Raw genomic sequence first — 54,497 nt, 5'->3', positions numbered from 1 at the left:
TCCATGAAGTGTTTGACTTGCTCGTTGTTGTGACCGAAGTCACGATTGACGAAGCTTGCGCTTCATTCGTTTTTGTATTCCGTAGAATACGATTTTTGCCTCATCGTTCAGTTTTCAAAGTCCAATATGTCATTTGACGACTTTTAAATCTTACAGTAAAGTAATATGTGATGTCAATTACTTTTTTGAAGTTTTTTTCGTCTGTGACGCTCGCGTTTGGCGTGTGCCTCAGCGACATGTATTAATATATCAACTCTTGTTTTTTTCGTCAACTGTTTTTCTAAAAAAACTTTAGAAAAAAGATAGACCCGCTTGAACCGGTAAAACACTACCCGTTCGCGGGTCTTTTTCGTTACGCCTGTTTTTGCGATTGTCCTTGAGAAGCCGGCTTTTCTTGCAAGCGATGCAGCATTAGAATCTGATACGCATTACAGATTAAAAGTGTCGCAAGCGCCGCCCATAACATCCGTTTATCTTGTGTTGCCTGCAAAGCAGGTACCCATTCGATCAACGTGATGACTGTCATGAGGAACAATGTTGGAATGAACGCTGTAAAGTTCGTTTCCCGTGCTTTCGTCCGCGCGACTAAGAATGCAATTAAAAGCAAGACGACCATTTCACCAATATAAAGGCTCGTCTTATCAAAGCCGTATGCTAATCCGCGTAGATAGACACCATCAAATAGTGCAAATGCAATCAAGACGACCTGGACACGGTTCCAAAGCTTTGCGCCGCGGAATAAATCGAGTCCGACGCGGTGTAAGATCAAGTACGAGAAGAATCCCATCAAACTGATGGCTGTCCACGTACTACTGTAGGAGAGAGCCGTCACATATCCGCTAATCGATTGATTTCGGATATATCCAGGTTCCGCTACCAAGTTAAACACGAAGCCGGCGAGCGTTCCGATTAGGAGCGTCATCCAAAACAGCTTCAAAAATCCTTTAATCTTCATTCTTATCCCTCTACTTTTTCGATGACACGCGTGGCGAGTTCATTATAGTACGTCTCAAATGGATGTTCATCGCGATAGATCGATGGGGCGAAGTCCGCATCGTTCGCATATGGTTGTCCAAGTGGAATCTTAGCTAGAATATCGGTTTTTAACGCTTCTGACAACCTCTCTCCGCCACCACTACCGAAGACATATTCTTTTTCGCCTGTCACTTTGCTTTCAAAGTACGCCATGTTCTCGACGATTCCGAGGAGACGATGGTTCGTCTTGATCGCCATTGCTCCTGCTCGTGCTGCAACGAAAGCGGCTGTCGCGTGAGGTGTCGTGACGATGACTTCCTGACAGCTCGGGAGCATCGAATGAATGTCGAGTGCGACATCCCCTGTCCCCGGCGGAAGATCAAGCAACAAGTAATCGAGATCGCCCCATTCGACGTCTGCGAAGAAGTTATTGAGCATCTTCCCGAGCATTGGTCCCCGCCAGATGACTGGTGCATTATCTTCGACGAAGAAGCCCATTGAGATGACTTTGACGCCAAAGCGTTCTGGTGGAACGATTCGGTCGTTCACGACAGTCGGACGTGTTTCGATTCCCATCATGTCTGGAACACTAAAGCCGTAGATATCGGCATCAATCAACCCGACTTTCTTCCCTGCTCGCGCGAGGGCGACTGCTAAGTTAACGGAAACCGTTGATTTCCCAACGCCCCCTTTACCAGAAGCGATCGCGATGAACGTCGTACCAGATTCTGGTTTGAGAATTGATGGTGTCGTAGCTGCTTGAATTCCGTGATCACCGAGTGCCTCAAAACGGAGTCCCACTGTCTTGAATCCTTTTTCTTTCAGTTCCTTGACGATTTGCTGTTGGAGCACGAGTTGCTCCCCAGAACCGGATTGTGCTAAAGCGATTTTCAGACTGACATAATCACCTTTAATCCGGACGTCACGAATGCCGTTCGTATCTGCAAGCGGGCGGTCAATCGTCGGATCGACGAGCGTTCCGACTACCTCGCGAATTTCTTGTTCATTCAACATAGTGCCTTCCCCCTGAAAACGTTCGATTTAATCCTTATTAGTATAACAAAAATAAGAGAGCGCTTGCACATTTCGACACCGGAAAGGATGACTTTTCCATGTCCAGTGTCGGTTTTCATCATTTTACTCGATCATTCGCTCGTTTTAGAACATTCGGTTCCATGTACGAGGACCCACGACACCATCGACATCAAGTCCTTGACGTGTTTGATAGGCACGCACCTTCTGAGCCGTCTCTGCATCAAAGCGCCGAGTCACGGTTGCTTTGACTGCACGTTGGATCCGTTCGATATCCCGCGGATTCATATTGGCTGCACCTTGATACAACGGACGACCTGGATACGGAACGATCGCACGAGAGCGATTCGGCGTTTCTTCAGACACTCTTAGTAATTCAAAGTGTGGATAGTCCTTAAAGCTCGTCCAGTCCCCACCCCAAGAAAAGCCACGTCGTTTCATCGCAGCAACAATCTTTTGAAAGCTTTGGTCGTTTCGAAACAGCGCTTGTGTACCGTCTTTGGAATATTGAAAGAGGTCGACGGCAATGCCGCGGTTATGATTGGATTGTCCCCCACGTGCATTCGTTACGATTGGTCCCGGTAGTGTCCGTCCTTGTGCGTACAACCGATTCTGTTCTGCAATGGATCGGTACCCTTGTGCGACGCCTACATAAATCCCTTGCGCATGCATCTCCCGAATGACCTCTTGCGTCCGTTTGGCGACTTCTTGCGAAAGTCCCGAAGCATTCAACTTCCGATTCGCTCGCTCGAGTAACCAGCTGATCGATAATGCCATCTATGCTCACTCCCTTTGTCTCCTGTTCCCGAAAACAAAATCCGCTATACTTATGGAATGCAGAATGATTTTAACTCATATCAAAAGGAGCATCCTATGAAAAAACGCATCATTTGGACAATTGGCGTCACCTGTCTCTTACATCTTAGCTTCGTCCTGTATCTGACGCTGCAACCGACTGTCGCTACCGAGACGAAGTTACCGGACAATGCAACCGTCTTAAGTGAAGAAACCTCTTTTACGGGACATGTCGGTCAAGCGACGGCACATACACCTACCCAATTCATACAATCTCTCTTTGTTTGGAGCATCCCGCTGACGATCGTCATCCTCTACGTTCTTCTGACGATATTGCACCGATTACGCTCCACTCCGTCGACTTGACTTGAATCGCTGTTCTGACACCTCGTCAGGAGAGCGGTTTTTTAGTGCACAAAAAACCTCCCACCACAAGGGTGAGAGGGATTCGAAAAGAATTAACGTTTCGAGAATTGTGGTGCACGACGAGCTGCTTTAAGACCGTATTTTTTACGCTCTTTCATACGAGCATCACGAGTCAAGAAGCCTTTCGCTTTGAGTGCGCCGCGGAATTCTGGATCCGCTTGAAGAAGAGCACGTGAGATACCGTGACGGATAGCGCCTGCTTGACCAGTGAAGCCGCCGCCTTTGACCGTTACGATTACATCGTACTTGCCTTCTGTTTCTGTGATTACGAGTGGTTCTTTTGCAGTCATGATCAATGTCTCATAACCGAAGTATTCGCTGATATCGCGACCGTTAACTGTGACTTTACCGTCTCCAGCAACGAGGAAAACGCGCGCTGCCGCGTGTTTCCGGCGACCAGTGCCGTAGTAACGTACATCTGCCATCGTGTAGTTCCTCCTAAATTCGTATTAACCGCGAAGTTCGTAAACTTCTGGTTGTTGTGCTTCGTGCTTGTGTGCAGCTCCAGCGTAGACGTGGAGTTTGTTGAACATTTGACGACCGAGGCTACCTTTTGGAAGCATTCCTTTGATCGCGAGTTCAAGCATGCGCTCAGGTTTGTTAGCAAGCATATCGCGTGCAACAGTCTGCTTTAATCCGCCTGGATGACCAGAGTGACGGTAGTAGACTTTTTTGTCGAGTTTGTTACCAGTTAAAACGATTTTCTCAACGTTGATGAGGATAACGTTATCCCCACAGTCAACGTGTGGTGTGAACGTAGGCTTGTGCTTACCACGGAGAAGTGATGAAACTTCGCTCGCAAGGCGACCGAGTGTTTTACCTTCAGCGTCGATAAGGAGCCATTTGCGTTCTACATCAGTAGCTTTCGCCATGAAAGTTGTGCGCATGTAAAATACCTCCTAAGGAATTAAAAGTTCTGTTTTTGATTTTTCATTTATTCACTAGGTGAATCTATCATAATCTTAGGTGTACGGGGCTAAGATTGTGGTTTCATAATAAATGAAATGCCAATAAACATTGTATGTTTTTTAATAGCCAATGTCAATTGCCTTTTTTCACTCCGGATAGAAAACTTCCCATAGATAGAGTCCATGGGGAGGCGCCGTCACGCCTGCGACGTTCCGGTCCTTTGCCAGCAACATTTTTTTAATGTCCTCTGGTGCAAAACGACCGCGTCCGACGTCAAGTAACGTCCCGACCATGATCCGGATTTGATTATAGAGAAACCCACTGCCCTGGAACCGAAAGACGAGTTCGTCACCGACTGTCATCAACTCTGTCTCGTAAATCGTCCGGACCCGGTTATCCGTTTCCGTCTTCGCGACACAGAACGAACTGAAATCGTGCGTGCCGACGAGATGTGCCATCCCTTGACGGATGCGCTCGAGATCGAGCGGATACGGAATATGAACCGATAGATTCCGACGAAACGCATTTTCTTCACGGCGGACGAAATAGCGGTATTCCTTCCCTACGACATCGTAACGCGCTTCAAAGGTCGGTTCGACCTCCTCGCAGCTCCGGACACGAATATCCGCTGGTAAGAGCGTATTCAGTGCCTTGACGACGTTCTCCGGTGGAATCGCTAGTTCCGTATCAAAATGAATGACTTGCCCGTAGGCATGCACCCTCGCATCCGTCCGTCCCGACCCGATGATCTTGACGGGATGTTTGTGCATCCGCGCAAGTGTCGTTTCAATCACTTCTTGAATCGTCAATCCGTTTGGTTGCACCTGATACCCGGCATAGCCGGTTCCGTCATACTGAATCGTACATTTTAAACGACGCATTAACCGATCCCTCGCAATCCTACTAAACTGATCGTTAGGAGGACGAGTAGGATCATCAGACCTGTATCCCGCATCGTCCACTTGGATTCCCGTAGACGTGTCCGTCCCTCTCCTCCACGGTATCCCCGCGCTTCCATTGCTGTCGCAAGATCCTCTGCCCGCTTAAAGGCGGAGATGAACAACGGAATCAATAACGGAATGATCGCCCGTAAACGTTCCTTGATTGGTCCTGCCGATAAATCAACACCACGTGCTTGCTGTGCCTTCATGATTTTCTCCGTCTCCTCCGCTAAGGTTGGTAAGAACCGAAGCGAAATCGATAACATGAGCGCAATCTCATGCGTCGGGACACGAACGACCTTGAACGGCTTTAACAACAACTCAATCGCATCCGTCAGTTCGATCGGTGAGGTCGTCAGCGTGACGAGTGTCGTGATCGAAACGAGATAGAAGAAGCGTAATGAGACGATGATCGCGAGTCGCAGTCCTTCTTCATAGATCCGGAGCCAGCCGAACTCAAAGAGGACAGCCCCTTCGCGTGTGAAGAACAGCTGGATGACGAACGTAAAGACAATCAGGAAAAGAATCGGTCGCAGTCCCTTTAGAACATAACGAAGTGGTAACTGACTACTCATGAGTGCTAAGAACGTAAAGATGAGTAAAAAGATGTTCGTTGCTGCATTGTTTGCAAGAAAGACGAGCGGAATGAAACAAAAGGCAAAGATGATCTTCGCGAGTGCCGACGACCTGTGCAAGTACGACTGACCGGGAATATGTTGTCCGACGATCATTCGCTCACCCCTTTCGTCATCAACCACTCGATCAATTCGGTCTCCGTCCGGATGTCCGGTCGTTGCAGTCCACGCCGATCAGCGACTTGCCAAGCAAGCGATAAGACGTGCGGAAGATCGAGGTGGAATTGCTCGAGCAATGTCTCTTCTTTAAACAGATCAAGCGGTAGTCCGTCAAACGCCACCTGGGCGTTTTCCATGACGATGACACGCTCTGCATACTCAAGCACCTGATCCATGTCGTGCGTGATCAGGAGCAATGTCATACCGGTCTCTGCATGGAGCCGGGCAAACAGACTCAGCATATGCTTGCGCCCTTGCGGATCGAGTCCTGCCGTCGGCTCATCGACGATCAACACGTCTGGTTGACTAGCGAGTACGCCGGCAATTGCAACACGCCTCATTTGCCCACCAGACAGGTCAAACGGCGAACGACTCCAAAAGACTTCATCGAGTCCGACAGTCCGTAATGCCTCTTTCGCTAATTGCTCAGCCGTCGCGGCATCATGACCGAAGTTCATCGGACCGAACATGACATCCTTTAAGACCGTCTCTTCGAACAATTGATATTCCGGATATTGAAAAACAAGCCCGACGCGACGTCTTAATGGCTTGAGGTCCTGTTTTTTCTTCGGTTCGACGATGATGTCATCGACTTGTACCTTCCCCGCTGTCGGCTTGAGCAACCCATTGATGTGCTGCACGAGCGTCGATTTCCCGGATCCGGTGTGCCCTACAAACGCAACAAGCGCCCCTGACGGAATCTCAAGATTCACATCACGTAGCGCGACTCGTTCGAACGGACTATTGAGTTGATACGTATAATTTAATTCCTGGATTAAGATTGGCATAAACGGTTCACCAATTCTCTTTCATCTAGTATCGTCTCCTCGAGTGAGAGACCTTGCGCCCGTAAACGTTCTTGTATCCGAACAACGAATGGAACATCGAGTCCGATGTCTTCTAAGAACGATGCATGACGAAAGACTTCCTGAGGGGATCCTTCTAATACGATTTTCCCGGCATCCATGACGATGACACGACTAGCCCGTAATACTTCGTCTAATTCGTGTGTAATCGCGATGACCGCCATTGGGTGAGTCGCATGGAGTTCCTGAACGGTCGACATGACCTCTTGTCGTGCTAATGGATCAAGCATCGATGTGGCTTCATCGAGCACGAGAACATCAGGGCGCATCGCAAGCGCCGAAGCGATTGCGACACGCTGCTTCTGTCCGCCGGATAGTTGATGGGGTTCCCGATCAACAAAATCCGTAAGGCCAACGCGCGCTAGACTGTCGTCGATACGACGAACCATTTCCTCGCGTGGCACACCCCAGTTTTCTAGAGCAAATGCCACGTCGTCGCGCACGGTCGTGCCAACGAATTGATTATCTGGATTTTGGAAGACGATGCCGATCGCTCGACGCATCTCCCACAGTTGCTCCGGATTCGCACTTGAAAAGCGCTCAGCAACCGTAACGGTCCCTGTCTCCGGTAACAACAATCCATTAAACAATTTCGTCAGCGTTGATTTTCCAGAGCCGTTGTGACCAACGATGGCGACCCATTCACCTGAACGAATCGTCAGAGAGACCTCGTGTAAGGCTGCTTGCTCCTGTTCCGGATACCGATAGGTGACCTGTTCCAGTTCAATCAGCTTGTCCATAATCTCTCCTCCTTCATCAAATCAATACTTTCATTTTGTAGCAAAAGGGCAGAAGCGGGATACGCACTGCCCTTTTATGGCGAATCATTTAATGAGGATTAAACGAGTTCGATGATGACCATTTCTGCGCCGTCACCACGACGTGGTCCCATTTTCATGATGCGTGTGTAACCACCTTGACGCTCAGCAAAACGTGGAGCCACATCAGCGAATAATTTTTGGATCGCGTCTTGTGCTTTGCCCTCTGCGTTTTGACCAGCAGCTTCACGGCGAACGAACGATGCAACTTGACGACGAGCGTGGAGATCACCGCGTTTACCTAAAGTGATGAGTTTCTCTACGACTGGACGAAGTTCCTTCGCTTTTTGTTCTGTAGTTTGGATACGCTCATTGATGATGAGATCAGTCGCAAGGTCACGCAAAAGTGCCTTACGTTGTGAGCTTGTACGGCCTAATTTCGAGTATGCCATGGATGGATTCCCTCCTTCGTGCAATTAATAGTATTAGTCTTCTTTGCGCAAGCCTAGTCCGAGTTCGTCGAGTTTCGCTTGAACTTCCTCGAGTGATTTACGTCCGAGGTTACGGACTTTCATCATCTCGTCTTCGCTCTTGTTCGCGAGTTCTTGAACCGTGTTGATACCAGCGCGTTTCAAACAGTTGTACGAACGAACTGAGAGATCGAGTTCTTCGATCGTCATTTCGAGTACTTTTTCTTTTTGATCTTCTTCCTTTTCGACCATGATTTCAGCATGGAGCGCTTCGTCCGTAAGACCAACAAAGATGTTTAAGTGTTCTGTCATGATTTTCGCACCGAGTGACACTGCTTCTTCAGGGCGGATTGAACCGTCCGTCCAAACATCAAGCGTCAACTTATCGAAGCTCGCATCTTGACCGACACGTGTTTTTTCAACTTGATAATTTACACGTTGAATTGGCGTGTAAATCGAGTCGATTGGGATTACACCGATTGGCATATCGTCCCGTTTGTTATCTTCAGCCTGAACATACCCACGACCACGGCGTGCTGTCAGACGCATATGAAGTGATGCACCTTCTGCAAGCGTTGCGATGTGAAGTTCTGGGTTGAGGATTTCGACGTCGCTGTCATGCGTAATGTTCGCAGCAGTGACAACACCAGCGCCTTGAATATCGATCTCAAGCGTTTTCTCTTCTTCCGAGTACACTTTGAGGGCGAGTTTCTTAAGGTTCAAGATGATTTGGGTAACGTCTTCTACAACGCCATCAATCGTCGAGAACTCATGAAGAACGCCATCGATTTGGACTGCAGTGACTGCAGCACCCGGAAGTGAAGACAATAGGATACGACGCAATGAGTTACCAAGCGTTGTACCGAATCCACGCTCAAGCGGCTCAACTACGAATTTACCAAACGTAGCATTCTCGCTTAACTCGATCGTTTCAATCTTCGGTTTTTCGATTTCGATCATCTGAACCCCTCCTTGAATATCGTCATGTTGGCCATCGCGTTCAATCGCCAACCGCCTTGTGTACGTTTCTACTGCCTTGCTTGGTCAAACGATCAACAAAAGTCTACTCGAATCCCCGCTCTGCAGTACAAGACGGGTTACACGCGACGACGTTTTGGAGGGCGGCAACCGTTGTGTGGTACTGGAGTAACGTCACGGATTGCAGTGACTTCGAGACCGATTGCTTGAAGAGCACGGATAGCTGCTTCACGACCTGCACCAGGACCTTTAACGTTAACTTCTACAGTACGCATACCGTTATCCATTGCTGTTTTAGCAGCTGTTTCAGATGCCATTTGTGCAGCGAAAGGAGTCGATTTACGTGAGCCTTTGAAGCCCATGTTACCTGCAGTTGCCCAAGAGATTGCATTCCCTTGCATATCAGTGATCGTAACGATCGTGTTGTTGAATGTTGAACGGATATGCACGATACCAGATTCAATATTCTTTTTGACTTTACGTTTACTACGAACGTTCTGTTTGCGTTTTGCCATCTTAGTTTACCCTCCCTTACTTCTTCTTGTTCGCTACTGTACGGCGTGGGCCTTTACGAGTACGCGAGTTGTTTTTAGTGTTTTGACCACGAACTGGAAGACCACGACGGTGACGAACACCACGGTAGCAACCGATTTCGATCAAACGTTTGATGTTGAGTGAGATTTCACGACGAAGGTCACCCTCAACTTTGATTTTGTCTAAACCATCACGAAGTTGGTTCAATTGTTCCTCAGTCAAGTCGCGAGTACGAGTATCTTCAGAGATACCAGTTTCTTTCAAGACTTTTTGAGCAGTCGTTTTACCAACACCATAGATGTAAGTGAGTGAGATGACGATGCGTTTCTCACGTGGAATATCTACACCAGCAATACGTGCCATGTGTGCACCTCCTTGTTTAATTACCCTTGTTTTTGTTTATGCTTAGGGTTTTCGCAAATAACCATTACTTTGCCTTTACGGCGGATAACTTTACATTTTTCACAGATCGGTTTAACCGAAGGTCTTACTTTCATTGTGAATACCTCCTCCTGAAAAAATCGGAGTTTTTATTTGAAACGGTATGTGATCCGTCCGCGAGTCAAGTCGTATGGTGACAACTCAACCGTTACTTTATCTCCTGGCAAGATCCGAATGAAGTGCATCCGAATTTTTCCTGAGACGTGCGCGAGGACCGTGTGGCCGTTTTCTAACTCCACCTTAAACATCGCGTTTGGAAGCGGCTCGATAACCGTACCTTCCACTTCGATTACATCTTGTTTCGCCATCAATTATACCCCTTTCTCTATAAAGTTGATTGGGAGCCCAGACGATTTGTAGCGCTAGGGGCTTTCTACAAGAGCCATTGAGAGATCATCGGTCACAAACACGAGTGGATACTGGCTTATAGAAAGGTGACACCAATAACGCGCACAGCTCACTCTGCATCGACCGTTAAGATCTCGTAGCCGTCGTCTGTGATGGCGATGGTGTGCTCAAAGTGGGCGCACATGCTACCGTCCACCGTCACTACCGTCCAATTGTCGGATAGTGTGCGAACATAGCGTTTCCCGACATTGACCATTGGCTCAATTGCCAGTGTCATGCCGGTTTTCAGGCGCGGCCCTTTCCCCGGTGGTCCATAATGTGGAATTTGCGGATCTTCATGCAAATTTTGTCCCACGCCGTGGCCCACATATTCGCGGACTACAGAAAAATTCGCAGCTTCAACATGTGACTGAATCGCATGCGAAATATCTGTCAGGTGCACGCCAGCTTTGGCGCGCTCCAATCCTTTATACAGAGATTCTTCAGTTACGTCAAGTAACCGCTTCGTCTCTTCAGAGATTGTACCTACCGGATATGTCCAGGCTGAATCTCCGTGATACCCATTGTACTCTGCTCCGATGTCAATCGAGATGATGTCACCGTCCTGAAGTACACGATCTCCCGGAATACCATGGACAAGCTCTTCGTTCACGGAAGCACAGATGCTACCCGTGAAACCATTATACCCTTTAAACGATGGTGTTGCCCCTTGACTTCGAATATAGCGTTCAGCGATCGCGTCGAGTTGCCCCGTCGTGATACCTGGGCGAATGTGAGCTTGAAGCTCCTTATGCGTCCGGGCGACGATTTGTCCTGCTTTACGCATGATGTCGATTTCACGCGGCGCTTTCGTGATGATCATTACTGATCACCAAGGAGTGCCTGAACATCGGAATATACATCGTTGATTGGACGATCACCGTCCAAATTACGAAGATACCCTTTTTCTGCGTAAAAGTCAATCAAAGGTTGCGCTTGAGCGACGTTGACTTCCAAGCGACGACGTACTGTCTCCTCTTGGTCATCTTCACGTTGTACAAGTGCTGATCCGTCGATATCACAGATCCCCTCCACTTTTGGTGGGTTGTAGAGAACATGATACGTTGCTCCACAAGTTGGGCAAATCCGGCGACCTGTCAAACGAGGGACAAGTTTCTCCGGGTCTACACCGATGTGGATGACGTGATCAATTTGTTTGCCCAGATCTTCAAGTAATGCTTCAAGAGCATCTGCTTGTTTCACTGTGCGTGGGAAACCGTCAAGGAGAAAACCATTTGCACAGTCTTCTTTGGCGAGACGCTCACGTACGATGCCGATTGTGACTTCGTCCGGAACGAGTTCCCCTTTATCCATGTATGATTTCGCTTCTTGTCCGAGTGGCGTTGAATCTTTGATCGCCGCGCGGAACATGTCGCCTGTCGAGATGTGGGGGATCGCATAGTCTTCGATGATTTTCGCAGCCTGCGTTCCTTTACCAGCACCCGGCAAACCCATCAATACTAGATTCATGTCGGTAGCCTCCACTTCTATAGCTCTATAGACACAACAGAAAGGAAAGGGATGGTCCCCTTCCTCCCGCCTTATCGGATAAAGCCTTTGTAGTGTCGTTTAACCAATTGACTTTCAATCTGTTTCATCGTCTCTAGTCCTACACCGATGACGATCAACAAGCTCGTTCCACCAATCTGCACCGAGTTCGGTAAGCCAGCAAACTTAATAAAGAATGTCGGCGTCACCGCGATGACAGCGAGGAAGAGTGAACCGAAGAATGTCAGACGGTATAGAATCTTCGTGATGTACTGCTCCGTTTGCTTACCAGGACGAATACCAGGAATGTATCCGCCTTGTTTTTGAAGGTTCTCTGCCATTTGTTCCGGGTTAACCTGAACGAATGTGTAGAAGTACGAGAACGCGATGATCAGTGCCACATAGATCGACATACCGATTGGACTCGTATAGTCGAAAATGTCACGGATCTTCGTTGCCGTCTCCGGACTTGCAAAGAAACTCGCAATCGTTGGTGGCGTCACCATGAACGACACCGCGAAGATGACTGGAATAACACCGGCAGCGTTCAATTTGATCGGCAAGTGTGCCGACTGACCGCCAACTGGTGTCCGGTTCACCGTACGCTTAGCGTACTGAATCGGAATCTTACGTGCAGCTTGCTGAACATAGATGACTCCGACGATGACCGCGATGATGATTAAAAGCAAGAGTACGATATAAAGCACGTTTACAAACAAAGCATCCCCTGCATTTTGGAGCTTCGTTTCGTAAATCTGGCGGAATGCATTCGGGAAGCCCGCGACGATCCCAGCGAAGATGATCATTGATATCCCGTTACCAATGCCCTTCTCCGTGATGAGTTCACCGAGGAACATCAAGAATGCTGTTCCCGCTGTCAATACGAGTGCAATCATAACGTATGTCCAGGTGCCGAACTGTTCGTCGACAAGACCTGGGTAGATACGGTTAAATCCAAGCGCGATTCCAAACGCTTGGACTAAGCCGAGTACGATCGTTCCATAGCGCGTTACCGTTGCTAACTTCTTACGGCCCGCCTCTCCTTGTTTTGCCCATTCGGCAAACTTTGGAACAACGTCCATCTGTAAGAGTTGGACAACGATCGAGGCCGTGATATACGGCATGATTCCCATCGCAAAGAGTGAGAAATTCTGCAAAGCATTCCCGCCGAACGAGTTCAAGAAACCAAGAATACCATTCTGGTCAATCTTGAACACTTCCGTGTTTACCATCGGCACCGGGATATGTGCTCCGATCCGGAACACGATAACCAATGCCAAGGTAAAGAGAATGCGCCGACGAATGTCAGCTACGCGCCACATATTGGAGATCGCTTGAAACATTAGATCACCTCAACCGTACCGCCGGCAGCTTCGATTGCTTGCTTCGCAGCGTCGGAGAACTTATGAGCTTTGACTGTTAGTTTCTTTTCGATCTTACCGTTAGAAAGAATTTTCACGCCGTCTTTCATGCCTTTGACTGCACGAGTCTCGACAAGAAGTTCTGGAGTGACTTCAGTTCCTTCTTCAAAACGGTTGAGTGTGTCAAGGTTAATGACCGCGAACTCTTTACGAGTTGGGTTGTTGAAGCCGCGTTTTGGTAAACGACGGTAAAGTGGGTTTTGTCCACCTTCGAAACCTGGACGAACACCACCGCCTGAACGAGCTTTTTGACCTTTGTGACCACGGCCAGAAGTCTTACCGTTACCAGAAGACATACCGCGACCTACACGGTTGCGTTCTGAACGTGAACCAGCAGCTGGTTTCAATTCATGGAGTTTCATAGTGGGGCACCTCCTCATAAAATTATATCGAACTATTACTCTTGAATTTCTTTTACTGTCACTAAGTGTGACACGTGGTTAATCATCCCACGCATAGCAGCGTTGTCAGGTACGACAACAGTCTGGTGCATCTTACGGAGACCAAGCGTACGAGTAGTAACGCGTTGGTTCTCCGGACGACCGATCATGCTGCGTGTGAGGGTAACTGCGAGTTTCGCCATCTGTTTTCCCTCCCTTTCTTAACCGCGAAGTTCTTCGACGGTTTTACCGCGGAGTTTCGCAACTTCTTCAGCACGTTTGAGTGATGTGAGACCTTCGACAGTCGCACGAACCATGTTGATTGGAGTGCTTGATCCAAGTGATTTTGAAAGAATGTCGTTGATTCCCGCTAATTCGAGAACCGCACGAACTGGACCACCAGCGATGACTCCAGTACCTTCAGAAGCAGGCTTCAAGAAGACGTGACCTGCACCGAATACACCGTTGACTTCGTGTGGAATTGTTGTGTTAACGATTGGAACGTTAACCATGTTTTTCTTAGCATCTTCGATTGCTTTACGGATCGCTTCAGGCACTTCCTGAGCTTTACCCGTACCGAAACCTACGTGACCATTCTTGTCACCAACGACGACGAGGGCAGCAAAACGGAAGCGACGGCCACCTTTTACTACTTTCGCGACGCGGTTTACGGTAACAACGCGTTCTTCGAGTTGATCCATGTTAATTTCTAACTGGCGCATGTAGAGGTTCCCTCCTTTTCTATTAGAATTTGAGACCAGCTTCACGAGCTGCTTCAGCTACAGCTTTGATACGTCCATGATAGAGATATCCTCCACGGTCGAAAACGACTGTTTCGATACCTTTTTCAAGAGCGCGCTCAGCTGCGAGCTTACCAACTGCTGCCGCAGCGTCAGTCGTGTTGCCTTTTTCAAGGTCGAGTGATGATGCAGATGCGAGTGTTGCATGTGTTGCATCGTCAATGACTTGTACGTAAATGTTCTTGTTCGAACGGAATACGTTCATACGTGGACGTGTTGCAGTCCCGATGATTGTACGACGGACACGACCATGACGTTTTTTACGCGTAGCGTTTTTATCTGCCTTTGAGATCATTTATGCCACTCCTTTCCGGTCAATTCGCATTCGCGAATTACTTACCTGTTTTACCTTCTTTACGACGAACGACTTCATCACTGTAACGAATACCTTTACCTTTGTACGGCTCAGGTTGACGGTACGAACGGATCAATGCAGCGACGTGACCAACACGTTCTTTGCTGATTCCGCGAACGATGAGTTGCGTATTCGTAGGAACTTCGACTTCGATGCCTTGTTCCGGAGTGTACTCGATTGGGTGTGAGTAACCGAGGTTGAGTACGATTTTGTTACCTTGCTTTTGTGCACGGTAACCAACACCTTGGATATCGAGTGTCTTAGCGAAACCGTTGCTTACACCTTCGACCATGTTCGCGATAAGCGCACGAGTCGTTCCGTGGATCGTACGGTTTGCTTTCTCGTCGTTCGGACGAGTGACAGTCAATTCATTACCTTCTACGTTAATCGCCATAGCTGGGCTGAACTCGCGTGAGAGTTCCCCTTTAGGACCTTTTACCGTAACCGTGTTGTTTTCAACTGTTACTGTAACGCCTGCTGGGATGACGACTGGCTTTTTACCAATACGTGACATTTAAGACACCTCCGTTCTTTTTATGCGTGTATTACCAGATGTATGCGATCACTTCGCCGCCGACTTTTTGTTGGCGAGCTTCTTTGTCAGTCATTACACCTTTAGATGTTGAAACGATAGCGATTCCGAGACCACCGAGTACTTTCGGGATTTCATCAGCTTTCGCGTAAACGCGAAGACCTGGTTTCGAGATACGTTTGAGTCCAGTGATGACGCGCTCGTTGCTTGCGCCGTATTTAAGGAATACGCGGAGCGTACCTTGTTTGCTGTCCTCGAGATATTCAACATCGCGGATGAAACCTTCACGTTTGAGGATTTCAGCGACTTCACGTTTGATTGTAGAAGCTGGCATTTCCAACTTCTCATGGCGAACCATGTTTGCATTACGAATGCGTGTAAGCATATCTGCAATCGGATCTGTCATAACCATGCGATGTACCTCCTTTCACAACTTTAATGAATTACCAGCTTGCTTTTTTAACACCAGGGATTTGACCTTTATGAGCAAGATCACGGAACTTAATACGGCTGATACCGAATTTACCAATGTAACCGTGTGGACGGCCAGTGATACTACAACGGTTGTGTAAACGAACCGCTGAAGAGTTACGTGGGAGTTTGCTCAAGCCGATGTAGTCGCCTTGTGCTTTCAATTCTGCGCGTTTTTCAGCGTAGCGCTCAACGAGTGCTTGACGTTTTACTTCACGTGCGATCATTGATTTCTTAGCCATGTTGTCGACCTCCCTTATTTTTGGAATGGCATGCCGAGTGCAGTGAGAAGCTCACGTGACTCTTCATCCGTGTTAGCAGTAGTTACGATAACGATGTCCATACCACGGACTTTCGATACGCGATCGTAGTCGATCTCTGGGAAGATCAATTGTTCCTTCACGCCTAGCGTGTAGTTACCACGGCCATCGAAAGATTTTTTCGATACGCCACGGAAGTCACGTACACGTGGAAGTGACACGTTGATCAACTTGTCGAGGAATTCGTACATGCGCTCGCCACGAAGTGTAACCTTCGCACCGATTGGCATACCTTCACGAAGTTTGAAACCAGCGATTGATTTCTTAGCTTTCGTGATGAGTGGTTTCTGACCAGTGAGGAGCTGAAGCTCTTCAACTGCCATGTCAAGTGCCTTAGAGTTCGTAACAGCGTCACCAACACCCATGTTGATTACGATTTTATCGACTTTCGGCGCTTGCATTACAGAACTGTAATTGAATTTCTCCATCATTACTTTGACGATTTCGTCTTGGTATTTAGCTTTTAAACGGTTCATCAGAAAGTGGACCTCCTTTCTTTAAATCTTCTTATTTATCTAAAGCTTCGCCCGATTTTTTAGCGATACGTACTTTCTTGCCGTCAACCACAGTGAAACCAACGCGTGTTGGGTTACCTGTCTTAGGGTCGATGAGCATAACGTTCGATACGTGAATCGGTGCTTCTTTCTCGACAATTCCGCCTTGCGGGTTGAGTTGAGAAGGTTTTGAGTGTTTTTTGATCATGTTAACGCCTTCGACGATTACGCGATCTTTTTTAGGCATAGCTGTAAGGACAACGCCTTGTTTGCCTTTGTCTTTACCAGTCATAACCTGAACTTTATCACCTTTTTTGACATGCATCGTTAGAGCACCTCCTTGTAGGAATTCTTTGGAATTAAAGTACTTCCGGTGCCAACGAGACGATCTTCATGAAGTCTTTTTCACGAAGTTCGCGTGCGACTGGTCCGAAGATACGTGTGCCACGTGGGCTTTTGTCATCTTTGATGATGACTGCTGCGTTTTCGTCAAAACGGATGTACGAACCGTCTTTACGACGAACGCCACGTTTAGTACGAACGACTACTGCGCGTACAACTTCACCTTTTTTGACAACGCCACCTGGTGTTGCTTGTTTTACTGTACAAACAATAACGTCACCGATGTTAGCAGTTTTACGACCAGAACCACCGAGGACTTTGATCGTCAAGACTTCACGAGCTCCTGAGTTGTCTGCTACTTTTAAGCGAGATTCTTGTTGAATCATACGATTGTACCTCCCTCCGGATGTTTATTCACCCGAACTAATTAGAGTTTAGATGATTACTGCTTCTTCAATGACTTCTACGAGACGGAAACGTTTGTCCTTAGATAATGGACGTGTTTCTTGAATGCGTACAACATCACCGATTTTAGCTGTGTTGTTTTCATCATGCGCTTTGTACTTTTTAGAGTAGTTTACGCGTTTGCCGTAAAGCTTGTGCTTTACTTTTGTTTCAACTGTAACTACGATCGTTTTGTCCATTTTGTCAGAAACGACGCGTCCAGTTAACACTTTGCGGTTGTTAGTGCGTTCCATTGAGTGTTCCTCCTCTCAGAATCCGAGTGAATTATGCGTTGTTGATGCCGAGTTCGCGTTCACGAAGAACGGTTTTCGCGCGTGCAATCGACTTGCGCACTTCACGGATACGAGCAGGGTTCTCAAGCTGACCAGTCGCGAGTTGGAAACGAAGGTTGAACAACTCTTCTTTCCACGAACCGACTTTACCGTTAAGCTCTTCAGTTGTTTGCTGACGGAGATCAGTTGCTTTCATTCGTATCACCACCATTTTCTTCACGTTTTACGAACTTACATTTTACTGGAAGTTTGTGTGATGCAAGACGGAGAGCTTCGCGTGCGATCTCTTCCGATACTCCTGCGATTTCGAACATTACTTTACCCGGTTTGACGACTGCTACCCAGCCCTCCGGAGCACCTTTACCTGAACCCATTCGGACTTCAAGAGGTTTTTTAGTGTATGGCTTGTGTGGGAAGATCTTGATCCACACTTTACCACCACGTTTCATATAACGAGTCATCGCGATACGCGCTGATTCGATTTGACGGCTAGTGATCCAGCTAGCTTCTTGAGCTTGGATACCGAACTCGCCGAAGTGTACTGTAGTACCACGTTTCGCTTTACCACGCATGTTGCCGCGGTGAACACGACGATATTTTACACGTTTTGGTAACAACATGTTGTGTTGCCTCCTTCCCTAGACGGATGTGGATTATTCTTCGTTTGCTGCTGCTTTTTTCGTAGGAAGCACTTCACCGTGGTGGAGCCATACTTTTACGCCAATTTTGCCGTAAGTTGTATCAGCTTCTGCAGTACCGTAATCGATGTCTGCACGGAGTGTATGAAGTGGAACTGTTCCTTCCGAATACTTCTCAGAACGAGCGATATCAGCGCCACCAAGACGACCAGAAACTTCAGTCTTGATTCCTTTGATACCAGAACGCATTGAGCGTTGGATTGATTGCTTCATAGCACGACGGAACGATACGCGACCTTCAAGTTGGCGAGCGATGTTCTCAGCGACGAGCTTAGCAACTGCATCCGGGTTTTTCACTTCAACGACGTTAACGTGAACGCGTTTGCCTTTTGCAAGGTTAGTGATGTCTTTACGAAGTGTTTCGATTTCAGAACCGCCTTTACCGATAACCATACCAGGCTTAGCAGTGTGAAGTGAGATGTTCAAGCGGTTAGCTGCGCGCTCGATTTCTACTTTAGAGACACTAGCGTCTTTAAGACGTTTTTCGATATATTCACGAACTACGTAGTCTTCATGAAGGAGATCAGCATAGTCTTTATCTGCGAACCAACGTGATTCCCAGTCTTTGATGATACCTACGCGAAGACCAGTTGGGTTAATCTTCTGACCCACGGTAATCCCTCCTTATTTTTCAGATACCACGATGTGAACGTGGCTCGTACGTTTGTTGATGCGGCTTGCGCGACCCATTGCACGTGGGCGGAAACGTTTGAGCGTTGGACCTTCGTTTACGTAAGCCTCAGTGACTACGAGGTTTTCGATGTTCATGTCGAAGTTGTGCTCAGCGTTCGCGATTGCCGATTTCAATACTTTCTCAACGATTGGCGTTGCTGCCTTGTTCGTGTAAGCAAGAATCGAAAGTGCTTCGCCGATTTGCTTCCCGCGGATTAAGTCTACTACGAGACGTGCCTTACGAGGAGCAATGCGAACCATATTAGCCGATGCTTTTGATTGCATAATGAGTACCTCCCCTCAGATTAACGTTTCGTTTTCTTATCGTTTCCAGCATGTCCTTTGTAAGAACGTGTTGGAGCGAATTCACCAAGTTTGTGACCGACCATATCTTCTGTCACGTAAACCGGTACGTGTTTACGACCATCGTAGACAGCGATCGTGTGACCGATGAACTCTGGGAAGATTGTCGAGCGGCGTGACCAAGTTTTGATGACATGTTTGTCACCAGCTTCGTTGGCTTTATCAACCTTAGCGAGCAGATGGTGATCTGCGAATGGACCTTTTTTCAAGCTGCGACCCATAGTTGTACCTCCCTTTGGCATGATTCAGGAACGGTTCCTACGAACCGTCCAGAAATCATGTAATTATTTTTTAGAACGACGGACGATATATTTATCGCTCGCTTTGTTTTTCTTACGAGTTTTGTATCCGAGTGCCGGTTTACCCCAAGGAGTAAGTGGGCCCGAACGACCGATTGGAGCACGTCCTTCACCACCACCGTGTGGGTGATCGACTGGGTTCATGACAGAACCACGAACTGTAGGACGTTTTCCGAGCCAGCGTGAACGACCAGCTTTACCGATATTGACGAGCTCGTGCTCTTCATTACCGACAGCGCCGACTGTTGCACGGCAAGTAGCAAGGATCATACGAGTTTCGCCTGATTGAAGACGAACGATCGCGTATTTACCATCTTTACCGAGAAGCTGAGCAGAAGTACCAGCTGCGCGAACGAGCTGACCACCTTTACCTGGCTTAAGTTCGATGTTGTGGATCAACGTACCGACTGGGATGTTTGAAAGTGGAAGAGCATTACCGACTTTAATGTCAGCTTCTGGTCCAGCCATGACTTGCATGTCTACTTTCAAGCCTTTCGGTGCGAGGATGTAGCGTTTTTCACCATCGATGTAGTGGATCAATGCGATGTTAGCAGAGCGGTTTGGATCGTACTCAATTGTAGCGACACGACCAGCGATGCCATCCTTGTTCCGTTTGAAGTCGATGATACGATATTTACGTTTGTGTCCGCCACCTTGGTGACGTACTGTCAAGCGACCTTGGTTGTTACGTCCGCCCTTTTTCGAAAGCTTTTCAGTTAACGATTTTTCAGGACGTGAAGCCGTAATCTCAGCAAAGTCAAGTGCAGTCATATTACGACGACCGTTAGTGGTCGGTTTAAACTTTTTAATTCCCATCGAGAGTTCCCTCCTTTTCTACAGAGTTCCGATTAACCGAGGTAATCGAGTTCTTTGCTATCTGCAGTAAGCGTGACGACCGCTTTTTTGCGGCGTGCTGTGTAACCAGCGTGACGACCTACGCGTTTTGCTTTTGGTTTTGAGATCAATGTGTTGACTTTGTCAACTTTCACTCCGAAGATCGCTTCAACTGCATCTTTGATTTGAGTCTTAGATGCCTTCACGTCTACTTCGAATGTGTACTTTTTCTCAGCCATTTGGTTTACTGAACGTTCAGTAATGACAGGACGTTTGATAATGTCGTGTGTGTGTGCCATTATGCAAGCACCTCCTCTACTCTCGCAACAGCGTCCTTCGTAATGATGACTTTGTCATGAGCGACAAGATCAAGGACGTTTACACCTGCAGCGTCAACGACTGTGACACCTGGGATGTTGCGTGTTGAAAGAACGACTGACTCGTTGTAATCAGCAGTAACGACGAGAACTTTACGTTCGATTGAAAGAGCAGCGAATACTGCGATCATGTCCTTAGTTTTAGGAGCATCGATTGTCAATCCTTCAAGAACGATGAACTCGTTGTTAGCGACTTTCGAAGAAAGTGCTGAACGAAGTGCGAGACGACGAACCTTTTTAGGAAGTTTGTAAGCGTACGAACGTGGTGTTGGACCGAAGACTGTTCCACCGCCAACCCATTGTGGCGAACGGATCGAACCTTGGCGTGCACGACCAGTACCTTTTTGTTTCCATGGTTTACGGCCGCCACCGCGAACTTCCGAGCGACCTTTTGTATCATGTGTACCTTGGCGACGTGAAGCTTGTTGCATGACGATTGCATCGTATACGACTGCTTCATTTGGCTCGATTCCGAAAACGGCATCTGCGAGCTCGATGTCTCCAACTTGTGTACCTGTTTGGTTAAGCAAAGCTACTTTAGGCATTCGTTATTCCTCCTTTCCTTGCAAACGGATTAGTTGCCTTTAACCGCAGATTTGATGACAACTTGGCTCTTACGTGCGCCTGGGATAGCACCCTTGACGAGGAGTAAGCCGCGTTCTGCATCAACTTTTACGATTTCAAGGTTTTGAACAGTGATTTGCTCTCCACCCATGCGTCCAGGGAGCAATTTCCCTTTGAATACACGGTTAGGAGCAACAGGACCCATTGAACCTGGGCGACGGTGGTAACGCGAACCGTGAGCCATTGGACCACGTGATTGGTTGTGACGCTTGATTGCACCAGCGAAACCTTTACCTTTCGACGTACCTGTTACATCAACCATTTCGCCTGCAGCGAAAGTATCTGCTTTAATCTCTTGACCGATTTCGAAATCTGCTACTGATGTACGGATTTCTTTAATGAAGCGCTTAGGTGTCGCGTTTGCTTTCGCAGCGTGACCTTTTTGCGGTTTGTTTTGACGACCTTCTTTGATATCACCAAAGCCGAGTTGGACTGCTTCGTAACCGTCAACTTCCGTTGTTTTCAATTGAAGAACAACGTTACCTTCGACTGAAACGACAGTAACAGGGACGACTTCGCCTGACTCGTTGAAGATTTGTGTCATACCGAGTTTAGTTCCTAAGATTCCTTTAGCCATGAGATACACCTCCTAATATTGAATGATTTTGATCTTCTGGCTAGTATCAACTATCTATAGAAGAAAAATTAAAGTTTGATTTCGATGTCAACGCCCGATGGAAGTTCGAGACGCATAAGCGCATCAACAGTTTTCGGTGTTGGGTTAACGATGTCGATCAAACGTTTGTGTGTACGCATTTCGAACTGCTCACGAGCATCTTTGTACTTGTGAACGGCACGAAGTACTGTGTAGACCGCTTTCTCCGTTGGGAGTGGGATCGGACCAGATACAGTAGCACCTGAACGTTTTGCTGTGTCGACAATCTTCTCAGCCGATTGATCAAGCACGCGGTGATCGTATGCTTTCAAACGGATCCGAATTTTTTCATTTGCCATGTTATTTCCCTCCTTTTCGCCTATTTCGTAAATAGACATTCTCCGCGGAAATTTCCACACTAGCCATGGCAATGCCGCCTGGTGTGTCATAACCTCCCGCTTCATCGCGTTGTGTTTGTGACCAACATATTCTATCATACTGAATCACCAGCAAGAATGCAAGCACTAATAAAATAGAATATGTATTCAAGTCTCTCACCACTCGCACAAACACTTTCCTCAGTATATAAGATGTCAGACCATGTTGCAAGACTGTTTTCAAAGAAATGAAAAAAGGTCTTCCGCCACGGGAGACGGAAGACCTTTGTCTTAAAAATTACTCAACGATTTCTGTAACTGATCCAGCGCCTACTGTACGGCCACCTTCACGGATTGAGAAACGAGTTTCTTTTTCAAGAGCGATTGGTGCGATGAGTTCAACAGTCATTTCGATGTTGTCCCCAGGCATAACCATTTCAGTACCTTCTGGAAGTTGAACCATACCAGTTACGTCAGTTGTACGGAAGTAGAACTGCGGGCGGTAGTTCGCGAAGAATGGCGTGTGACGGCCACCCTCTTCTTTAGAAAGAACGTAAACTTGCGCTTTGAACTTTTTGTGTGGTGTGATTGTGTTTGGTTTCGCGAGAACTTGTCCACGCTCGATGTCGTCACGTGATACACCACGGAGAAGAGCACCGATGTTGTCGCCAGCTTCAGCATAGTCAAGAAGCTTACGGAACATCTCTACACCAGTACATACTGATTTTTTAGTTTCTTCGTGAAGACCAACGATTTCGATCTCGTCGTTGACTTTAAGAACTCCACGCTCAACGCGGCCAGTAGCAACTGTACCACGACCAGTGATTGAGAAGACATCCTCAACTGGCATCATGAAGTCTTTTTCAGTGTCACGAGTTGGTTCTGGGATGTACTCATCGACAGCTGACATGAGTTCAAGAATTTTTTCTTCCCATTTAGCTTCGCCGTTAAGCGCGCCAAGAGCAGAACCTTGGATAACTGGGAGGTCATCACCTGGGAAGTCGTACTCAGAAAGAAGCTCACGGATTTCCATTTCGACGAGCTCAAGAAGCTCTTCGTCGTCAACCATGTCAACTTTGTTCATGAATACTACGATGAAAGGAACACCTACTTGACGTGAAAGCAAGATGTGCTCACGTGTTTGTGGCATTGGACCATCTGTTGCAGAAACAACGAGGATCGCGCCGTCCATTTGTGCAGCACCAGTGATCATGTTTTTAACATAGTCAGCGTGACCTGGGCAGTCAACGTGTGCATAGTGGCGTTTTTCTGTTTCGTACTCGATGTGAGCTGTTGCGATTGTGATACCGCGCTCGCGCTCTTCTGGAGCACCATCGATTTGGTCAAACTTAGTTGCAGCTTTACCTTGTGCTTTTGCAAGTACAGCTGAGATAGCTGCTGTTAAAGTTGTTTTACCGTGGTCGACGTGGCCGATTGTACCAACGTTAACGTGCGGTTTAGAACGGTCGAATTTTTCCTTACCCATTCTGAATTCCTCCTCTATGTGTCTAATAATTTTTTATAACTAGGAAGGTGAGTCGTAAGATAACGTACACCTTCCTTAGCTTACACTAATCATAAAAGCGTGACAACCTGTGAAGGATTAGCCGTTCGCTTTTTTGATGATTTCTTCCGCAACTGATTTCGGTACTTCTTCGTAGTGATCGAAGTGCATCGAGTACGTTCCGCGACCTTGTGTGCGTGAACGAAGACCAGTAGCGTATCCGAACATTTCAGAAAGTGGAATCATTGAACGGACAACTTGAGCGTTACCGCGTGCTTCCATACCTTCTACGCGACCACGGCGTGATGTAACATCACCCATGATGTCTCCCATGTATTCGTCTGGGATGACGATTTCAACTTTCATCATTGGCTCAAGGATAACAGCGCCGCTCTTATCTTTGAGTTGTTTGACTGCCATTGAAGCCGCAACTTTAAATGCCATCTCGTTTGAGTCGACATCGTGGTACGATCCGAAGACGAGTGAAGCTTTTACGTCAACGACCGGGTAACCAGCAAGGATACCGTTTTGAAGTGCTTCTTCGATTCCGTTCTCAACCGCTGGGATGTATTCACGTGGAACAACACCACCGACGATTTTGTTGTTGAACTCGAAGCCAGCGCCTTCTTCGTTCGGCTCGAATTCTACGACGACGTGACCATACTGACCACGACCACCAGATTGACGAGCGAACTTCGAATCGATCTTCGCCGCTTGGCGGATCGTTTCACGGTAAGCTACTTGTGGAGCACCAACGTTTGCTTCGACTTTGAACTCGCGACGCATACGGTCAACGATGATGTCGAGGTGAAGCTCACCCATACCTGAGATGATCGTTTGACCAGTCTCTGGGTTTGTTTCAGTGCGGAACGTTGGATCCTCTTCAGCAAGCTTAGCGAGGGCTTGACCCATTTTATCTTGGTCAGCTTTCGTTTTTGGTTCGATAGCGACCGAGATAACTGGTTCTGGGAATGTCATTGATTCGAGAACGACGTTGTCTTTCTCTGCACAAAGCGTATCTCCAGTAGTTGTATCTTTCAAACCTACAGCTGCAGCGATGTCACCCGCGTATACCATCGGGATCTCTTCACGGCTGTTTGCGTGCATTTGAAGGATACGTCCAAGACGCTCACGTTTGCCTTTTGTTGAGTTTTTAACGTACGATCCTGCCGAAGCTGTACCAGAGTACACACGGAAGAATGTAAGTTTACCGACGTAAGGGTCAGTCATGACTTTGAACGCGAGTGCAGAGAATGGTGCTTCGTCCGAAGACTCACGCACGATTTCTTCATCCGTATCCATGTCGATACCTGAGATCGCTTTAACGTCGATTGGTGATGGGAGGTAATCGAGAACTGCGTCAAGCATAAGCTGAACACCTTTGTTCTTGAATGCCGAACCTACGAGTACAGGATAGAAGTCAACTGTCAGAGTTGCTTTACGGATAGCCGCTTTCAACTCGTCGATTGTGATTTCTTCACCCTCGAGGTATTTCATCATCAATTCTTCTTCGTAATCCGCAACTGCTTCGATCAATGATCCACGGAGTTCTTCAGCTTGATCAGCGAGATCAGCTGGGAAACCGTCAGTCACTTCGATGTCAGTTCCGAGATCGTTGCCGTACATGTATGTTTTCTGTTCGACGAGGTCGATGATTCCTTTGAATTCATCTTCCGCACCGATTGGAAGTTGGATCGCGTGTGCGTTCGCTTGGAGGCGTTCGCGAAGCGTTCCGACCGAGTACAAGAAGTCTGCACCGATTTTATCCATTTTGTTAACGAAAACGATACGTGGTACGCCGTAAGTTGTAGCTTGGCGCCATACTGTCTCAGTTTGTGGCTCAACACCAGACTGAGCGTCAAGTACTGCTACCGCACCATCAAGTACGCGAAGTGAACGTTCAACCTCAACTGTGAAGTCTACGTGTCCAGGTGTATCGATGATGTTTACGCGGTTACCTTTCCATTGAGCAGTTGTTGCTGCCGATGTAATCGTGATCCCACGCTCTTGCTCTTGCTCCATCCAGTCCATTTGTGAAGCACCTTCGTGCGTTTCACCAATCTTGTGGATACGACCCGTGTAATACAGGATACGCTCAGTCGTTGTTGTTTTACCAGCATCGATGTGAGCCATGATCCCGATGTTACGAGTGTTCTTAAGGGAGAATTCTCTTGCCATCTTTAAACATTCTCCTTTCGCATTTTAGTTTAGTGGTCGTGTGTTGCCACACGTCATGACTATACCCGAAAGCCACCTCATAATTCCATTAAAAATGGCATGCATGAGGTGGTGATTTTCGGAATTACCAGCGGTAGTGAGCAAACGCTTTGTTCGCTTCCGCCATTTTGTGCATATCTTCGCGCTTCTTAACAGAAGCACCAGTGTTGTTTGCAGCGTCCATGATTTCGTTAGCAAGGCGCGCATCCATAGTTTTTTCGTTACGGAGACGTGAGTAGTTCACGAGGTAACGAAGTGCGAGTGTCGTACGACGCTCTGGGCGAACTTCGACAGGAACTTGATAGTTAGCTCCACCTACACGGCGTGCTTTAACTTCAAGAACTGGCATGATGTTGTTCATCGCTTCTTCAAAGACTTCCATTGCATCGCGACCTGAACGTTCAGCGATAGTTTCGAAAGCTTTGTATAAGATTTGTTGAGCAGTACCTTTTTTACCATCTAACATAAGACGGTTGATAAGGCGGGTAACGAGTTTAGAGTTGTAGATCGGATCAGCCATTACATCACGACGTTCTGCTTGACCTTTACGTGGCATTCCGAGTCCCTCCTTTCATATAGTGAGGTGATATCTTAAGATATCTAGATTATTTTTTAACTTTAGGACGTTTAGTACCGTATTTCGAACGACCTTGCATACGGCCGTCAACACCAGCTGTATCAAGCGCACCACGAACGATGTGGTAACGTACCCCTGGTAAGTCTTTTACGCGGCCGCGCGGATAAGAACAACACTGTGCTCTTGAAGGTTGTGGCCGATACCTGGGATGTAAGCTGTTACTTCCATTGTGTTCGTCAAACGTACACGTGCGTATTTACGAAGAGCCGAGTTCGGTTTCTTCGGAGTCATTGTACCTACACGAGTACAAACACCACGTTTTTGTGGTGAGCTGATGTCAGTACGAGCTTTAATGAAGCTGTTGTACCCTTTGTTCAGCGCTGGCGAATCTGATTTCACAACTTTTGATTGACGTCCTTTACGGACTAATTGGTTGATAGTAGGCATCTTTGAGATCCTCCCTTCCTGAATTCATGACAAATTTCAAAACCACCGAGCCGGGTGGTTCATCGAAAGTCATAATGAAACGTTTTGCGTGGCTCAGGCATTCCATCGCCACACAAAACGCATTATCAAACTTTCTTAATGGCAACAGCGGTTGCTGCGACATCGATTCCACAAGCTTTTCCAAGCTCTTGCTTAGAAGGAACATTCACGACTGGAACGTTTGCTTGTTTCGCCGCATCGAGCAATGCTTGTTTTACGTGTTCATCTGCGTCATCCGCAATGATCACTTCCGACGCCTTGCCAGATCGCAATGCTTTGAGCGTTTGCTTTTGACCGACAAACTTCAAATCTGCGCCGACTACTTTTTTGTAAGACATGAAGATATCCTCCAAAATAACACAGCCGGTTGGCAACACTATATCATAGTAGCACCGCCATACCGGCGTGTCAAGGCGTTTTATTCTACCGGAGAATCGGCTTCTACAGGTGCTTCGCCAGCTACTTCGAGATCGATCTGACGGTAACGTGACATCCCAGTACCAGCTGGAACTAACTTACCGATGATGACGTTCTCTTTCAAGCCGCGAAGGTAGTCGCTCTTCCCTTTAATCGCTGCATCTGTAAGGACACGAGTCGTTTCTTGGAACGACGCAGCCGATAGGAATGAATCTGTTTCAAGTGACGCTTTCGTGATACCGAGAAGAACTGGTTTCGCCGAAGCGAGAGCTTTCCCATTACGGAGCGCTTCTTTACAAGCTTCCTTGAACGTGCTGATATCGACGAGCGAACCTGGTAAGAGTGAAGTCTCACCAGACTCGATGACACGTACGCGACGGATCATTTGGCGAACCATGACCTCGACGTGTTTGTCACCGATCTCAACCCCTTGCATCCGGTATACTTTTTGAACTTCTTGAAGCAAGTAGTTCTGAACGCCGGATACACCTTTAACGTTCAAGAGTTCTTTCGGATCGATCGAACCTTCCGTGAAGACTTGACCAGCTTTGACCTCGTCCCCGAGCTGAACACGTAGACGCGAACCGAATGGGATCGTGTATGTGCGTGTTTCGCTGAGTCCTTGGACCGTCAATTCACGTTTGTCACGCGATTCCGTGAAGTCGATGACTTGACCATCGATTTCCGAGATGACCGCTTGACCTTTCGGGTTACGCGCTTCGAACAACTCTTGGATACGCGGAAGACCTTGTGTGATATCGTCCCCGGCAACCCCACCTGTGTGGAAGGTACGCATCGTAAGCTGCGTTCCTGGCTCACCGATTGATTGTGCCGCGATGATACCGACAGCTTCGCCGACTTCGACGTCGTTGCCTGTTGCCAAGTTACGTCCGTAACATTTCTTACAGACACCATGGCTTGTGTTACATGTGAAGGCAGTACGGATCTCAACGTTATCGACACCAGCGTCAGTGATGACACGCGCGATGTCTTCATCGATGAGTTCGTTCGTTGAAACGAGGACTTCTCCTGTTTCAGGGTGAACGACGTTTTCGAATGCCGTACGGCCGACGAGGCGGTCGTAGAGGCTTTCGATCTCTTCCGTTCCTTCACGGAGTGCTGTGACGCGGATACCACGATCCGTTCCACAATCATCTTCACGGATGATGACGTCTTGAGCAACGTCAACGAGACGACGAGTCAGGTAACCTGAGTCAGCCGTTTTCAAGGCTGTATCGGCAAGACCTTTACGTGCACCGTGTGTTGAGATGAAGTATTCCTGTACCGTTAGACCCTCACGGAACGATGATTTGATCGGGAGCTCGATGATCCGTCCACTTGGAGCGGCCATGAGTCCACGCATACCAGCGAGCTGCGTGAAGTTCGACGCGTTACCACGGGCACCGGAGTCACTCATCATGAAGATCGGGTTGAGACGGTTGAGGGATTTCATCAGACGAGACTGAATTTCATCCTTCGCATCATTCCACGATTTAACGACGCGCTCATAGCGCTCGTCTTCTGTGATGAGACCACGACGGTACGATTTCATGACGCGGTCGACATTGTCCTGCGCTTCAACAAGAATTTCTTGTTTATCCGGAAGAACGATGATGTCCGCGATCCCTACCGTGATACCGGCACGAGTCGAGTGTTTGAATCCGAGGTTTTTCATGCGGTCGAGCATGCGACTTGTTTCTGTTGTCTCAAACCGTTTGAAGACTTCCGCGATGACATTTCCAAGGAATCCTTTTTTGAACGGGTCGATGATCGGACGGTTCTTCAGTTCTGCCGCGACATCTGTTCCTTTTTCAAGGAAGTACTTGTCTGGCGTCGCTTCTTGAAGGTTCGTCATCGTTGGTTCGTTCAAGTAAGGGAACGTCGTTGGGAGGATCTCGTTGAAGATCAACTTACCGACTGTTGTAATCAATAATTTCTCGTTTTGCTCTTCCGTGAATGTCGGGTTCTTCAGAACGCCGGCTGGAATCGCAACACGTGTATGGAAGTGCGCATAACCGTTTTGGTAAGCGATGAGCGCTTCGTTCACTGTCGAGAAGATTTTACCTTCGCCGATCGCGTTTTCGCGCTCGAGCGTGAGGTAGTAGTTACCGAGGACCATATCCTGCGATGGTGTAACAACAGGTTTACCGTCTTTCGGGTTCAAGATGTTTTGTGCAGCGAGCATGAGAAGACGCGCTTCTGCTTGTGCTTCTGCCGAAAGTGGTACGTGAACCGCCATTTGGTCACCATCGAAATCGGCGTTGTATGCCGTACATACGAGTGGGTGAAGGCGAATCGCGCGTCCTTCGACGAGCGTTGGTTCGAACGCCTGGATACCGAGACGGTGAAGTGTCGGTGCACGGTTCAAGAGAACCGGATGCTCACGGATGACTTCTTCGAGGACATCCCAGATTTCAGGTTGAACGCGCTCGATTTTCCGTTTCGCACTCTTGATGTTCGGTGCGATGCCACGAGAGACGAGTTCTTTCATGACGAACGGTTTGAAGAGCTCAAGGGCCATTTCTTTTGGAAGACCACATTGATACATCTTCAGGTTTGGACCAACGACGATAACCGAACGACCAGAGTAGTCGACACGTTTACCGAGCAAGTTTTGACGGAAACGTCCTTGTTTCCCTTTCAACATGTGTGAAAGTGATTTAAGTGGACGGTTACCTGGTCCAGTGACTGGACGACCACGACGACCGTTATCGATCAAAGCATCGACTGCTTCTTGAAGCATCCGTTTTTCATTCTGAACGATGATGTTCGGAGCGCCAAGGTCAAGAAGACGCTTGAGACGGTTGTTACGGTTGATGACGCGGCGGTACAAGTCGTTCAAGTCAGACGTTGCGAAACGTCCGCCATCGAGTTGAACCATCGGACGAAGTTCCGGTGGGATGACTGGAAGTACTTCAAGCACCATCCATTCTGGATTGTTGCCTGAGTTACGGAACGCATCGAGGACTTCAAGGCGTTTGATCGCACGCGTACGACGTTGTCCTTGAATCATACGAAGCTCTTCACGTAATGCAGCGACTTCTTTATCGAGTTCCACGTCACGGAGCAATTTACGAACTGCTTCCGCACCCATTTCAGCAGTGAACGAACGACCGAACTTCTCACGATATGCACGGTATTCTTTCTCTGAAAGGAGTTGTTTCTTCTCAAGTGTCGATTCGCCTGGATCTGTGACGACGTACGACGCGAAGTAGATGATCTCTTCTAACGCACGCGGTGACATGTCGAGGACGAGTCCCATACGGCTAGGAATTCCTTTGAAGTACCAGATGTGCGAAACCGGTGCTGCGAGCTCGATGTGACCCATGCGCTCACGACGGACTTTCGACTTCGTGACTTCAACGCCACAGCGGTCACAAATGATTCCTTTATAGCGGATCCGTTTGTATTTACCACAGTAACATTCCCAGTCTTTTGTTGGACCAAAAATACGTTCACAGAACAAACCGTCTTTCTCCGGTTTGAGTGTACGATAGTTGATCGTCTCCGGCTTTTTCACTTCCCCGAAAGACCATGAACGGATCTTTTCGGGGGAAGCGAGGCCGATTTGCATATATTCAAATCTATTAACATCTACCAAGGGGTGGACCTCCCTTTCGCTTATTCCTCTTCAGTAACAACTGGTGCGACAGGCGCTTGAACTTCTTCGAGTGCTGGAGTCGCGTTCGGGATATTGTCCTCGTCTTCGTCGCGCATTTCGATCTCTTCATCATCAGCAGACATCATCTTGACGTCCATACCGAGTGATTGAAGCTCTTTAATGAGGACTCGGAACGATTCCGGTACGCCCGGTTGTGGTACATTCTCACCTTTGACGATTGCTTCGTACGCTTTAACACGACCGATCGTGTCATCCGACTTGATTGTAAGGATCTCTTGGAGCGTGTAGGCTGCGCCGTATGCTTCAAGTGCCCATACTTCCATCTCACCGAAACGCTGACCACCGAACTGGGCTTTACCACCGAGCGGTTGTTGTGTGACGAGTGAGTATGGTCCTGTCGAACGTGCGTGAAGTTTATCATCGACCATGTGAGCAAGTTTAATCATATACATGACACCGACAGAGATGCGGTTATCGAACGCTTCACCCGAACGGCCATCATAAAGGACAGTCTTCGCGTCGCGATCCATACCTGCTTCTTCAATCGTTGCCCAAACATCTTCCTCACGCGCACCATCGAATACCGGTGATGCGACTTTGATGCCGAGTTGACGTGCTGCCATCCCGAGGTGAAGCTCGAGCAACTGCCCGATGTTCATCCGTGATGGAACCCCAAGTGGGTTCAACATGATGTCAATTGGCGTACCGTCTGGCATGTACGGCATGTCTTCTTCTGGAAGGATACGCGAGATAACACCTTTGTTACCGTGACGACCCGCCATTTTGTCACCCTCGTGAATCTTACGCTTCTGAACGATGTAAGCACGGATCAACTGGTTGACACCAGGTGAGAGCTCGTCCCCATTATCGCGGTCGAAGATTTTGACGTCGAGGATGATTCCATCACCACCGTGTGGTACACGGAGAGATGTATCACGGACTTCACGTGCTTTTTCACCGAAGATTGCATGAAGAAGACGTTCTTCCGCTGTCAATTCCGTTACACCCTTCGGCGTAACTTTACCGACGAGGATATCGCCGTCCTTGACTTCCGCACCGACGCGGATGATTCCGCGATCGTCGAGGTTTTTCAAGGCATCATCACCGACGTTCGGAATATCACGTGTGATTTCTTCCGGTCCGAGTTTCGTATCACGCGACTCACATTCGTATTCTTCGATGTGGATCGATGTGTAGACGTCGTCTTTAACAAGACGCTCACTCATGATGACAGCATCCTCATAGTTGTAACCATCCCATGTCATGAAACCGACGAGTACGTTACGACCAAGCGCAAGTTCCCCACCGTCCATCGATGGACCATCTGCAAGGATCTCGCCTTTATCGACTGGGTCGCCTGCTTTGATGATTGGTTTTTGGTTATAACACGTTCCTTGGTTAGAACGGATGAATTTTTGAATCTTGTAACGGTCGAGTTCACCTTCAACGATGTTGCCATCGACTTCCGTCGTACGACGGACAAGGATTTCACGCGCCGTGACACGCTCAGCGATCCCTGCGTGCTTCGCAACGACAGCGGCTCCTGAGTCTTTCGCAGACACGTACTCCATTCCTGTACCGACAATCGGAGATTCCGGGTTCAGAAGTGGGACGGCCTGACGCTGCATGTTCGCTCCCATGAGGGCACGGTTCGAGTCATCGTTCTCAAGGAACGGGATACAAGCCGTTGCGGCAGATACAACCTGCTTCGGCGATACGTCCATGTAATCGACACGTGCTGGTTCGACAGACAAGTTTTGTCCACGGAAACGTGAAAGGACGTGTGAATCTTTGAACGTCTTCTCTTCCGTCAACAACATGTTTGCCTGTGCGACGACGTAGAGATCCTCTTCGTCAGCAGTCATGTAGTGGATTTCATCCGTGACGACGCCCGTTTCCGGATCGACACGACGATATGGCGCTTCGATGAAGCCGTACTCATTGACCTTCGCGTACGAAGACAACGAGTTGATCAAACCGATGTTTGGTCCCTCTGGCGTTTCGATCGGACACATACGGGAATAGTGCGAGTAGTGTACGTCACGAACTTCGAAACCAGCGCGCTCACGTGTCAAACCACCCGGTCCGAGTGCTGAAAGACGACGTTTGTGCGTCAATTCCGCAAGCGGGTTCGTTTGGTCCATGAACTGAGACAACTGCGAGCTACCGAAGAACTCTTTAATCGATGCGATAACTGGACGAATGTTGATCAATGCCTGTGGCGTGATCGCATTCTGATCCTGAATCGACATCCGTTCCTTAACGACACGTTCCATCCGTGAGAGACCGATCCGGAATTGGTTCTGGAGCAGCTCACCGACTGAACGAAGACGACGGTTACCGAGGTGGTCGATATCGTCTGTCGTACCGACTTCATGCAACAAGTTGAAGAAGTAGTTGATGGCAGCAATCATGTCAGCAGGCGTGATGTGCTTGATGTCACGATCGATGTTACCGTTACCGATGATATTGATGATGCGTTCACCTTCAGCATCGTCCGGTGCGAACACCTTGATTGACTGTAAGTTGAAAGCCTCACCCTGCGTCACGCCGCCTGTAGGCGTCGCTTCGATGTAACCAACGGATCCTTCAAGGAATGGAAGGACTTTATCGAGCATACGACGATCAAGGACCGTTCCTGCTTCCGCGATGACTTCACCTGTCTCAGGATCAACAAGCGTTTCCGCAAGTTTTTGACCGAAGAGACGGTTCTTAAGATGAAGCTTTTTATTGATTTTATAACGACCAACGTTTGCCAAATCATAACGTTTCGGGTCAAAGAAGCGCGATACGAGCAACGCTTTTGCGTTTTCGACTGTCGGCGGCTCTCCCGGACGTAGACGCTCATAAATCTCGATGAGGGCTTTTTCCGTTGATTCCGTATTATCTTTTTCAAGTGAATTCCGGAGGTACTCATCATCACCGATAAGATCGATGATTTCCTGATCCGTACCGAAACCAAGAGCACGTAAAAGAACCGTTACTGGAATCTTACGCGTGCGATCAATGCGAACATAAACGATGTCTTTCGCGTCTGTCTCGAGCTCGAGCCATGCACCACGGTTTGGGATGACTGTTGCGGAGAATCCACGCTTACCGTTCTTATCTAACTTATTGTTGTAATAAACACTTGGCGAACGAACAAGCTGCGAAACGATTACGCGCTCCGCTCCATTGATGATGAATGTTCCCGACTCCGTCATAAGCGGGAAGTCACCCATGAAGACTTCTTGTTCTTTCAATTCACCCGTCTCTTTATTTTGAAGACGGACTTTAACGCGTAGTGGTGCCGAATAGGTCACGTCGCGCTCTTTCGATTCATCGATCGAATACTTCGGCTCTCCGAGCGAGTAGTCGATGAATTCTAATACGAGATTCCCTGTGAAATCGGAAATCGGCGAAATGTCATGAAACATCTCACGAAGACCTTCCCGCAGGAACCACTCATACGAATTCGTTTGAATCTCGATTAAGTTTGGAAGTTCCAATACTTCGCTGATACGTGCATAGCTTCTTCTCTGACGGTGACGACCGTACTGAACAAGTTGACCAGTCAACTGATTCACCTCTCAGACCCACTTCTTCTTATAGAGAAGGACGGGTGTAATATCGAACATTGAAGCCATTTTTTGATTGATAAGCGCAAAAAAGCGACGTCTTGTCTACTCAATCATCTGTAGTCGAGAACGCCAGCTGCTTTCAAACATCTTATCCAAAAATCACTCCAATGGCATTTTATAATACTATCATAGACACAACATGCGGTCAACGACAAATCCTTCGATTTGTCAAGACCGAATTGATTTAAATATCGAGTACCCTTATCGCGGGTAACTGTCTCACACATACCGAATACGTCTTCCATCAATTTCTTCGCTGATGGTCCACCTTGTTTCTTTTGAATGACGACCCAAAGCTCGCCGCCGACTACAAGGTGATCATACGCTTCCCGGAGAATACGATGAACGACCGTTTTTCCCGCCCGAATCGGTGGATTCGTCACGATCGCTGCGAATGTCGATTCGCCTACCCCATCATACCCGTCACTCACACCGGTCGTCACGGAAACACCGTTCGCGCGCGCATTGTCTGCCGCTAGTTCGAGCGCCCGTTCATTGACATCGATCAAGTGTGCCGGACGACCCGTCGACTTCGAAAGCGCGATGCCCATCGGTCCGTATCCGCAACCGACATCCAAGATATCTCCCGCTACAGCCGGTTCCGTGAATGCCTCGATCAACAGACGGGAACCAAAATCGATTCCGTTCTTCGAAAAGACACCATGATCCGATGTAAAGCGGAGCGTCTGACCACGCAGAACATATTCCCACGTCTTCGGATCTCGTTTCGATGAAGGGTCATTCGTATAATAATGATCCGCCATGTTTCCTTCCCCTCTCATGTAAAAGATGAAAACAAAAGAAGCTCGCAATGCGAGCTTCTCTTGTTTCTACGGAAGAAGAAAATTACTTAACTTCTACAGTAGCGCCAGCTTCTTCAAGCTTAGCTTTCATTGCTTCAGCGTCTTCTTTCGAAACGCCTTCTTTAACTGGTGCTGGAGTTCCGTCTACGAGAGCTTTCGCTTCTTTAAGACCGAGACCAGTCAATTCGCGAACTGCTTTGATGACGTTGATTTTACCAGATCCAGCGTTAGTAAGGATAACGTCGAATTCAGTTTGCTCTTCAGCTGCTGCGCCTGCGCCAGCACCTGCAACTGCTACTGGAGCTGCTGCTGATACGCCGAATTCTTCTTCGATTGTTTTTACGAGTTCGTTAAGTTCAAGAACAGTCATGCCCTTGAGGTCTTCGATAAATTGCTCTTTGTTGAAAGCCATTATGGTTTTCCTCCTTTGATTTAGCCCACGTTGGGGTGTGAAAATTGTGTTGGTTGCCTATCCCGCTAAGCAGAAATTAAGCAGATTGTTCTTCTTTTTGCTCTGCGATTGCGTTCGTTGCCACCGCGAGTCCACGGATTGGCGCTTGAAGCACGCTGAGGAGCATCGAAAGGAGACCTTCGCGTGATGGAAGTTCCGCAAGGGCTTTGACATCTTCTACTGAAGTGACTTTGCCTTCGATGATACCACCTTTAAGTTCGAGAGCCTTGTGCGTTTTAGCGAAGTCGTTCAAGATCTTAGCTGGCGCGATAACGTCTTCATTGCTGAAGGCGATCGCACTAGGACCTGTGAAGACTTCATCAAGACCTTCGAGGTTGCTTTGAACTGCCGCGCGGCGGAGGAGACCGTTTTTGTAAACTTTGAATTCAACGCCCGCTTCGCGGAGTTGTTTACGAAGTTCAGTGACTTCTTCTACTGTGAGACCACGGTAGTCGACGACAACTGTTCCTGCGCTCGCTTGGAGTTTCTCAGCGATCTCAGATACGAGATCCGCTTTGACAGCGATAACTTTTTCGTTTGCCATTTCTGTTGCACCTCCTGGTAGATGAAATGTACCGGTGCGAGGGGCTGCTCGATTTCAAATAAAAAGCCTCCGTCTGCAGAGCAGAGGAGGCGTAATCGTCAAAAAGGATACCTGAACAAACAGGCTCTCTGAGCAAGAACACCTCGGAAGGATTTATGCCCATGTGAGCACCTTCTGTCTACGGTATGTCGAAATATATCAACGTTTTATACTGTAACAGCGTTCTTAGAACGTTGTCAAGTTCGTTTTAGACGAAATTATTTCGCGAAGTCAGCTGAAGATACTTTTACACCAGGACCCATTGTAGAAGCGATCGCGATGTTCTTAAGGTATACACCTTTAGCAGTAGCAGGCTTAACTTTTACGAGAGTTTCGATAACTGTGTTGATGTTATCAACGAGTTTCTCGTTATCGAATGATTTTTTACCGACAGGAACGTGGATGTTACCTGATTTGTCGACACGGTACTCAACTTTACCAGCTTTGATATCGTTGATTGCTTTTGTGACGTCAAATGTAACTGTACCTGTTTTCGGGTTTGGCATGAGGCCTTTTGGTCCGAGAACGCGACCAAGTTTACCAACTTCACCCATCATGTCTGGTGTCGCGACGATAACGTCGAAGTCGAACCATCCTTGTTGGATTTTGTTGATGTACTCAGCATCACCAGCGTAATCTGCTCCAGCAGCTTCCGCTTCTTTTAATTTCTCACCTTTCGCGAAGACGAGAACTTTTTGTGTTTTACCAGTACCGTGTGGCAATACGACTGCTCCACGGATTTGTTGGTCTGCTTTCTTCGGATCTACTCCGAGACGAACAGCCAATTCGATAGTCTCATCGAATTTCGCAGTTGCAGATTTTTTAGTCAAATCTACAGCTTCTGCGAGTTCGTATGAAACCGTACGATCGATAAGCTTAGCAGCTTCTTTGTACTTCTTACCCATTTTAGGTTCCTCCTTTGTGGTTGTGCGGAAAATCCTCCCACATAATGAAAGGGTAGCAGGCTTCAAGAAACTATCCGCCTGCGACCCTCATCGTTGTTCATGGTAATCAAAAAGACATTAGTCTTCGATTACGATACCCATAGAACGTGCAGTACCTTCAACCATCAACATTGCTGTTTCAACAGATGATGCGTTAAGGTCTGGCATTTTTGTTTCAGCGATTTCACGAACTTTGTCACGTTTGACAGTCGCTACTTTCTTACGGTTCGGTTCACCTGAACCACTCTCAATTCCAGCTGCTTTCTTCAAGAGAACTGCTGCTGGAGGAGTTTTAGTGATGAATGTGAATGAACGATCTTCAAAAACCGTGATGACTACAGGGATAATCAAGCCGGCTTGGTCTTGTGTACGAGCGTTGAACTCTTTACAGAAGCCCATGATGTTCACACCTGCTTGACCGAGTGCCGGTCCAACTGGTGGAGCTGGGTTTGCTTTGCCCGCAGGAATTTGAAGTTTTACGAGTTTCATAACCTTCTTCGCCACGAGACACACCTCCTTAATTCTTTAATGTGGTTTAATTGGACGTTGCGCGTCCTCCCACTCATTCTATTCGACGAGTTATTTATCGAAATAAGCACAACATCAAACACGAAAAATTGTATCATTAAAACAAAACATTCGCAATAGGAAACTTAATCGATTTTATCGACCTGTGCGAAATCAAGCTCGACCTTCGTTTCGCGACCGAACATATCAACAGAGACTTTCATTTTCTCAGCATCTGTATCAAGCTCCTCGATCGTACCTTCGAGATTTTCGAAAGCTCCTTCTTTGATTCGGACGATTTGTCCGAGTGAGAAGTCGTAACGGCTCTTCAGATCGACGAGACCCATTGATCCAAGGATGTTTTCTGCTTCTTCCGGAAGGAGCGGTGTCGGTTTTGAACCGCCGCCGACTGATCCGAGGAAGCCCGTGACGTTCGGAGTATTCCGGACGACATACCAAGAATCATCCGTCATGACCATCTCGACGAGGACATAACCCGGGAAGATCTTGACTTCACGTTCCTTGATTTTCGTTTCTCCCTTTTTGTTCGTTACTTCTTCTTGTACCGTTTCAATCGGAACGAGTACACGGAAGATTTTTTCGTCCATGTTCATGGATTCAATCCGACGTTCAAGGTTCGCCTTGACGTTGTTTTCGAATCCGGAATACGTTTGGACGACAAACCATTGTTTCTCCATGGTAGGCCACCTCTTCTTTTTACTTAATCAACCAGCTCATCAATGCGCTAAGCCCTGAATCGACGCCGAAGATGAAGACACCCATGAAGATCACCATACCGATGACCGTCAATGTGTATTTCGTCAGCTCTTTCCGTTTTGGCCAGCTCGTCTTTTTCAATTCATTCCATACGTCACGCAAAAATTTCATCGTACTTTCCCTCCAGGATGTAATAAATCGGGACAGATGAAGCCTTATTTCGCTTCTTTATGAATCGTATGCGCGTTACAACGACGGCAGAATTTCTTCAATTCCAAGCGGACAGTGACGTCCTCTTTTTTCATCGTCGTATAGTCGCGGGCACCGCAATTATCACAAGCAAGGCCTACTTTCTTCGCCATCTCAAAGTCCTCCTTCTTTGCCACTCTTCTCTTCTGTTAAGGTACTTTCCTTCCGAAAAAGAGCGTAAAAAAAAACGCCTATGAGCGGCGTCTCGCTAGTAAGGCGCTAGTTATACAGTAGCATAGGAAGGGATTACGGTCAATCTACCTCTCTGTTAGACCGTCATCTTTCGTGCTTCAAGATATCGCTCAAGCTTGCGCTTGACACGTTGCAAGGCATTATCGATCGATTTAACGTGACGATCGAGGTCGTCAGAGATTTCCTGATACGTCCGTCCGTCAAGATAGAGCGCGAGGACCTTCCGTTCGAGGTCGCTCAGAATCTCATCCATCTTCGATTCGATGTCTGCGTATTCTTCCCGGTTGATGATCAAGATTTGTGGATCAGAAGGTGCTGTCGACGTGATGATATCAAGTAACGTCCGCTCCGATTCATCGTCATAGATCGGTTTATCGAGCGAGATGTACGAGTTCAACGGGATATGTTTCTGACGTGTCGCCGTCTTGATCGCAGTGATCATCTGTCGCGTGATGCATAATTCGGCAAATCCTTTAAACGAGGCGAGCTTATCCGTTCGGTAATCCCGTACCGCCTTATAGAGACCGATCATTCCTTCTTGAATGATGTCTTCGCGGTCTGCCCCGATCAAAAAGTAAGAACGGGCTTTGGCACGTACGAAATTTCGATACCGCTCGATCAAAAATTCGAGCGCATCGCTGTTATCGAACTCTTTCGCTTGTTCTACAAGCGCTTCATCGGTCATGCACTCAAACTGGTCGAACGAAACCAAACTCATCCTGTATCCCTCCAAGCATCATTGACGAATAGTTCAATTGTTTTTAATTATACAATAATTACCTGTCGCACGACAATGAAAATTGGCATGACCTCTTTTGTTGTATCCAAAATGTATCTTTTCTACAAAAAATCCACCGCCCTCGAATGAAGGAGAACGGCGGATTGCTCATACGAATGGTTCATATCATGTATCTGAATTCTTTCGTCGACGAATCGCTTCGAGACGCGCGACGACGTCTTCCGGTAAATCAATCTTCGAGCGCGGTTGAGCCGTCGTCTTCGCAGACGTCGTTTGTTGCTTGATGACGGCAACTGCTGCTTTCCATTCACGCCGGAGTTCCTGCGCCGATATACGGAGTGCTCCAAGCGTGAAGATGACCCATTGCTCCGTGTAGTCGTTCGTCGCTACCGTCAGCTTGACCCGGATATCCTGCAGCCAGTCAGCGGCGGTTTTCTCAATCCACTCGTCCGCCGTCTCGTTTTCGCGTGTATAAACGATATCGATTCCGCTTTTTAGCATCCGAGACTCACGCCCTGGTTGCAGATAGGCATCAAAGACGATCGTAACGCTGATCCCTGTGACGGCTTGGTACTCCGCCATCGCATGAATCAACCGTTCCCGTGCTAATTCAAAGTCTTGCTCCCGCAACGTCCGAAATTCTGGCCATGCGCCAATGATATTGTAGCCATCTACGATGAGGCGATCATATTTCATCGCGCATACGGCTTTCTAGTCCGGTAGACTTCATATAATAATAGCGAAGCCGCAACCGATGCGTTGAGCGACGTGACATGTCCTGCCATCGGGAGGTGGACGAGGAAGTCACATTTCTCACGGACGAGCCGGCTCATTCCTTTTCCTTCACTTCCAATGACGATTCCGAGCGGCATCGTACCATCGAGTGTCCGGTAGTCGTCACTTTCACGTGCATCCGTTCCGACGAACCAGATACCTTGTTTCTTTAGATCCTCCATCGTCCGAGCGAGGTTCGTCACACGAACGACCGGGATATGTTCGATCGCGCCTGTTGATGCCTTCGCGACGACTTGCGTCAATCCGACTGAGCGACGCTTTGGAATGATGATTCCGTGTGCTCCGACAGCATCTGCCGTCCGCAAGATTGATCCGAGGTTATGTGGATCCTCGAGTTCATCAAGCACGATCAAGAGCGGTGTTTCATCCTTTTGACGTGCAAGCTCGAAGATATCTTCCATCTCGGCGTACTCATACGCAGCAACCGCTGCGACGACACCTTGGTGGTTTTCCGTTCCAGCTAAACCAGTTAACCGCGAACGCGGGACGAGCTGGATTTGAATACCCGCTTCCTGCGCCATCGCATGGATGACGGCAAGCGGTCCTTTTTGTTGTCCTTCCTGCAAGAACAGCTTGTTCATCTCTCGTCCACTCCGCAATGCCTCTAAGACCGGATTACGACCTGACAAGAAATCTTGTCCTTCTTCGAGTGGTTCGATCATGACAGGCTGTTCCTTGACTGGAGCGGCTTTTCGTTTCTCTTGTGCTGGGCGCTGCGCCTTCGTTTTCGGCTTCGCACCGGTAGCCTTAGGATTCGTCTGTTTTTTCGGCTTCGAGTAGTTCGAACGCTTGTCCGATGAGTTCTTCAAGGCGATCCCCTCCTTCTGAAAGATAAATATAACCGAGCAATGCTTCAAATGCTGTCGCGTAGCGATACGTGTGGACGTCCGTGCTCTTCGGGACAGAACCGGATTTCGCGTTCTTTCCGCGCCGAACGACCGCTGCCTCTTCTTCCGTCAACGCATCCGTATTCAACCAGTGCGTCACGACCGTCGCTTGTGCTTGTGCCCGAACGTACCGGACAGCTGCTTTATGCAACTCGCCCGGCTTCACATAACCTTGTTCGAGCAATCGCTCCCGCACACGAATCTCATAGACGACATCGCCCATGTACGCTAACGCGAGTGCATTCAGTTGTTTGTAGTTCTTCATCCGCGCTTCCACCGCATCCCTTGTGCTGTGTCTTCCAGCAAGATCCCTTGATCACGCAGCTGATCGCGGATTGCGTCCGCTCGTGCGAAGTCACGATTTTGACGGGCTGTGTTCCGCTCTTCGATCAACTGTTCGACTTCTTCATCGAGTAAGCCTTTGTCGACTGTCAACGTGACACCGAGGACATCTGATAATTCCGAGAAGAGTGCGAGGAACTGTTCGAGCACCTGTTTCGACACATGTGCTTCTCCGAGGTACAAGTTGGCTTCTTTCGAGAGATCGAATAAATCCGTCACAGCGTTCGCTGTATTGAAATCATCATCCATCGATGTGATGAAATGTTCCTTGATCGCCGCTAGACGATTCAACCACTTCTCGTCACCTGTTCCGAGATCGGCCGTCATTTCAAGACGGTGTTCGATGTTTGCGACCGACTCGCGAATCCGCGCGAGACCGTTCGCTGCTTGATCGATTAGTTCCCGACTATAGTTGATCGGGTGACGATACTGAACCGATAACATGAAGAAACGTAACACCATCGGGTCGACTGCTTGGATCGCTTCATGGACCGTCAAGAAGTTACCGAGCGACTTCGACATCTTCTCGTTTTCGATGTTCAAGAACCCGTTATGCATCCAGTAGTTCGCGAACTTCTGTGAGTTGCATGCTTCCGACTGGGCGATCTCATTCTCATGGTGCGGGAACTTCAAGTCTTGTCCGCCAGCATGGATATCGATCGTCTCCCCGAGGTATTTCTTCGCCATCGCCGAGCACTCGATGTGCCAGCCTGGTCGTCCTTCGCCCCATGGACTCGTCCATGCCGGCTCTCCTGGTTTTGCTGCTTTCCAGAGCACGAAATCAAGTGGATCTTCTTTTTTCTCTCCAACTTCAATTCGTGCGCCTGCACGCAATTCATCAATCGACTGTTGGCTCAATTGTCCATAATCATCGAAGCTACGCGTCCGGAAGTAGACATCTCCGCTTGATGCGTAGGCATTGCCTTTTTCGACGAGAACTTCGATGAAGGCGATGATATCGTCCATCGTTTCCGTGACGAGCGGATGGATGTCCGCTTTTTGGACATTCAAGGCGCCCGTGTCCGCGTGGTACGCCTCGATGAAACGTTTCGTCAACGCATGATAGTCTTCTCCGAGTTCGTTCGCTGTCCGGATGATCTTATCGTCGACGTCCGTGAAGTTCGAGACATATTTGACTTCATATCCGCGATATGTGAAGTAGCGGCGGACCGTATCGAAGACGATGGCTGGACGTGCGTTCCCGATATGAATGTAGTTGTATACAGTCGGGCCACAGACATACATCTTGACCTTTCCTTCTTCTAATGGTTTAAATGGTTCCTTTTTTCCGGTCATGCTGTTGTACAGTTGAATCATGACGTCGCCCTCCTTTAATCCGTTCAATTTCTTGTTTTAATACTTCTAGTTCCATTTCAATCCGCTCTTGGCATTCGCTGACCGGATCCGGGAAACGATGATCAAGTGGTGCTTCGACCTTCATACCGTCCTGAATGACGACACGTCCCGGAATGCCGACGACAGTCGCATTTGGAGGAACGTGTTTTAAGACGACGGAACTGGCACCGATTTTCGAGTATGCTCCGATCGTGATATCACCAAGGACACGGGCACCGGCAGAGACAAGTACGCCGTCTTCAATCGTCGGATGACGCTTTCCTGTTTCTTTCCCCGTTCCGCCGAGCGTCACGCCTTGAAACAACGTGACGTCATCACCAATGATCGTCGTCTCACCAATGACGACACCCATCCCGTGGTCGATAAAGAACCGGCGTCCAATCGTCGCTCCTGGATGAATCTCGATGCCTGTCAAAAAGCGACTGAACTGCGAAATTAATCGACCGAGCAAGCGGAACTTTGCGTTCCAGAGTCGATGGGCCAGGCGATGCATCCAAATCGCATGTAAGCCCGGGTATGTCAAAATGACTTCTAACGTGCTGCGGGCAGCTGGATCTTGCTCAAACACATTGCGGATATCTTCTCGTATCCGTGTCATATACGTTCTCCTCTCCATAAGAAAAAGCGCCTCTATGCATTGCTGCACAGAGACGCTAACGAAGCGCGGTCCCACTCTGTTTGAACGATTGACTCGTCCCTCTCGACGTCCGTTAACGCCGGAGATACGTCTGCGCCTACTCTCACGGATTTCGGGCAGCACTCAGAGGGGCATTTCATGATTCGCTTCTTCAAGCCCTCGCACCATTCGAGCTTGTCTCTGGAGAAGAAGACGCATCGTTACTTTCCTCGTCTACGCTTTCGTTATTCTGCTTCAAGCCGTGCAAGCACACGGTCTTTTCCTAGTAATTGAATCGTGTTCGGGAGTTCTGGACCATGTGTCTGTCCTGTCGTCGCGACACGAATTGGCATGAACAAGTTTTTACCTTTTTGACCAGTCGCTTTTTGCGTCGCTTTGATCGATGCTTTAATCGCTTCTGGTGTCCACTCTTCGAGAGCACGTAACTGGTTCGCGAATTCTGCAAGTACAGTCGGAACCGTCTCGCCACTCAAGACAGTGTTTGCCTCTTCATCATACACCACTTCGTCCTCAAAGAACATCTCTGAAAGCTTGACGATTTCCGCGCCATGCGTCATTTGTTCGCGGTATAACGCAACGAGATCACGTGCCCAAGCGAGCTCTTCTTCTGAAGGTGACGCTTCGACGCGACCTGCTTCTTGTAGGAACGGAAGACTGGCTTCGAATACTTCTTCGAACGATTGATGTTTCATGTACTGGCTGTTGATCCAAGCTAGTTTGTTTTGGTCAAAGACAGCTGGACTCTTCGAGAGACGATCCGCGTCAAAGATCTCGATGAACTCTTCTTTCGTGAAGATTTCTTGTTCGCCGACTGGTGACCAACCGAGAAGCGTGATGAAGTTGAGCAATGCTTCCGGGAGATAACCGAGCTCTTTATACTGCTCGATATACTGAATGATCGAGTGATCACGTTTCGAGAGTTTCTTGTGTGATTCGTTGACGATCAATGTCATGTGACCGAACGTCGGGTATTCCCAACCGAACGCATCATAGATCATCATTTGTTTCGGTGTGTTCGAAATATGATCATCTCCACGAAGAACATGGCTGATCGCCATCAAGTGATCGTCGATGACGACGGCAAAGTTATACGTCGGAATGCCGTCTTTTTTGACGATGACCCAGTCACCGAAGTCTTTTGATTCGAATGAGACGTCGTCTTTAACGATATCATTCCATGTATACGTAACATCTTCCGGTACACGAATCCGAATCGACGGCGTGCGACCTTCTGCGCGGAACGCTTCTTCTTGTTCTGCTGTCAGGTTACGGTGCGCTCCTGAATAACGTGGTGCTTCTCCGCGTGCGATTTGTGCTTCACGTTCTGCTTCGAGCTCTTCCGATGTCATGTAGCAACGGTAAGCAAGTCCTTTTTCAAGTAACTCGTCCGTGTACTTTTGGTAGATATCGAGACGCTCCATTTGTGAATAAGGACCGTACTCACCACCGCGACCTGGACCTTCGTCCCAATCGACACCGAGCCACTCGAGGTTCTTCATTTGACTCTCGACACCACCTGCGATGTTCCGCTTTTGGTCCGTATCCTCGATTCGTAATACCATCTTACCGCCTAAGTGGCGCGCAAAGAGATAGTTAAATAATGCAGTCCGGGCATTCCCGATATGCAAGTGTCCTGTTGGACTTGGGGCATAACGTACTCGTACTTCTGCCATTGCCAATCACTCCTTCGACTAAAATTCGCTTATCTAGTATACCTTATTCTTCGATTCGTTTCAGTAGAATCACTGCTTGACAAGCGATTCCCTCTTCTCGTCCCGTAAAACCTAACCATTCCGTCGTCGTTGCCTTGACATTGATCTGTTCAATGTCCGCTTCGAGTAATTCCGCGATTCGCGCACGCATCGTGTCGATGTACGGACGAAGCTTTGGTGCCTGTGCGATGACTGTCGCATCTAGGTTGCCAAGCTCATACCCTTGTTGTTTAACGAGCGCGTAGACATGTTGCAGCAATTTTGCTGAATCGGCATCCTTGAATTCCGGATCCGTATCCGGAAAATGTTTTCCGATATCCCCTGCTGCGATTGCACCAAGTGCCGCGTCGGCAATCGTATGTAACAAGACGTCTGCATCCGAGTGACCGAGCAATCCTTTCGTGTGCGGAATCTCGATGCCGCCTAAAATCAATTTCCGATCCTCTGCAAAGGCATGTACATCAAAACCTTGTCCAATTCGAATCATCGTCATTTCCCTCGTTTCATTAGAATCGCTTCACCGAACCACAAATCGTCCGGTGTCGTCATCTTGATATTTTCGTAGTGACCGTGGACGATCGTTACTTTTCCTCCGTCCCATTCTATCAAACTTGCATCATCGGTTCCTAGGTATTTCGTTGCCGCTTTTTCGTGAACCGTGCGAATCGTCGCAAGATCAAACGCTTGTGGTGTCTGCGCTGCCATCAGATGTTCCCGTGGGACGGTCTCGCTGATGTGGTTCGCTTCAATCCGTTTGACCGTGTCTTTAATCGGCACGGCAAGAATCGCCGCCTGATCTAGGACTGCCGCTTGGACGACCGCATGAATCGCTGCTTGTGAAATGAACGGTCGGGCACCATCATGGATCAGAACGATCCCTTCGCCTTCTAACGCCTCAAGACCACGGAGCACACTTTCCTGACGTTCGGTACCACCCGTGACAAGTCTAATCGATGTCTTATAAGACGCGATAAGACTTGTAAACCATTCCTGTTCTAGTGGATTGATCGCAAGGACGATTTCCGTACATGCCGGATCTGCCTCGAAGACATCCAGTGTCCAAGCGATGATTGGACGGTCTCTTAGTTCAAGCATTAATTTATTACGATCTGCGCCCATCCGCTTACCGGCACCGGCAGCGGGGATGACGACGCGATATGTGGCTGTAGACATCCCATTCCCTCTTTTCTCTCTCACTGATCATCGTGATCCATTCCATCACACCGAAAACGGACTCGATCATGAAATCGAATCCGTTGCGGGGTCTATCCGAATGCCTCTCGATGTCTCTCTAGGCATAGTGTCTCATTTTTCTTGTGGTTTCGCAAAAATCATTCGTCCAGCTGACGTCTGCAAGACACTCGTGACGACAACGCCAATTGTTTTCGAAATGAGGTGTTTGCCTCCTTCAACAACGACCATCGTCCCATCTTCGAGATAGGCGATACCCTGTTTTTGTTCTTTTCCTTCCTTGATGACAAGGACGGTCATCTCTTCTCCTGGAATGACGACTTGTTTGACGGCATTCGCCAGATCATTGATGTTGAGGACAGGAACATGTCGGACTTCACAGACTTTGTTCAAGTTATAGTCGTTCGTGACGACGATCCCTTTGACGAGTTCCGCGAGTTTGATCAGCTTAATATCGACTTCCGGTACATCCTCGAAATCGCCATCATAAATTTCGACCTCGACTCCAGGGATCTCTTGTAACTCTTTTAAGACATCGAGTCCACGACGTCCACGATTTCGTTTCAACGTATCCGAAGAATCGGCGATATACTGCAACTCACCGATGACGAATTGCGGGACGATCAGTTTTCCTTCGACGAAACCGGTCTTCGTGATATCCGTGATCCGCCCGTCAATGATGACGCTCGTATCGAGTACCTTACTGTTTGATTTAACTGGAACGACGACTTCTGGCGTCGCCTTTTTCTCACTTTGGTTGCTACGTAAGAAGATTTTCGTCAATTCATGACGTTTACGATACCCGACCGTAAAGCCAAGATATCCGAACAACGCGGTCACGAAGATCGTTAAGACGTTACTGAGGACAGGAATACCTACTAAATCAATCAATGTACTGACGAGAAAGGCCAGTACCAACCCAATCAACAAACCAAATGTTCCAAAAAAGAGATCTGCCACTGGGGCTTTGACGAGTCGTTCTTCTAAAAATCGGAGAAGTCGAATTACCGAATCCGTAATGAATAATCCAATTAATAAGAATATGAGTGCACCAATCGTTCCAGTTACGTATTCGCTCATCAACCATGCAGGGAATGTCGTATTCGTTGCCGTTTCAATTAATTGGAAGAACTGAGGAAGCAACAAAATCCCGAGGGCAAGTCCGAGTAATGCAAAAAATACCCGAATGACGATTTTCAATCTTCTCACCTCCTTTGCTTATTTTAAGTTCATTGTAACATGTACTGATTTGAACTACCTACGCCGGAAGGAGGGGAAACTGTTTACATATCCATTACAGTTCCCCCATTTTTTGCGTCATTCCAGCTTAAAACGGAATCGTTTCACGTAATGCTTCATCCACACTCTCGACACCGACGACCGTAATCCCGTCCGGATACGTCCAGCCGCCTAAGTTATTTTTCGGAATGATCGCCCGTGTGAAACCGAGTTTTGCCGCTTCTGCTACACGTTGTTCAATCCGCGATACACGTCGAACCTCACCTGTCAATCCGACTTCACCAATCACGACATCCGTCGGATGCGTCGGCTTGTCACGGAAACTAGAAGCAATCGCGACACAAACCGCCAAGTCAATCGCAGGTTCATCAAGCTTCACACCACCGGCTGCCTTGAGGTACGCATCTTGTGTCTGTAAGAGAAGACCCGATCGTTTCTCAAGCACAGCCATCAATAAAGCCACCTTATTTTGATCGATTCCGGTCGCCATCCGTCTAGGATTCCCGAATGACGTCGGTGAAATCAACGCTTGCAGTTCGACGAGGACCGTCCGTGTCCCTTCCATCGAAGCGACGATCGTCGAACCGGATACACCGGACGTCCGCTCCTCGAGGAAAATTTCTGAAGGATTCAAGACTTCTTCAAGACCAGACTCCCGCATCTCAAAAATTCCGATCTCATTCGTTGAACCAAATCGGTTTTTGACGGCACGCAGAATCCGGAACGTATGATGACGTTCGCCTTCGAAATACAAGACGGCATCCACCATGTGCTCCAGTAAACGTGGTCCAGCAATCGAACCCTGTTTCGTGACGTGACCGACGATGAAGATCGCAATCCCGCGACTCTTCGCAATTTTCATCAGCATCGCCGTACATTCACGTACCTGTGTCACACTCCCGGGTGCAGACTGGATTTCATCAATGTAAACGGTTTGAATCGAGTCGATGATTAAAAAACGTGGCTGTTCTTCATCGACGACACGTTCAATCATGTTCATATCCGTCTCACTAAGGACGAACAAATCCTGAGTCGGTAAGCCAAGCCGTTCCGCGCGCAATTTAGTTTGTTTGAGCGATTCTTCTCCTGAAATGTAGAGCACTTTTTCGCCGCGTTGGGCAAGACGTGCGCTCGTCTGCAGTAAGATCGTCGACTTCCCGATCCCCGGATCTCCTCCAACAAGCACCATCGAACCTGGAACGATACCGCCTCCGAGGACACGGTCGAATTCACCACTTCCGGTAAAGACGCGACTCTCTTCTTGTGAGACGATGTTCGCGAGGCGCTCTGGCTTCAATTGTTTTGTCGTCGTATGAACGAAAGCGGCACCGCGCCGTCCTTTTTTCTCTTCGACGACTTCTTCGACCATCGTGTTCCATTCTCCGCATCCAGAACAACGTCCCATCCATTTCGGTGATTCGGTCCCACAGCTTTGACAAACGAATTTTGTTTTTAACTTAGCCAATCGATTCATCCTTTCTGTTTCAAAAAAAGAACCAGCTTCGCTCAGAAAGTGCGAAAGCTGGCCCTGTGCTCAGTGCTTATTCCGTTGCGGCAGAACTCACGTGATTCCGGCGAACGATGAATTCGTTCTCTTCGACATCAAGCGCAACACGTTCTCCTTTTTGGATATCGCCTGCGAGCAATGCTTCTGACAACCGGTCTTCCGCTTCCCGTTGAAGGGCACGACGGATTGGACGTGCGCCGTACTCTGGATCGTATCCGATATCGGCAATCTTCGAGAGGGCAGCTGGTGTCAATTCGAAATGAATTTCCTGTTCAGCCAAACGTTTTTCAAGGGTTTTCGCCATCAACTTCACGATCTCTTCGATGTGTTGTTTCTCGAGTGAGTGGAAGACGATCGTTTCATCAATCCGGTTCAAGAACTCTGGACGGAACGCCCGTTTGAGTTCTTCCATGACTTTATCTTTCATGTCTTTGTATTCGCGATCCGTATCTTCCGAAACAGCGAATCCGACATATTTATTCCGTTTAAGGGCACTTGCACCGACGTTCGATGTCATGACGATGATCGTGTTACGGAAATCAACCGTCCGACCTTTCGAGTCTGTTAAGCGTCCATCATCAAGTACTTGCAAGAGAATGTTGAAGACTTCCGGGTGCGCTTTTTCGATTTCATCAAGTAAGATGACTGAGTATGGTTTCCGGCGAACTTTTTCCGTTAATTGACCGCCTTCTTCGTAACCGACATATCCTGGAGGTGAACCGACGAGACGGCTCGTTGCATGTTTCTCCATGTACTCTGACATGTCGATTCGGATGATCGCATCCTCATCTCCGAACATCGCTTCGGCAACCGCACGGGCGAGTTCTGTCTTACCAACCCCAGTAGGACCGAGGAAGATGAATGAACCGATCGGACGTTTTGGATCTTTTAGTCCAGCACGTGCCCGACGAATGGCTTTTGAAATCGATTTAACGGCTTCGTTTTGACCGATGACACGATCGTGAAGGATTTCTTCGAGGCGAAGGAGACGATCCGTCTCTTCTTCCGCGATCTTCGTGACCGGTACACCTGTCCAGTTGGCAACGACTTGTGCGATGTCATCTTTTGTGACTTCAAGTTTTTCGTTGCCTTGTTTATTCTGCCATTCCTCTTTCAAACGCTCAAGCTCATCGCGTAATTTTTGTTCCGTGTCGCGGAGGCTTGCTGCTTTTTCGAACTCTTGGCTTTGGACCGCTTCGTCCTTGTCCTTGCGGATACCTTCGAGTTTTGCTTCGACTTCTTTTAAGTTCGGTGGTGCTGTGTATGAACGCAACCGAACTTTCGATGCCGCTTCATCGATCAAATCGATCGCTTTATCCGGAAGGAAACGATCCGAAATGTATCGATCCGACAATGTGACGGCTTCTTGAATCGCTTCGTCTGTGATCGTCACACGGTGGTGTGCTTCATAACGATCGCGAAGACCAAATAGGATTTGTGTTGCTTCATCCGTTGTTGGCTCTGCGACTTGGATCGGTTGGAAACGACGTTCGAGTGCCGCATCTTTCTCGATGTATTTCCGGTACTCATCAAGAGTCGTTGCTCCGATACACTGGAGTTCGCCTCGTGCGAGCGATGGTTTAAGGATGTTCGATGCATCGATTGCACCTTCTGCTCCACCCGCTCCGATCAATGTATGCAACTCATCAATGAAGAGAATGATGTTCCCCGCTTGACGAATCTCATCCATGACCTTTTTCAAACGATCTTCGAATTCACCACGGTATTTCGTACCAGCGACGAGTGTCCCCATGTCGAGTACCATGACGCGTTTATTGCGTAACGTCTCCGGTACTTCATTGTTGATGATTTGTTGAGCGAGACCTTCGACGACAGCCGTTTTACCGACCCCTGGTTCCCCGATCAAGACCGGATTATTTTTCGTCCGGCGGCTCAAGACTTCGATGACACGTTGAATTTCTTTCGCACGACCGATAACTGGATCAAGACGTGTTTCACGCGCTTGTTGTGTCAAATCACGAGCAAGACCATCAAGTGTTGGTGTTGCGACACCTGAACCTGCTTGCGACGCGTTTGCTGTCGTTTCGCTGTTCCCGAGCAACTGGAGTACTTGCTGACGGGCTTTTGAAAGACTGATACCCAAGTTATTTAAGACACGAGCAGCAACGCCCTCTCCTTCTCGGATCAATCCGAGCAAGAGGTGTTCTGTTCCAACGTAAGAGTGACCTAGTTTACGTGCCTCATCCATTGATAACTCGATGACTTTTTTCGCACGTGGTGTATAGTGAATCGTCGTTGCACCATCTTGTCCGCGACCGATCAATGCTTCGACTTCCATCTGAATTTTATCTGAACTGAGACCGAGTGCTGTTAAGGCTTTCGCAGCGATTCCGTCTCCTTCACGTACAAGTCCGAGTAAAATGTGTTCTGTTCCGATATTGTGGTGCCCCAACCGTACTGCCTCTTCTTGAGCAAGTGCCAATACACGTTGTGCACGTTCTGTGAATCGTCCAAACATCATTATGCAAAACCTCCTTGTGTGTGATCCCTGTTTGTCTGTTCGGTTAACATCGTCCGGATTCGTTTCGCCCGTTCGATGTCCCGTTCTCTAGATGTTAATTGTTTCCCGAAATGCTTTTGTAGAAAACCTGTTTGTAATGAAACGAGCAGTTGATGAAAAAGATTTGGAGGAAGATTGACTTCTAGTCCCAGACTGTCTGCTAAGCGAACATCCGATAGTCGTTCCGTTGCTTCCCGCGCTGTAATCAGTCGAGCTGATGTCAGGACACCGTAGGAACGATATAGTCTGTCCTCTAGTTCTTCTTGATACATCTCCAATAATCCTTTTCGTGCTGCCTGTTCTGCTTCAATTAATGCTTCGACGGCAAATTGATAGTCCGTGATCAGCATATCTTCACTTGCCCCAAGCGTCCGTTGGTTCGAAAGTTGGAACATGCGACCAGAGGCATCGCTTCCCTCGCCGTAACGCCCACGAATCGCGAATCCTAGCTGTCGTAAGTGTTTGATATAGCCTTGAATCTGATTCGTCAGGACCAGTCCCGGTAAGTGCAACATCACGGAAGCACGAAGACCAGTTCCAACGTTACTCGGACATGTCGTTAAATAACCAAGCGTATCATCAAAAGCAATTTTAAATCGTTCACTGATCAAACGATCGACTTGTTTTGCAATCCGAAACGCTTCTTCAAGCTGTAGCCCAGGTAATAACGTCTGGATTCGAAAATGATCCTCTTCGTTTACCATGACACTGATCTGCTCATCCTCACTAATGAAGAGTCCTGTCCGTGGATGACTTGCTAACGCTGGACTGATCAGATGCTTTTCTACTAAAGCGGTTCGCGTCAGAACATCTGCTTGATCGACGCGACCAAACCGGAACCCTTTCATCCCGTTTAGTTGGCGTTCTGTCTCTTCAATGAGCGCATTGGCTTGTGCTTCTGACAACATCGTTGAGAACGGATAACGTGTCGTATTACGCGCCAACCGGATCCGTGTCGAGACGACGATGTCGTCAAAGGGAGAAGATTGATTCATCGATTTGCTTAGAGGGTGTTGGAGCAACTCTTCAAACATGACGCAAATCCTCCTCGACACTCTCAATCTGTTGTTTTATGATTTCTGCTTCTTCATAATCTTCTGCTAAGATTTTGCGGTTGAGTTGTTCTTTCAGTCGACTGAGCTGCTGGTTCAATCGTTTTTCAACGGATTCCTCATCAGGCCGTGAGCCATAATGTTGCGTATGACCGTGTTGGAATTGACGAACCATGCCGTCGACTTCGTCTTTAAAAAATGAATAACAAGTCGGGCAACCGACTTTACGAAGATGAAGCAATTGTTGACGGGTCATACCACAAGACGGACACGCCGTCCCTTGATATTCACGTGCTAACTCCCGCACACAAACCGAGCATAAGAACTTTTCATCGGTTTCCGATTCTTGTGGAAGTTTGACACGGACGATTGCTTCTCGTTCGCCACATCGTTGACAACGCATCATGCATTCCTCCAATGTCCGACGACTAGAGTCGCTTCATGGTTTGAAGAAGCGTCCGCATCAAGTGGGCACGCATCCGGTGTTGATCTTCGACCGCCATTGGCAAACTCTCTTTTTGCAACAGCGATTGAATCAAAATAGCTTCCCGCCGCGTCAGTAATTGTTCGTTCATCAAACGAATCAAATAATCTTCTGCAGCTTGTTCCGTCAAATGATCACCAATCCATGAACTGACTTCGTCTAATAGATCGTGACTATCGAGCACAACGATTTTTTGAATGCGAATGTATCCACCGCCACCCCGTTTACTTTCAACAAAATAGCCCTTCTCGACCGTAAAACGAGTATTAATGACGTAGTTGATTTGTGATGGAACACAGTCAAAACGTTGTGCAATTTCTTGACGTTTGATTTCAATCGTCTTTTCGTCGTGTAAAATTTGCTTTAAATAGGCTTCGATGATATCTGTGATGTTTTGCATTGGCACCACCTCTCTGACCATCTTTGACTATTGTTTGATTTAATAGTAATCATCTAAAAAAAGAAATGCAACTGATAAGGCTTTTTAGAAAACACAAAAAGACCGACCTGCAATCTGCAGATCGGTCAAGTGCCTGGCAACGTCCTATCCTCACAGGGGGAAGCCCCCAACTACTTTCGGCGTTCAAGTGCTTAACTTCCGTGTTCGGCATGGGAACGGGTGTGACCACTTGGCTATCGCCACCAGACATTTATTATCTTA

The 54,497-nt window shown here is 48.1% G+C and carries 68 protein-coding genes, 1 rRNA gene, 2 pseudogenes and 2 other annotated features; of the genes and pseudogenes, 1 reads left to right on the top strand and 70 read right to left on the bottom strand.

Features of this window, described 5'->3' with window-relative positions:
• Positions 1-352: 352 nt before the first annotated feature.
• The 3 genes from AC3B4V_RS15755 to AC3B4V_RS15745 form a co-directional block, all read right to left on the bottom strand.
• Positions 353-955, bottom strand: a complete 603-nt coding sequence (locus AC3B4V_RS15755; RefSeq protein WP_058266102.1) for a KinB-signaling pathway activation protein — start codon at positions 953-955, stop codon at positions 353-355.
• 2 nt (positions 956-957) lie between these two features.
• Positions 958-1,989, bottom strand: a complete 1,032-nt coding sequence (locus AC3B4V_RS15750) for an Mrp/NBP35 family ATP-binding protein (protein WP_023466657.1) — start codon at positions 1,987-1,989, stop codon at positions 958-960.
• A gap of 144 nt (positions 1,990-2,133) precedes the next feature.
• Positions 2,134-2,784 (bottom strand): M15 family metallopeptidase, encoded by a 651-nt coding sequence (locus AC3B4V_RS15745; RefSeq protein ID WP_488378840.1) that lies wholly within the window; start codon positions 2,782-2,784, stop codon positions 2,134-2,136.
• Positions 2,785-2,880: 96 nt separating this feature from the next.
• Here AC3B4V_RS15745 and AC3B4V_RS15740 point away from each other — a divergent pair, with 96 nt between their 5' ends.
• Positions 2,881-3,168 carry a hypothetical protein gene (locus AC3B4V_RS15740; RefSeq protein WP_488378839.1) on the top strand — a complete coding sequence of 96 codons (288 nt, stop codon included), beginning with the start codon at positions 2,881-2,883 and terminating at the stop codon, positions 3,166-3,168.
• Between the two features lie 92 nt (positions 3,169-3,260).
• Here the strand turns inward: AC3B4V_RS15740 and rpsI are convergent, their stop codons facing one another.
• The 67 genes and pseudogenes from rpsI to rrf form a co-directional block, all read right to left on the bottom strand.
• Positions 3,261-3,653: a 30S ribosomal protein S9 gene (gene rpsI / locus AC3B4V_RS15735; protein ID WP_023466655.1), complete on the bottom strand. Its 393-nt coding sequence runs from the start codon at positions 3,651-3,653 to the stop codon at positions 3,261-3,263.
• 24 nt (positions 3,654-3,677) lie between these two features.
• Positions 3,678-4,115: a 50S ribosomal protein L13 gene (gene rplM / locus AC3B4V_RS15730; RefSeq protein WP_023466654.1), complete on the bottom strand. Its 438-nt coding sequence runs from the start codon at positions 4,113-4,115 to the stop codon at positions 3,678-3,680.
• 168 nt (positions 4,116-4,283) lie between these two features.
• Positions 4,284-5,018 carry a tRNA pseudouridine(38-40) synthase TruA gene (gene truA, locus AC3B4V_RS15725; RefSeq protein ID WP_488378838.1) on the bottom strand — a complete coding sequence of 245 codons (735 nt, stop codon included), beginning with the start codon at positions 5,016-5,018 and terminating at the stop codon, positions 4,284-4,286.
• Positions 5,018-5,809 (bottom strand): energy-coupling factor transporter transmembrane component T family protein, encoded by a 792-nt coding sequence (locus AC3B4V_RS15720; protein ID WP_223041111.1) that lies wholly within the window; start codon positions 5,807-5,809, stop codon positions 5,018-5,020. The genes truA and AC3B4V_RS15720 overlap by 1 nt, the downstream gene beginning before the upstream one ends.
• Entirely contained in the window at positions 5,806-6,660 is an 855-nt protein-coding gene (locus tag AC3B4V_RS15715) for an energy-coupling factor transporter ATPase (protein WP_055966768.1), read from the bottom strand. The genes AC3B4V_RS15720 and AC3B4V_RS15715 overlap by 4 nt, the downstream gene beginning before the upstream one ends.
• Positions 6,648-7,478, bottom strand: coding sequence for an energy-coupling factor ABC transporter ATP-binding protein (locus AC3B4V_RS15710; RefSeq protein WP_488378837.1), 831 nt, complete (start codon positions 7,476-7,478; stop codon positions 6,648-6,650). The genes AC3B4V_RS15715 and AC3B4V_RS15710 overlap by 13 nt, the downstream gene beginning before the upstream one ends.
• Positions 7,479-7,576: 98 nt before the next feature.
• On the bottom strand, positions 7,577-7,948 hold the full coding sequence (gene rplQ, locus AC3B4V_RS15705) for a 50S ribosomal protein L17 (protein WP_023466649.1): 372 nt from the start codon (positions 7,946-7,948) through the stop codon (positions 7,577-7,579).
• Positions 7,949-7,981: 33 nt separating this feature from the next.
• Positions 7,982-8,926, bottom strand: a complete 945-nt coding sequence (locus tag AC3B4V_RS15700; protein ID WP_023466648.1) for a DNA-directed RNA polymerase subunit alpha — start codon at positions 8,924-8,926, stop codon at positions 7,982-7,984.
• Between the two features lie 137 nt (positions 8,927-9,063).
• Positions 9,064-9,459: a 30S ribosomal protein S11 gene (gene rpsK / locus AC3B4V_RS15695; protein WP_023466647.1), complete on the bottom strand. Its 396-nt coding sequence runs from the start codon at positions 9,457-9,459 to the stop codon at positions 9,064-9,066.
• Between the two features lie 16 nt (positions 9,460-9,475).
• Positions 9,476-9,841 (bottom strand): 30S ribosomal protein S13, encoded by a 366-nt coding sequence (rpsM, locus tag AC3B4V_RS15690; protein ID WP_023466646.1) that lies wholly within the window; start codon positions 9,839-9,841, stop codon positions 9,476-9,478.
• A 20-nt stretch (positions 9,842-9,861) separates the two neighbouring features.
• Positions 9,862-9,975 (bottom strand): 50S ribosomal protein L36, encoded by a 114-nt coding sequence (gene rpmJ, locus AC3B4V_RS15685; protein ID WP_003156543.1) that lies wholly within the window; start codon positions 9,973-9,975, stop codon positions 9,862-9,864.
• Between the two features lie 33 nt (positions 9,976-10,008).
• The gene (infA, locus tag AC3B4V_RS15680) at positions 10,009-10,227 is read right to left on the bottom strand and encodes a translation initiation factor IF-1 (protein ID WP_012369032.1); all 219 of its coding nucleotides are present in this window, start codon (positions 10,225-10,227) and stop codon (positions 10,009-10,011) included.
• Positions 10,228-10,376: 149 nt separating this feature from the next.
• A complete protein-coding gene (map, locus tag AC3B4V_RS15675) occupies positions 10,377-11,129 on the bottom strand; it encodes a type I methionyl aminopeptidase (protein ID WP_023466644.1) in 753 nt (250 codons plus the stop codon).
• Positions 11,129-11,776 (bottom strand): adenylate kinase, encoded by a 648-nt coding sequence (locus tag AC3B4V_RS15670; RefSeq protein WP_023466643.1) that lies wholly within the window; start codon positions 11,774-11,776, stop codon positions 11,129-11,131. The genes map and AC3B4V_RS15670 overlap by 1 nt, the downstream gene beginning before the upstream one ends.
• A 71-nt stretch (positions 11,777-11,847) precedes the next feature.
• Positions 11,848-13,137: a preprotein translocase subunit SecY gene (gene secY / locus AC3B4V_RS15665; RefSeq protein WP_058705172.1), complete on the bottom strand. Its 1,290-nt coding sequence runs from the start codon at positions 13,135-13,137 to the stop codon at positions 11,848-11,850.
• Positions 13,137-13,577 carry a 50S ribosomal protein L15 gene (gene rplO, locus AC3B4V_RS15660; RefSeq protein ID WP_035399353.1) on the bottom strand — a complete coding sequence of 147 codons (441 nt, stop codon included), beginning with the start codon at positions 13,575-13,577 and terminating at the stop codon, positions 13,137-13,139. The genes secY and rplO overlap by 1 nt, the downstream gene beginning before the upstream one ends.
• A gap of 35 nt (positions 13,578-13,612) precedes the next feature.
• On the bottom strand, positions 13,613-13,798 hold the full coding sequence (gene rpmD / locus AC3B4V_RS15655; protein WP_023466640.1) for a 50S ribosomal protein L30: 186 nt from the start codon (positions 13,796-13,798) through the stop codon (positions 13,613-13,615).
• A gap of 18 nt (positions 13,799-13,816) precedes the next feature.
• Positions 13,817-14,317 carry a 30S ribosomal protein S5 gene (gene rpsE, locus AC3B4V_RS15650; RefSeq protein WP_023466639.1) on the bottom strand — a complete coding sequence of 167 codons (501 nt, stop codon included), beginning with the start codon at positions 14,315-14,317 and terminating at the stop codon, positions 13,817-13,819.
• A gap of 22 nt (positions 14,318-14,339) precedes the next feature.
• Complete coding sequence (rplR, locus tag AC3B4V_RS15645) at positions 14,340-14,690, bottom strand: 50S ribosomal protein L18 (RefSeq protein ID WP_023466638.1); 351 nt, start codon at positions 14,688-14,690, stop codon at positions 14,340-14,342.
• 37 nt (positions 14,691-14,727) lie between these two features.
• Positions 14,728-15,264, bottom strand: a complete 537-nt coding sequence (rplF, locus tag AC3B4V_RS15640; RefSeq protein WP_058705173.1) for a 50S ribosomal protein L6 — start codon at positions 15,262-15,264, stop codon at positions 14,728-14,730.
• A 31-nt stretch (positions 15,265-15,295) separates the two neighbouring features.
• On the bottom strand, positions 15,296-15,694 hold the full coding sequence (rpsH, locus tag AC3B4V_RS15635; protein WP_012369023.1) for a 30S ribosomal protein S8: 399 nt from the start codon (positions 15,692-15,694) through the stop codon (positions 15,296-15,298).
• A gap of 31 nt (positions 15,695-15,725) precedes the next feature.
• Positions 15,726-15,995, bottom strand: coding sequence for a 30S ribosomal protein S14 (gene rpsN / locus AC3B4V_RS15630; protein ID WP_023466636.1), 270 nt, complete (start codon positions 15,993-15,995; stop codon positions 15,726-15,728).
• Between the two features lie 14 nt (positions 15,996-16,009).
• Positions 16,010-16,549: a 50S ribosomal protein L5 gene (gene rplE / locus AC3B4V_RS15625; RefSeq protein WP_023466635.1), complete on the bottom strand. Its 540-nt coding sequence runs from the start codon at positions 16,547-16,549 to the stop codon at positions 16,010-16,012.
• 31 nt (positions 16,550-16,580) lie between these two features.
• The gene (rplX, locus tag AC3B4V_RS15620; RefSeq protein WP_012369020.1) at positions 16,581-16,892 is read right to left on the bottom strand and encodes a 50S ribosomal protein L24; all 312 of its coding nucleotides are present in this window, start codon (positions 16,890-16,892) and stop codon (positions 16,581-16,583) included.
• 34 nt (positions 16,893-16,926) lie between these two features.
• The gene (gene rplN / locus AC3B4V_RS15615; protein WP_012369019.1) at positions 16,927-17,295 is read right to left on the bottom strand and encodes a 50S ribosomal protein L14; all 369 of its coding nucleotides are present in this window, start codon (positions 17,293-17,295) and stop codon (positions 16,927-16,929) included.
• A 48-nt stretch (positions 17,296-17,343) separates the two neighbouring features.
• The gene (gene rpsQ, locus AC3B4V_RS15610) at positions 17,344-17,607 is read right to left on the bottom strand and encodes a 30S ribosomal protein S17 (protein ID WP_023466634.1); all 264 of its coding nucleotides are present in this window, start codon (positions 17,605-17,607) and stop codon (positions 17,344-17,346) included.
• Between the two features lie 31 nt (positions 17,608-17,638).
• Positions 17,639-17,842: a 50S ribosomal protein L29 gene (gene rpmC, locus AC3B4V_RS15605; protein WP_012369017.1), complete on the bottom strand. Its 204-nt coding sequence runs from the start codon at positions 17,840-17,842 to the stop codon at positions 17,639-17,641.
• Positions 17,829-18,266, bottom strand: coding sequence for a 50S ribosomal protein L16 (rplP, locus tag AC3B4V_RS15600; protein WP_012369016.1), 438 nt, complete (start codon positions 18,264-18,266; stop codon positions 17,829-17,831). The genes rpmC and rplP overlap by 14 nt, the downstream gene beginning before the upstream one ends.
• A 33-nt stretch (positions 18,267-18,299) precedes the next feature.
• Entirely contained in the window at positions 18,300-18,956 is a 657-nt protein-coding gene (rpsC, locus tag AC3B4V_RS15595; protein ID WP_023466633.1) for a 30S ribosomal protein S3, read from the bottom strand.
• A 12-nt stretch (positions 18,957-18,968) separates the two neighbouring features.
• Positions 18,969-19,301, bottom strand: coding sequence for a 50S ribosomal protein L22 (gene rplV, locus AC3B4V_RS15590; RefSeq protein ID WP_012369014.1), 333 nt, complete (start codon positions 19,299-19,301; stop codon positions 18,969-18,971).
• A gap of 20 nt (positions 19,302-19,321) precedes the next feature.
• Positions 19,322-19,600, bottom strand: coding sequence for a 30S ribosomal protein S19 (rpsS, locus tag AC3B4V_RS15585; RefSeq protein WP_012369013.1), 279 nt, complete (start codon positions 19,598-19,600; stop codon positions 19,322-19,324).
• 63 nt (positions 19,601-19,663) lie between these two features.
• Positions 19,664-20,494 carry a 50S ribosomal protein L2 gene (rplB, locus tag AC3B4V_RS15580; protein ID WP_023466632.1) on the bottom strand — a complete coding sequence of 277 codons (831 nt, stop codon included), beginning with the start codon at positions 20,492-20,494 and terminating at the stop codon, positions 19,664-19,666.
• Between the two features lie 32 nt (positions 20,495-20,526).
• A complete protein-coding gene (gene rplW / locus AC3B4V_RS15575) occupies positions 20,527-20,811 on the bottom strand; it encodes a 50S ribosomal protein L23 (protein ID WP_023466631.1) in 285 nt (94 codons plus the stop codon).
• Positions 20,811-21,434, bottom strand: a complete 624-nt coding sequence (rplD, locus tag AC3B4V_RS15570) for a 50S ribosomal protein L4 (RefSeq protein WP_023466630.1) — start codon at positions 21,432-21,434, stop codon at positions 20,811-20,813. The genes rplW and rplD overlap by 1 nt, the downstream gene beginning before the upstream one ends.
• Positions 21,435-21,463: 29 nt before the next feature.
• Positions 21,464-22,090 carry a 50S ribosomal protein L3 gene (gene rplC / locus AC3B4V_RS15565; protein WP_058705174.1) on the bottom strand — a complete coding sequence of 209 codons (627 nt, stop codon included), beginning with the start codon at positions 22,088-22,090 and terminating at the stop codon, positions 21,464-21,466.
• A gap of 68 nt (positions 22,091-22,158) precedes the next feature.
• Positions 22,159-22,467 carry a 30S ribosomal protein S10 gene (gene rpsJ, locus AC3B4V_RS15560; protein ID WP_029343090.1) on the bottom strand — a complete coding sequence of 103 codons (309 nt, stop codon included), beginning with the start codon at positions 22,465-22,467 and terminating at the stop codon, positions 22,159-22,161.
• 316 nt (positions 22,468-22,783) lie between these two features.
• Entirely contained in the window at positions 22,784-23,971 is a 1,188-nt protein-coding gene (gene tuf, locus AC3B4V_RS15555) for an elongation factor Tu (RefSeq protein ID WP_058266098.1), read from the bottom strand.
• Between the two features lie 117 nt (positions 23,972-24,088).
• A complete protein-coding gene (gene fusA / locus AC3B4V_RS15550) occupies positions 24,089-26,167 on the bottom strand; it encodes an elongation factor G (RefSeq protein WP_023466625.1) in 2,079 nt (692 codons plus the stop codon).
• Positions 26,168-26,291: 124 nt separating this feature from the next.
• Positions 26,292-26,762 carry a 30S ribosomal protein S7 gene (gene rpsG / locus AC3B4V_RS15545; protein WP_023466623.1) on the bottom strand — a complete coding sequence of 157 codons (471 nt, stop codon included), beginning with the start codon at positions 26,760-26,762 and terminating at the stop codon, positions 26,292-26,294.
• A gap of 49 nt (positions 26,763-26,811) precedes the next feature.
• A pseudogene (gene rpsL, locus AC3B4V_RS15540) lies at positions 26,812-27,230 on the bottom strand (30S ribosomal protein S12).
• 125 nt (positions 27,231-27,355) lie between these two features.
• Positions 27,356-27,607 (bottom strand): ribosomal L7Ae/L30e/S12e/Gadd45 family protein, encoded by a 252-nt coding sequence (locus AC3B4V_RS15535; protein WP_023466620.1) that lies wholly within the window; start codon positions 27,605-27,607, stop codon positions 27,356-27,358.
• Between the two features lie 80 nt (positions 27,608-27,687).
• The gene (rpoC, locus tag AC3B4V_RS15530; protein ID WP_035413153.1) at positions 27,688-31,287 is read right to left on the bottom strand and encodes a DNA-directed RNA polymerase subunit beta'; all 3,600 of its coding nucleotides are present in this window, start codon (positions 31,285-31,287) and stop codon (positions 27,688-27,690) included.
• Between the two features lie 20 nt (positions 31,288-31,307).
• The gene (gene rpoB, locus AC3B4V_RS15525; RefSeq protein WP_488378842.1) at positions 31,308-34,865 is read right to left on the bottom strand and encodes a DNA-directed RNA polymerase subunit beta; all 3,558 of its coding nucleotides are present in this window, start codon (positions 34,863-34,865) and stop codon (positions 31,308-31,310) included.
• 260 nt (positions 34,866-35,125) lie between these two features.
• Positions 35,126-35,692, bottom strand: a pseudogene (locus tag AC3B4V_RS15520) (class I SAM-dependent methyltransferase); the annotation flags it as partial.
• An 82-nt stretch (positions 35,693-35,774) separates the two neighbouring features.
• On the bottom strand, positions 35,775-36,143 hold the full coding sequence (gene rplL / locus AC3B4V_RS15515) for a 50S ribosomal protein L7/L12 (protein WP_023466613.1): 369 nt from the start codon (positions 36,141-36,143) through the stop codon (positions 35,775-35,777).
• Positions 36,144-36,219: 76 nt separating this feature from the next.
• Positions 36,220-36,726 carry a 50S ribosomal protein L10 gene (gene rplJ / locus AC3B4V_RS15510; RefSeq protein WP_023466611.1) on the bottom strand — a complete coding sequence of 169 codons (507 nt, stop codon included), beginning with the start codon at positions 36,724-36,726 and terminating at the stop codon, positions 36,220-36,222.
• 50 nt (positions 36,727-36,776) lie between these two features.
• Positions 36,777-36,928: a sequence feature (ribosomal protein L10 leader region), on the bottom strand.
• A 55-nt stretch (positions 36,929-36,983) separates the two neighbouring features.
• Positions 36,984-37,670 carry a 50S ribosomal protein L1 gene (gene rplA, locus AC3B4V_RS15505; RefSeq protein ID WP_064300983.1) on the bottom strand — a complete coding sequence of 229 codons (687 nt, stop codon included), beginning with the start codon at positions 37,668-37,670 and terminating at the stop codon, positions 36,984-36,986.
• A 117-nt stretch (positions 37,671-37,787) separates the two neighbouring features.
• Positions 37,788-38,213 carry a 50S ribosomal protein L11 gene (gene rplK, locus AC3B4V_RS15500; RefSeq protein ID WP_023466609.1) on the bottom strand — a complete coding sequence of 142 codons (426 nt, stop codon included), beginning with the start codon at positions 38,211-38,213 and terminating at the stop codon, positions 37,788-37,790.
• Positions 38,214-38,362: 149 nt separating this feature from the next.
• Entirely contained in the window at positions 38,363-38,914 is a 552-nt protein-coding gene (gene nusG / locus AC3B4V_RS15495) for a transcription termination/antitermination protein NusG (RefSeq protein ID WP_023466607.1), read from the bottom strand.
• A 19-nt stretch (positions 38,915-38,933) separates the two neighbouring features.
• A complete protein-coding gene (secE, locus tag AC3B4V_RS15490; RefSeq protein WP_023466605.1) occupies positions 38,934-39,104 on the bottom strand; it encodes a preprotein translocase subunit SecE in 171 nt (56 codons plus the stop codon).
• Between the two features lie 44 nt (positions 39,105-39,148).
• Positions 39,149-39,295, bottom strand: coding sequence for a 50S ribosomal protein L33 (rpmG, locus tag AC3B4V_RS15485; protein ID WP_023466603.1), 147 nt, complete (start codon positions 39,293-39,295; stop codon positions 39,149-39,151).
• A 155-nt stretch (positions 39,296-39,450) separates the two neighbouring features.
• Positions 39,451-40,092 carry an RNA polymerase sporulation sigma factor SigH gene (gene sigH / locus AC3B4V_RS15480; RefSeq protein ID WP_029343084.1) on the bottom strand — a complete coding sequence of 214 codons (642 nt, stop codon included), beginning with the start codon at positions 40,090-40,092 and terminating at the stop codon, positions 39,451-39,453.
• Between the two features lie 186 nt (positions 40,093-40,278).
• A complete protein-coding gene (locus AC3B4V_RS15475) occupies positions 40,279-40,809 on the bottom strand; it encodes an NYN domain-containing protein (RefSeq protein WP_050677145.1) in 531 nt (176 codons plus the stop codon).
• Positions 40,806-41,570, bottom strand: a complete 765-nt coding sequence (gene rlmB / locus AC3B4V_RS15470) for a 23S rRNA (guanosine(2251)-2'-O)-methyltransferase RlmB (RefSeq protein WP_488378841.1) — start codon at positions 41,568-41,570, stop codon at positions 40,806-40,808. The genes AC3B4V_RS15475 and rlmB overlap by 4 nt, the downstream gene beginning before the upstream one ends.
• A gap of 85 nt (positions 41,571-41,655) precedes the next feature.
• Complete coding sequence (locus AC3B4V_RS15465) at positions 41,656-42,060, bottom strand: Mini-ribonuclease 3 (protein WP_023466600.1); 405 nt, start codon at positions 42,058-42,060, stop codon at positions 41,656-41,658.
• Entirely contained in the window at positions 42,057-43,454 is a 1,398-nt protein-coding gene (cysS, locus tag AC3B4V_RS15460; protein WP_087681151.1) for a cysteine--tRNA ligase, read from the bottom strand. The genes AC3B4V_RS15465 and cysS overlap by 4 nt, the downstream gene beginning before the upstream one ends.
• Positions 43,408-44,127, bottom strand: a complete 720-nt coding sequence (gene epsC / locus AC3B4V_RS15455; protein ID WP_255343794.1) for a serine O-acetyltransferase EpsC — start codon at positions 44,125-44,127, stop codon at positions 43,408-43,410. The genes cysS and epsC overlap by 47 nt, the downstream gene beginning before the upstream one ends.
• A gap of 9 nt (positions 44,128-44,136) precedes the next feature.
• Positions 44,137-44,355: a binding site (T-box leader), on the bottom strand.
• Positions 44,355-45,803, bottom strand: coding sequence for a glutamate--tRNA ligase (gltX, locus tag AC3B4V_RS15450; RefSeq protein ID WP_023466595.1), 1,449 nt, complete (start codon positions 45,801-45,803; stop codon positions 44,355-44,357). Its footprint overlaps the feature before it by 1 nt.
• A gap of 43 nt (positions 45,804-45,846) precedes the next feature.
• The gene (gene ispF / locus AC3B4V_RS15445; RefSeq protein WP_029343079.1) at positions 45,847-46,329 is read right to left on the bottom strand and encodes a 2-C-methyl-D-erythritol 2,4-cyclodiphosphate synthase; all 483 of its coding nucleotides are present in this window, start codon (positions 46,327-46,329) and stop codon (positions 45,847-45,849) included.
• Positions 46,330-46,331: 2 nt separating this feature from the next.
• Positions 46,332-47,015 carry a 2-C-methyl-D-erythritol 4-phosphate cytidylyltransferase gene (ispD, locus tag AC3B4V_RS15440; RefSeq protein ID WP_488378836.1) on the bottom strand — a complete coding sequence of 228 codons (684 nt, stop codon included), beginning with the start codon at positions 47,013-47,015 and terminating at the stop codon, positions 46,332-46,334.
• 132 nt (positions 47,016-47,147) lie between these two features.
• Positions 47,148-48,233, bottom strand: coding sequence for a PIN/TRAM domain-containing protein (locus AC3B4V_RS15435; RefSeq protein WP_023466590.1), 1,086 nt, complete (start codon positions 48,231-48,233; stop codon positions 47,148-47,150).
• Positions 48,234-48,360: 127 nt separating this feature from the next.
• Positions 48,361-49,737, bottom strand: a complete 1,377-nt coding sequence (gene radA / locus AC3B4V_RS15430; protein ID WP_488378835.1) for a DNA repair protein RadA — start codon at positions 49,735-49,737, stop codon at positions 48,361-48,363.
• A gap of 76 nt (positions 49,738-49,813) precedes the next feature.
• A complete protein-coding gene (gene clpC / locus AC3B4V_RS15425) occupies positions 49,814-52,261 on the bottom strand; it encodes an ATP-dependent protease ATP-binding subunit ClpC (protein WP_023466588.1) in 2,448 nt (815 codons plus the stop codon).
• The gene (locus tag AC3B4V_RS15420) at positions 52,261-53,334 is read right to left on the bottom strand and encodes an ATP--guanido phosphotransferase (protein ID WP_488378834.1); all 1,074 of its coding nucleotides are present in this window, start codon (positions 53,332-53,334) and stop codon (positions 52,261-52,263) included. The genes clpC and AC3B4V_RS15420 overlap by 1 nt, the downstream gene beginning before the upstream one ends.
• On the bottom strand, positions 53,327-53,755 hold the full coding sequence (locus AC3B4V_RS15415) for a hypothetical protein (protein ID WP_029343073.1): 429 nt from the start codon (positions 53,753-53,755) through the stop codon (positions 53,327-53,329). The genes AC3B4V_RS15420 and AC3B4V_RS15415 overlap by 8 nt, the downstream gene beginning before the upstream one ends.
• 25 nt (positions 53,756-53,780) lie before the next feature.
• Entirely contained in the window at positions 53,781-54,236 is a 456-nt protein-coding gene (locus AC3B4V_RS15410; protein WP_023466578.1) for a CtsR family transcriptional regulator, read from the bottom strand.
• A 131-nt stretch (positions 54,237-54,367) separates the two neighbouring features.
• A 5S ribosomal RNA gene (gene rrf, locus AC3B4V_RS15405) occupies positions 54,368-54,483 on the bottom strand.
• Positions 54,484-54,497 lie beyond the last annotated feature (14 nt).

This window comes from Exiguobacterium sp. E17S (assembly GCF_057772545.1).
The sequence above is the reverse complement of the archived record's forward strand: the minus strand, read 5'-3'. Positions and strand labels throughout refer to the sequence as shown.

Excerpts from the sequence above, each read along its gene's own strand:
- rplR (WP_023466638.1), bottom strand. The coding sequence starts at position 14,690 with ATGATCTCAAAGGCAGATAAAAACGCTACGCGTAAAAAACGTCATGGT.
- sigH (WP_029343084.1), bottom strand. The coding sequence starts at position 40,092 with ATGAGTTTGGTTTCGTTCGACCAGTTTGAGTGCATGACCGATGAAGCG.
- rpsN (WP_023466636.1), bottom strand. The coding sequence starts at position 15,995 with ATGGCTAAGAAATCAATGATCGCACGTGAAGTAAAACGTCAAGCACTC.
- gltX (WP_023466595.1), bottom strand. The coding sequence starts at position 45,803 with ATGGCAGAAGTACGAGTACGTTATGCCCCAAGTCCAACAGGACACTTG.
- AC3B4V_RS15745 (WP_488378840.1), bottom strand. The coding sequence starts at position 2,784 with ATGGCATTATCGATCAGCTGGTTACTCGAGCGAGCGAATCGGAAGTTG.
- nusG (WP_023466607.1), bottom strand. The coding sequence starts at position 38,914 with ATGGAGAAACAATGGTTTGTCGTCCAAACGTATTCCGGATTCGAAAAC.
- AC3B4V_RS15475 (WP_050677145.1), bottom strand. The coding sequence starts at position 40,809 with ATGAAATATGATCGCCTCATCGTAGATGGCTACAATATCATTGGCGCA.
- rplN (WP_012369019.1), bottom strand. The coding sequence starts at position 17,295 with ATGATTCAACAAGAATCTCGCTTAAAAGTAGCAGACAACTCAGGAGCT.
- ispF (WP_029343079.1), bottom strand. The coding sequence starts at position 46,329 with ATGATTCGAATTGGACAAGGTTTTGATGTACATGCCTTTGCAGAGGAT.
- secY (WP_058705172.1), bottom strand. The coding sequence starts at position 13,137 with ATGTTTCAAGCGATCTCCAATATGTGGCGCGTAGCTGACATTCGTCGG.
- AC3B4V_RS15740 (WP_488378839.1), top strand. The coding sequence starts at position 2,881 with ATGAAAAAACGCATCATTTGGACAATTGGCGTCACCTGTCTCTTACAT.
- AC3B4V_RS15715 (WP_055966768.1), bottom strand. The coding sequence starts at position 6,660 with ATGCCAATCTTAATCCAGGAATTAAATTATACGTATCAACTCAATAGT.
- rpmG (WP_023466603.1), bottom strand. The coding sequence starts at position 39,295 with ATGGCGAAGAAAGTAGGCCTTGCTTGTGATAATTGCGGTGCCCGCGAC.
- rplD (WP_023466630.1), bottom strand. The coding sequence starts at position 21,434 with ATGCCTAAAGTAGCTTTGCTTAACCAAACAGGTACACAAGTTGGAGAC.
- infA (WP_012369032.1), bottom strand. The coding sequence starts at position 10,227 with ATGGCGAAACAAGATGTAATCGAAGTGGAAGGTACGGTTATCGAGCCG.
- AC3B4V_RS15535 (WP_023466620.1), bottom strand. The coding sequence starts at position 27,607 with ATGTCTTACAAAAAAGTAGTCGGCGCAGATTTGAAGTTTGTCGGTCAA.
- AC3B4V_RS15720 (WP_223041111.1), bottom strand. The coding sequence starts at position 5,809 with ATGATCGTCGGACAACATATTCCCGGTCAGTCGTACTTGCACAGGTCG.
- rpsG (WP_023466623.1), bottom strand. The coding sequence starts at position 26,762 with ATGCCACGTAAAGGTCAAGCAGAACGTCGTGATGTAATGGCTGATCCG.
- rlmB (WP_488378841.1), bottom strand. The coding sequence starts at position 41,570 with ATGATCGAACCACTCGAAGAAGGACAAGATTTCTTGTCAGGTCGTAAT.
- rplX (WP_012369020.1), bottom strand. The coding sequence starts at position 16,892 with ATGCATGTCAAAAAAGGTGATAAAGTTCAGGTTATGACTGGTAAAGAC.
- rplF (WP_058705173.1), bottom strand. The coding sequence starts at position 15,264 with ATGTCACGTATTGGTAAAAAGCCAGTCGTCATCCCAGCAGGCGTTACA.
- AC3B4V_RS15700 (WP_023466648.1), bottom strand. The coding sequence starts at position 8,926 with ATGATCGAAATCGAAAAACCGAAGATTGAAACGATCGAGTTAAGCGAG.
- cysS (WP_087681151.1), bottom strand. The coding sequence starts at position 43,454 with ATGATTCAACTGTACAACAGCATGACCGGAAAAAAGGAACCATTTAAA.
- rpsE (WP_023466639.1), bottom strand. The coding sequence starts at position 14,317 with ATGCGCCAGTTAGAAATTAACATGGATCAACTCGAAGAACGCGTTGTT.
- rplE (WP_023466635.1), bottom strand. The coding sequence starts at position 16,549 with ATGAACCGTTTAAAAGCTAAATACCAAGACGAAATCGTCAAAGTAATG.
- AC3B4V_RS15750 (WP_023466657.1), bottom strand. The coding sequence starts at position 1,989 with ATGTTGAATGAACAAGAAATTCGCGAGGTAGTCGGAACGCTCGTCGAT.
- AC3B4V_RS15710 (WP_488378837.1), bottom strand. The coding sequence starts at position 7,478 with ATGGACAAGCTGATTGAACTGGAACAGGTCACCTATCGGTATCCGGAA.
- rplQ (WP_023466649.1), bottom strand. The coding sequence starts at position 7,948 with ATGGCATACTCGAAATTAGGCCGTACAAGCTCACAACGTAAGGCACTT.
- AC3B4V_RS15415 (WP_029343073.1), bottom strand. The coding sequence starts at position 53,755 with ATGCGTTGTCAACGATGTGGCGAACGAGAAGCAATCGTCCGTGTCAAA.
- rpsM (WP_023466646.1), bottom strand. The coding sequence starts at position 9,841 with ATGGCACGTATTGCTGGTGTAGATATTCCACGTGAGAAACGCATCGTC.
- AC3B4V_RS15420 (WP_488378834.1), bottom strand. The coding sequence starts at position 53,334 with ATGTTTGAAGAGTTGCTCCAACACCCTCTAAGCAAATCGATGAATCAA.
- rpsK (WP_023466647.1), bottom strand. The coding sequence starts at position 9,459 with ATGGCAAAACGCAAACAGAACGTTCGTAGTAAACGTAAAGTCAAAAAG.
- AC3B4V_RS15755 (WP_058266102.1), bottom strand. The coding sequence starts at position 955 with ATGAAGATTAAAGGATTTTTGAAGCTGTTTTGGATGACGCTCCTAATC.
- AC3B4V_RS15410 (WP_023466578.1), bottom strand. The coding sequence starts at position 54,236 with ATGCAAAACATCACAGATATCATCGAAGCCTATTTAAAGCAAATTTTA.
- ispD (WP_488378836.1), bottom strand. The coding sequence starts at position 47,015 with ATGTCTACAGCCACATATCGCGTCGTCATCCCCGCTGCCGGTGCCGGT.
- rplO (WP_035399353.1), bottom strand. The coding sequence starts at position 13,577 with ATGAAACTCCATGAATTGAAACCAGCTGCTGGTTCACGTTCAGAACGC.
- tuf (WP_058266098.1), bottom strand. The coding sequence starts at position 23,971 with ATGGGTAAGGAAAAATTCGACCGTTCTAAACCGCACGTTAACGTTGGT.
- AC3B4V_RS15670 (WP_023466643.1), bottom strand. The coding sequence starts at position 11,776 with ATGAATCTAGTATTGATGGGTTTGCCGGGTGCTGGTAAAGGAACGCAG.
- rplW (WP_023466631.1), bottom strand. The coding sequence starts at position 20,811 with ATGGCACACACACACGACATTATCAAACGTCCTGTCATTACTGAACGT.
- clpC (WP_023466588.1), bottom strand. The coding sequence starts at position 52,261 with ATGATGTTTGGACGATTCACAGAACGTGCACAACGTGTATTGGCACTT.
- rplA (WP_064300983.1), bottom strand. The coding sequence starts at position 37,670 with ATGGGTAAGAAGTACAAAGAAGCTGCTAAGCTTATCGATCGTACGGTT.
- rpsS (WP_012369013.1), bottom strand. The coding sequence starts at position 19,600 with ATGGGTCGCAGCTTGAAAAAAGGTCCATTCGCAGATCACCATCTGCTC.
- fusA (WP_023466625.1), bottom strand. The coding sequence starts at position 26,167 with ATGGCAAGAGAATTCTCCCTTAAGAACACTCGTAACATCGGGATCATG.
- truA (WP_488378838.1), bottom strand. The coding sequence starts at position 5,018 with ATGCGTCGTTTAAAATGTACGATTCAGTATGACGGAACCGGCTATGCC.
- rplL (WP_023466613.1), bottom strand. The coding sequence starts at position 36,143 with ATGGCTTTCAACAAAGAGCAATTTATCGAAGACCTCAAGGGCATGACT.
- rpsJ (WP_029343090.1), bottom strand. The coding sequence starts at position 22,467 with ATGGCAAATGAAAAAATTCGGATCCGTTTGAAAGCATACGATCACCGC.
- rpmC (WP_012369017.1), bottom strand. The coding sequence starts at position 17,842 with ATGAAAGCAACTGATCTCCGTCAGCAAACAACTGAAGAGCTTAACGGT.
- rpsI (WP_023466655.1), bottom strand. The coding sequence starts at position 3,653 with ATGGCAGATGTACGTTACTACGGCACTGGTCGCCGGAAACACGCGGCA.
- rplP (WP_012369016.1), bottom strand. The coding sequence starts at position 18,266 with ATGTTGTTACCAAAACGTGTAAAATATCGTCGTGTTCACCGCGGCAAC.
- rplJ (WP_023466611.1), bottom strand. The coding sequence starts at position 36,726 with ATGGCAAACGAAAAAGTTATCGCTGTCAAAGCGGATCTCGTATCTGAG.
- rpsQ (WP_023466634.1), bottom strand. The coding sequence starts at position 17,607 with ATGGAACGCACTAACAACCGCAAAGTGTTAACTGGACGCGTCGTTTCT.
- rplB (WP_023466632.1), bottom strand. The coding sequence starts at position 20,494 with ATGGGAATTAAAAAGTTTAAACCGACCACTAACGGTCGTCGTAATATG.
- AC3B4V_RS15465 (WP_023466600.1), bottom strand. The coding sequence starts at position 42,060 with ATGAAGAACTACAAACAACTGAATGCACTCGCGTTAGCGTACATGGGC.
- rplM (WP_023466654.1), bottom strand. The coding sequence starts at position 4,115 with ATGCGCACAACTTTCATGGCGAAAGCTACTGATGTAGAACGCAAATGG.
- map (WP_023466644.1), bottom strand. The coding sequence starts at position 11,129 with ATGATCATCACGAAAGCGCCGCGTGAAATCGACATCATGCGTAAAGCA.
- rpsH (WP_012369023.1), bottom strand. The coding sequence starts at position 15,694 with ATGGTTATGACAGATCCGATTGCAGATATGCTTACACGCATTCGTAAT.
- secE (WP_023466605.1), bottom strand. The coding sequence starts at position 39,104 with ATGAAATTTTTGCGTGACGTATGGAATGAATTGAAAAAGACGAGCTGG.
- rpmJ (WP_003156543.1), bottom strand. The coding sequence starts at position 9,975 with ATGAAAGTAAGACCTTCGGTTAAACCGATCTGTGAAAAATGTAAAGTT.
- rpmD (WP_023466640.1), bottom strand. The coding sequence starts at position 13,798 with ATGGCGAAACTCGCAGTTACCCTCACACGCAGCATGATCGGTCGTCCG.
- rplV (WP_012369014.1), bottom strand. The coding sequence starts at position 19,301 with ATGCAATCAAAAGCATCGGCTAATATGGTTCGCATTGCTCCTCGTAAG.
- rplC (WP_058705174.1), bottom strand. The coding sequence starts at position 22,090 with ATGGCTAAAGGAATCTTAGGAACTAAACTCGGTATGACACAAATCTTC.